This is a genomic window from Pseudomonas sp. AC083 (assembly GCF_979253165.1).
The window spans coordinates 112,936-168,214 of record NZ_CEEDDH010000010.1; the positions used below are offsets into that span (position 1 = coordinate 112,936).

Below are 55,279 nucleotides of genomic sequence, written 5' to 3' on the forward strand. Positions count from 1 at the left end.
TACCGCGCCGTGGGTGTGGAAGCGCAGGTGCAGCCGTTCATCAAAGACATGGCCCAGGCCTATGGCTGGGCTGACCTGGTGGTGTGCCGCGCAGGCGCGTTGACCATCAGTGAGCTGGCGGCCGCCGGTCTGCCCTCGATGCTGGTGCCTTTGCCCCACGCGATCGACGATCACCAGACCCGCAACGCCGATTATTTGGCCCGCGAAGGCGCTGCCTTCCTGATGCCGCAAAGAACGACTGGTGCCGCGGATCTTGCCGCGCGCCTGACAGAGGTCTTGATGCAACCGCAACGACTCGAAGCAATGGCCCAAGCGGCCCGCCGACTGGCCAAACCCGATGCCACCCGTAGCGTGGTCGATACCTGTCTGGAGGTGGCCCATGGTTGAGAATCAGAAAGCCATGCCACAACCGGAAATGCGCCGCATCCGTCGCATCCACTTTGTCGGCATCGGCGGCGTGGGCATGTGCGGCATTGCTGAAGTGTTGCTGAACCTGGGCTACCAAGTTTCCGGTTCCGACCTGAAAGCGTCGCCGGTCACCGAGCGCCTGGAAACCTTCGGCGCGCAGATCTTCATCGGTCACCGTGCCGAGAATGCCGCTACCGCCGACGTGCTGGTGGTGTCGAGCGCAGTGAACACGTCCAACCCGGAAGTGGCGACTGCCCTTGAGCGCCGCATTCCAGTTGTGCCGCGCGCAGAAATGCTCGCCGAGCTGATGCGCTATCGCCACGGCATCGCCGTCGCCGGTACCCATGGCAAAACCACCACCACCAGCCTGATCGCTTCGGTGTTCGCGGCCGGTGGTCTGGACCCGACATTCGTGATCGGTGGTCGCCTGAATGCAGCGGGCACCAATGCCCAGCTCGGCACCAGCCGTTACCTGATTGCCGAAGCCGATGAAAGCGATGCGAGTTTCCTGCATCTGCAGCCGCTGGTGGCCGTGGTCACCAACATCGACGCCGACCACATGGCGACCTACGACGGTGACTTCAACAAACTGAAGAAAACCTTCGTCGAATTCCTGCACAACCTGCCGTTCTACGGTTTGGCGGTGATGTGCCTGGACGATCCGGTGGTGCGCGAAATCCTGCCGCTGGTGAAGCGTCCGACCGTGACCTACGGCTTCAGCGAAGACGCCGACGTACGCGCAATCAATGTGCGCCAGCAGGGCATGCAGACCTTTTTTACCGTGCTGCGCCCGGATCGCGAGCCGCTGGACGTGTCGGTGAACATGCCCGGCAACCACAACGTGCTCAACTCGCTGGCGACCATCTGCATCGCCACCGACGAAGGCGTCAGCGATGAAGCCATCGTTCAGGGCCTGTCAGGCTTCCAGGGTGTTGGCCGACGCTTCCAGGTCTACGGCGAACTGCCGGTGGACGGCGGCAACGTGATGCTGGTCGACGACTACGGGCACCACCCGACCGAGGTCGCTGCGGTGATCAAAGCCGTGCGCGGTGGCTGGCCGGAGCGCCGTCTGGTGATGGTGTATCAACCGCACCGTTACAGCCGCACCCGCGACCTGTACGACGACTTCGTCAATGTACTGGCTGACGCCAACGTGCTGCTGCTGATGGAAGTCTATCCGGCCGGTGAAGAGCCGATCCCGGGCGCCGACAGCCGCAAGCTGTGCAACAGCATCCGCCAGCGCGGTCAGCTCGACCCGATCTACATCGAGCGTGGCGTCGATCTGGCGCCGCTGGTCAAGCCGCTGCTGCGCGCCGGCGACATTCTGCTGTGCCAGGGCGCTGGTGATATCGGCGGTCTCGCGCCGAAGCTGTTGAAAAGTGAATTGTTCGCCGGCGCCGTGGCGGCGCCGGTCGAGGGGAAGTTGAAATGACTGCTGCCTACGCCAAGCTGTTCTCCACCATCGCGCCGAAAGACTTCGGCCGCGTCGCCGTGCTCTTCGGCGGCCTGAGTGCCGAGCGTGAGGTTTCGCTGAAATCCGGCAACGCCGTGCTCGAGGCGCTGCAAAGCGCTGGCGTCGACGCGTTCGGTATCGATGTGGGCGAAGACTTCCTGCAGCGTCTGCTCAGCGAAAAGATCGACCGTGCATTCATCATTCTCCACGGTCGCGGCGGCGAAGACGGCAGCATGCAGGGCCTGCTCGAGTGCGCCGGTATCCCTTACACCGGCAGCGGCATTCTTGCTTCCGCACTGGCGATGGACAAGCTGCGCACCAAGCAGGTCTGGCACAGCCTCGGGATTCCGACGCCGCGTCACGCCGTGCTGTGCAGCGAAGCCGATTGTATTTCCGCAGCGACGGAACTGGGCTTGCCTTTGATCGTCAAACCGGCGCATGAAGGTTCAAGTATCGGGATGGCCAAAGTGAGTTCTGCGTCCGAGTTGATCGACGCATGGAAAGCGGCCAGTACCTACGATTCGCAAGTCTTGGTTGAGCAATGGATTCAAGGTCCGGAGTTCACCATCGCCACCCTGCGTGACCAGGTGTTGCCTCCTATCGCCCTGGGTACACCGCACACGTTCTACGACTACGACGCCAAGTACATCGCCAACGATACCCAGTACCGCATTCCGTGCGGGCTCGACGCGGCCAAGGAACAGGAACTCATGGAACTCACGGCTAGGGCCTGTGAGGCGCTGGGTATCGCCGGTTGGGGCCGGGCGGACGTGATGCAGGACGCCGACGGGCAGTTCTGGTTCCTTGAAGTCAATACCGCACCGGGCATGACCGATCACAGCCTGGTGCCGATGGCGGCGCGGGCTGCCGGTCTGGATTTCCAGCAACTGGTTCTGGCCATTCTGGCCGCCAGCGTTGAAGACGCAGGCGCAACAGAGGCGCGAGGTTAAGACCATGCAAGGCGCTCATCTCAGACATCAGCCACCCGCACCCGGCCGCAAGCCGGTGCCGCGGGGTGCCAGCCGAATGGTGGCGAAAGAGCCGATGTCCGCGCGCCTGCCGAAAGCCAATTTCGGCTTTCTGAAAAGCCTGTTCTGGCCGGTGCTGCTGGTGGCGCTGGGCTTTGGTACGTACGAAGGTGCGCAGCGTTTGCTGCCGTACGCCGACCGCCCGATCAGCAAGATCGCGGTGCAGGGCGACCTCAGCTACATCAGCCAGCAGGCGGTGCAGCAGCGGATCGCGCCGTTCGTGGCGTCGAGCTTCTTCACCATCGACCTCGCAGGTATGCGTACCGAGCTCGAGCAGATGCCCTGGATCGCCCACGCCGAAGTGCGTCGGGTGTGGCCGGATCAGGTGGTGATCCGCCTCGAAGAGCAATTGCCGGTGGCGCGTTGGGGCGACGAGTCGTTGCTCAACAACCAGGGCCAGGCGTTCACGCCCAAGGAACTGGCGAATTACGAACACCTGCCGCAGCTGTTCGGCCCACAACGGGCTCAGCAGCAGGTGATGCAGCAGTATCAGGTGCTGAGCCAGATGCTGCGGCCGCTGGGTTTTTCGATTGCACGCCTGGAATTGCGTGAACGCGGCAGCTGGTTCCTGACCACCGGTGCCGGCAGTTCCGGCCCCGGCATCGAGTTGCTGCTGGGACGCGGCAACCTGGTGGAAAAGATGCGCCGCTTTATCGCCATCTATGACAAGACGCTGAAAGAGCAGATTACGAACATTGCGCGCATCGATCTGCGCTACGCCAACGGCCTCGCTGTTGGCTGGCGGGAACCCGTAGCGCCGACGACAGCCCAACCCGCTGTCGCAAAGAATTAAGAAGAGGCAGGACCCATGGCAAACGTGCAAAGCGGCAAAATGATCGTCGGTCTGGATATCGGCACCTCCAAAGTGGTGGCGCTGGTAGGCGAGGTCGCGGACGACGGCCAGCTGGAAATCGTCGGGATCGGCACGCATCCGTCCCGCGGCCTGAAGAAGGGCGTGGTGGTCAACATCGAATCCACCGTGCAGTCGATCCAGCGCGCGATCGAAGAAGCCCAACTGATGGCCGGCTGCCGCATTCACTCGGCGTTCGTCGGCGTGGCTGGCAATCACATCCGCAGCCTGAACTCCCACGGCATCGTCGCGATCCGTGATCGCGAAGTCAGCTCGGCGGACCTTGAGCGTGTACTCGACGCCGCCCAGGCCGTGGCGATCCCGGCTGACCAGCGCGTGCTGCACACCCTGCCGCAGGATTACGTGATCGATAACCAGGAAGGCGTGCGCGAGCCGCTGGGCATGTCCGGCGTGCGTCTGGAAGCCAAGGTTCACGTGGTCACCTGCGCCGTCAACGCTGCTCAGAACATTGAAAAATGCGTGCGTCGCTGCGGTCTGGAAATCGACGACATCATTCTCGAGCAACTGGCTTCGGCCTACTCGGTGCTGACCGACGACGAGAAAGAACTGGGCGTGTGCCTGGTCGACATCGGCGGCGGCACCACCGACATCGCGATCTTCACCGAAGGCGCGATCCGTCACACCGCGGTGATCCCGATTGCCGGTGATCAGGTGACCAACGACATCGCCATGGCGTTGCGCACTCCGACCCAGTACGCCGAAGAGATCAAGATCCGTTACGCCTGCGCCCTGGCCAAACTGGCCGGTGCCGGCGAAACCATCAAGGTGCCGAGCGTCGGCGACCGTCCACCGCGCGAACTGTCGCGTCAGGCCCTGGCCGAAGTGGTCGAGCCGCGTTACGACGAACTGTTCACCCTGATCCAGGCCGAGCTGCGTCGCAGCGGCTACGAAGACCTGATCCCGGCGGGCATCGTGCTCACCGGCGGTACCTCGAAAATGGAAGGCGCCACTGAACTGGCCGAAGAGATCTTCCACATGCCGGTGCGCCTTGGTGTGCCGCATGGCGTGAAAGGTCTGGATGACGTGGTGCGCAACCCGATTTATTCCACTGGCGTCGGTTTGTTGATGTACGGCCTGCAGAAGCAGTCCGACGGAGTTTCGTTCTCCGGCATCGGCAGCCGCGACAGCTACAGCAGCGAAGAGCCTCAGGCGCCGCTGCTGGACCGACTGAAAAAGTGGGTTCAGGGCAATTTTTAAAAGCAGCCTGGAGCGACAAGCTTCAAGCGGCAAGCAACTGCAGTAGATACACCGCTACAAACAGCAGTAGGCGAAAAAACTAGAGAATGTAAGGAGAGGGAAAATGTTCGAACTCGTAGACAACATCCCCGCAAGCCCGGTAATCAAAGTTATCGGTGTCGGCGGTGGCGGCGGCAACGCTGTCAATCACATGGTCAAGAGCAACATCGAAGGCGTTGAGTTCATCTGCGCCAACACCGATGCTCAAGCGCTGAAAAACATCGGCGCGCGGACCATCCTGCAACTGGGCACCGGCGTGACCAAAGGCCTGGGTGCCGGCGCCAATCCTGAGGTCGGCCGTCAAGCCGCTCTGGAAGACCGCGAGCGCATCGCTGAAGTGCTGGCCGGCACCAACATGGTGTTCATCACCACCGGCATGGGCGGCGGTACCGGTACCGGTGCAGCGCCGATCATCGCTGAAGTGGCCAAGGAAATGGGCATTCTGACCGTTGCGGTCGTGACCCGTCCGTTCCCGTTCGAAGGCCGCAAGCGTATGCAGATCGCCGACGAAGGCATCCGCATGCTTTCGGAAAGCGTCGACTCGCTGATCACCATTCCGAACGAAAAACTGCTGACCATCCTCGGCAAAGACGCAAGCCTCTTGTCGGCTTTCGCCAAGGCTGACGATGTATTGGCCGGTGCCGTTCGCGGTATCTCCGACATCATCAAGCGTCCGGGCATGATCAACGTCGACTTCGCCGACGTGCGCACCGTGATGAGCGAAATGGGCATGGCGATGATGGGCACTGGCTGCGCCAGCGGTCCGAACCGTGCACGTGAAGCCACCGAAGCGGCAATCCGCAACCCGTTGCTGGAAGACGTCAACCTGCAAGGCGCGCGCGGCATTCTGGTGAACATCACCGCCGGTCCTGACCTGTCCCTGGGTGAGTATTCCGACGTGGGTTCGATCATCGAAGCCTTTGCTTCCGAGCACGCGATGGTCAAGGTCGGTACTGTTATCGATCCGGACATGCGCGACGAGCTGCACGTAACCGTGGTTGCCACCGGTCTGGGCGCGAAAATCGAGAAGCCTGTAAAGGTCATCGACAACACCGTTCACACCTCGATGGCTTCGGCGCAGGTGCAACAACCGGCTCCGGCCCGTCAGGAGCAGCCAGCGGTGAACTACCGTGATCTGGACCGTCCGACCGTCATGCGCAACCAGGCCCAGGCCGGTGCTGCGGCTGCCGCGAAGATGAATCCGCAGGATGACCTGGATTACCTGGACATTCCGGCCTTCCTGCGTCGTCAGGCCGATTGATGGAATGTATCAGGGCTATGAAGGTGATTGGTGTTCAGCAAAGGCATGGTCTGCTATCATCGCCAGCCTTTGTTGATACCAGTTCGCAATTTGCGCTGAAGCGGCCCAAGCCATGATTAAACAACGCACACTGAAAAATATTATCCGTGCCACAGGTGTAGGCCTGCATTCCGGCGAGAAGGTCTATCTGACCCTCAAGCCTGCGCCTGTCGACACTGGCATTGTGTTTTGTCGCGCTGACCTCGACCCTGTGGTGCAGATTCCTGCCCGCGCGGAAAACGTCGGTGAAACCACTATGTCGACGACGCTGATCAATGGCGACGTCAAAGTGGACACGGTAGAGCACTTGCTCTCGGCCATGGCTGGCCTGGGCATCGATAACGCCTACGTCGAGCTCTCCGCGTCCGAAGTCCCGATCATGGATGGCAGCGCTGGACCCTTCGTATTCCTGATTCAATCGGCAGGCCTGGAAGAACAGGACGCCGCCAAGAAATTCATCCGCATCCTGCGTGAAGTGACAGTGGAAGATGGCGACAAGCGCGCCACTTTCGTCCCTTTCGAAGGCTTCAAGGTGAGCTTCGAGATCGATTTCGATCACCCGGTATTCCGGGACCGCACCCAGAGTGCAAGCGTGGATTTTTCCAGCACTTCGTTCGTAAAAGAAGTCAGCCGCGCTCGTACCTTTGGTTTCATGAGTGACATCGAGTACCTGCGCAAGCACAACCTCGCACTCGGCGGCAGCGTGGAAAACGCGATCGTGGTCGACGCTGATGGCGTGTTGAACGAAGACGGTCTTCGTTATGAAGACGAATTCGTCAAACACAAGATCCTCGACGCGATTGGCGACCTGTACCTGCTGGGCAACAGCCTGATTGGTGAGTTCAAAGGCTTCAAGTCCGGTCATGCACTGAACAATCAGCTGCTGCGCAAATTGATTGAGCAGACAGACGCTTGGGAAGTGGTGACGTTCGAAGACGCCAGCACCGCACCAATCTCTTACATGCGCCCGGTTGCGGCGGTGTAAGTAAAAAACCTCTCTAGTTTTTTGAAGGCCATCCTCGGATGGCCTTTTTTTATGCCCTTTCAAAAGCAAAAGATCGCAGCCTTCGGCAGCTCCTACAGGGGAACGCATTCCAGATGTAGGAGCTGCCGAAGGCTGCGATCTTTTGACTTTAAACTGGCACTACAACGCGATTACGCCCGCCTTCCTTGGCCTGATACAGCGCTTTGTCCGCCGCAAACAGCAGCTGCTCCAGGGTCATCTCGCTCGCCGATGTCCACGTAGCAATGCCGATACTCACGGTCATCGCCCGCTCAGCGCCTTCAACCCAGGGCAAGTTTTCCACAGCCTGGCGAATCTGCTCGGCGATCTGCTGCGCCCCGGCGCTGTCGGTCTCGGCGAGAATCACCGAAAACTCTTCACCGCCATACCGCGCGACCAGATCCGCCGGGCGTCGCACGTTCGCCGTGATCACTTTGGCCAGTTCACGCAAGACCTGATCCCCAGCCTGATGGCCATGGCGATCATTGAAGGCCTTGAAGTGGTCGGCATCGATCATCATCACCGACAGCGGCTGGCCCGAGCGCTGGGCGCGGAACCATTCGTGGCGCAGGGTCTGATCGAGCATGCGCCGGTTGGCTACTCCGGTCAGATCATCGGTGGCAGCCAGTTGCGCCAGTTCGCGTTCGGCGCGATGGCGCAAACGCAGTTCCCGAGCGAGCAGCCACGTCAGCCACAACAGCCCCAGGCACAACACGCCGGTGGCGCCGCTGATCAGGATCGCCGTGCGCCGCCAGGTGCCGAACACTTCCTCGCTGGACAGCGCCACCATCACGGTTAACGGCAGATTGCCGACCCGCGAGTAGGTATAGAGCCGCCGCTGGTCATCCATGCTCGAAGTGCTGGTGAAACTGCCGCTGCCATCGCGATCGTTGAGAATCCGCACGACGTTGGGCCGGTTGCCGAAACTCTTGCCGACCGAATCGCTCTGCAGATACGGCTTCTGCGCGAGCAGCACGCCATCGCTGTTGATGATGTTCAACGTGCTGTCGGTGCCGATGTCGAGGCTTTTGAACAGGTCGTCGAAATAGTCGAGTTTCAGCGACGCCACCGCCACGCCGAGGAATTCACCGGTCTGCGAGGAGATGCGTCGGCTGAAGCTGATGCGCCACTGATCGGCCTCTTCGCAATCGCAGCGGGTCTTGAACGGGCGGCTGATGAACATGCCGATGTCGCGGTTGAATGCGTGGGCGAGAAAATAATCGCGGTCGGCGAAATTGCCCGGTTTCGCTTCGATGCGCGAGGAGTCGGCGATCACCTCGCCATGCTTGTCGAGCAGGAGGATGTCGCCCTTGAAGCGCGCGGTGGCAGAGCGATCGAACAGCGCCAGATGACGGATCTGCGGCGAGATGTTCTGCAGGTCGTCACGCTGAGCGGCGGCGATCAGCCCTTGCAGCGTCAGGTCGTACAGCTCGACGGTGCGCAGCACATCGGCATCGATCAATTGCGCGATGGTCGTGGCGCGGCGCGTGGCGACTTCCTGCGCACTGGCGTACTCGCGGATCAGCAGGAAGGTGACGATGCACACCATCGCAATCACGGTCAGCAGGCTGCCGAGGATCAGCAGGCGCTCGGGGCGACCGGTAAGGCCTGTGATGGAGGGCGTGCGGCTGGCGATCATGATGGGGGTTCGGGTTGGGGGATTCTAACAAGCGTAGTTGCACTATGAGCCTGCTCACACCTGTAGGAGCTGCCGAAGGCTGCGATCTTTTGATTTTCAAGAGCAAGATCAAAAGATCGCAGCCTTCGGCAGCTCCTACCAATAGGTTCGATGTTGACTGAGCTTCAGCTTGGTAGGGATCTTAGAAGACGTTGACCGGGTAGTCGATGATCACGCGGTATTCATCTGTATCCGAATCAATCGCGCCGTAGCCGTTGCCGCCCCGGTTGGTCGCCCATTGCAGGCGCACCGCGAGATCCTTGGCCTGGCCGCTTTGTACGACGTACTGCAAATCGATGTCGCGTTCCCAATGCTTGGCGTTATGGCCGTCGGCGCTGTACCAGCTGGAATAGCCTGTGCTGTCCGGGTCGGCTTCGGTCAGGTCCACCGTGCCGCGCGAGTAGGACAGCGCCGAAGTCAGGCCGGGCATGCCGACACCGGTGAAGTCATAGGCGTACTTGAGCTTCCAAGAGCGTTCGTTCGGGCCGTTGAAGTCCGAATACTGCTGCGAGTTGTCCAGATAAACGCTGTCGCCCTGGCTGATGTAGTCGAACGGCGTGTTGCCGTTGACCCGCTGATAGGCGGCAGTGACGCTGTGGCTGCCGATGCCAACGGTGAAATGCGCGCTCCAGGTGTTGTTGTCGATGTTGCCGAGCAGCGCATCACCGGTGTCTTGCGTGTGATAGAAGTGCAGGCCCGGGTTGAGGCTGACCAGATCGTTCAGTTGCCAGGTGTAGTCGAGGTCGTAGTAGTACTGGTTCCAGATGTCCTTGAGCTCGGACGCGTAAAGACTGCTGGTCAGGCCCTCAACGCCGCTCCAGGCCACACCGGCCCAGTTCAGGTGCTGGCTTTCGTCGCCGTCGGCGAGGGTGCCGTATGACGTCCCGATGCGGGTATGACCACTCTGGTTATAGGGTTTGGTAAAACTGGCCTGGCCACCTTCGATCAGCCAGCCATCGAAGCTGTGATTGCTCAGGCTGATGCCACGAAAGGTCTGCGGCAGCATCCGCGTGTCGCCGCCGGCGATGACCGGGTTGGTGAGGAACAGATCACCGGCCTTCAGCTCGGTATCGAAGGCGCGCAGCTTCAATGTCCCGCCTGCGGTGGAGAACGAGCCCGGCGCTTTGCCGTTGCCATCGCTGATCGGCAGGATGCTCGAGCCGTCGGTACCGCCACCCCCATCGAGTTTCAGGCCGAGCATGGCGTGGGCATCGACGCCGAAGCCGACCGTGCCTTCGGTGTAGCCGGACTGGAACACGCCGAGAAAACCCTGACCCCATTCGATATTGTCGTCCGCCTTCTGCAAGCGGTTGCGATTCATGTAGTAGTTGCGGGCGTTGAGGTTGAGGCTCGAGCCTGCGACGAAGCCCTGCTGGGCAGACTCATCGGCGTGGACAGCGGGGGCAATCGTTGCGGCAATTGCAATGAACAGCGGTGTGAGGCGGGCAGGGTAAAACACGTGCGGTGGGGCTCCTTGGGTCAGCGGGCCGCTCTGGTTCTTGAGCGGCTTGATGTTTCTTGTTGTTACAGACGCGCCAGACGACTTTCAGACCACAACGAAAAAAAGACCGCTGAATGGCAGCGGCCTGGAGTGACGACGGTTGAACGGGAAGAGCCAAACAACCGCGTCGAGGGAAACCTTTCGCGGTGAGACTCAGCTGTCTTTCTCGAGCGCTTGAGCCTGGGAAGTAGCGGCCTGCGGGGATTGCGTCGCGTCTTGAGCCTTGGCCATCACTTCGGCCTGATGCTGATCGAATGCCTGCGCACGAGCGACGTTGTGCGCCACGAACGCTTGCGATTCTTCAGCCATCGCCATCGGCGACAGAATCAATGAGGACAAAACGAATGCGCTGGCAATACCCATACTGTTGGACATCTTGAAAACCTTCTCGCTTGGCGAGTGCTGTTTGGTGCGGGCAAAGATAAGGTTGCCGGCAGTCGGGAAACAGCGTGATTTTCATAAATGACTGTTACAGCAAAAGCAAAGATCGGCACGGGTAACAACCCGCTCTGTGCGTGATGGTGGCCTGCGGTGAGGGGATTTATCCCCGTTGGGCTGCGAAGCGGCCCCAAGAATTCCAGCCTCAAAGATTCTTGGACCTTGTGCACAGGATTTGCGACTGCTGCGCAGCCGAGCGGGGATAAATCCCCTCGCCACAGGGCTTGGCTGAGCATTCAGACCGGGAGGTTGATGCCGAAGGTGTTCATCCCCCGATCACTGCGCACAAACACATCTCCGCCATGCATCAGCGCAATCGCCTTGACGATGGCCAGCCCCAGCCCGTGGTTATTGCCGCTGTTGCTACGCGAGGCATCAACCCGATAAAACCGCTCGAACAACCTCGGCAGATGCTCGCTGGCAATCGGCGTCCCGGGATTGGCCACGCCAATGCTCACCTGATGTTCTTCAACTTCGATGCGCACTTCGATCACTTGACCCGGTTCGGTGTGCTGCACCGCATTGCTGAGCAAATTGATCAACGCCCGGCGCAAATGCGCGACCTCGATCTGCACCTGCGCATCGCCGCTGACCTGCACTTCAACCCGCGCGTCTTCAAGGATGAAATCCAGATAGTCCAGCGTCGTCGCCACTTCATCAGCCAATGACGTCGAGGTCAGTTTGGTCGCCTTGTTGCCCTGATCGGCGCTGGCCAGAAACAGCATGTCGTTGATGATCGAGCGCAGCCGTTCCAGCTCTTCGAGGTTCGATTGCAGCACTTCGAAATAGTGTTCGGCCGAGCGCCCGCGAGTCAGCGCGACCTGGGTCTGGCCGATCAGGTTGGTCAGCGGCGAACGCAGTTCATGGGCGACGTCGGCGTTGAACGATTCCAGCCGTGAATAGGCCAGTTCTACCCGTTCCAGGGTCGAGTTGAACGACTCGACAAACTGTTCCAGTTCCGGCGGCAGCGGCGACAGGCGCAAGCGTCCGGCGCGCAGTGGTGGGGCCAGACGCTGGGCTTCCTGCGATAGTTTGATCAACGGCTTCAGACCGATTCTTGCGACCCAATAGCCCAATGCAGAGGCCAGCAGCACCCCGACAATCGCCAGACTGATCAGGGCGATGAGCAAGTGATGCTGGGTCTGATGCAGCGTCTCGGTGTCGATGCCGATCATGAAACGCAACGGCGGGCGCTGATCCTTGGCGGGGAACTGACTGACCAGCACTTTCAGTGGGTAGGGTTGATCGGGCAGTTGCAGATCGTGCATGCCCAACGGGCCATTGATGGCGGCACGAATCTGCGGGGTGAGATTGCCGTATTCGTAGCGCGGATCACCGCTGCTGATCCAGAAGCTGATGCGCTTGTCTTCCTCACCGAGCAGTTTGAGCTTGTTGTTGATCTTCACCCAATGCTCCGGCGTGCCGTAACGCCCGACGGTGGATTCGAGCACGCTGTACCGCGCATCCAGCTCGGCTTCGGGCAACAATCCCAAGCCCTTGTCGACCTGCTGATACAGCGCGCCGCCAATCAGCAGAAACACCAATAGCGCCACCAGCGTGAACATGCCGCTCAGGCGCAAGGCGATCGAGTTACTGGACACCACGGCTCTCCAGCACATAACCCATACCGCGAATGGTGTGCAGCAGCTTTTCGTTGAACGGCCCGTCGAGCTTGGCGCGCAGGCGTTTGATCGCGACTTCGACGACGTTGGCGTCACTGTCGAAATTGATGTCCCAGACCATTTCCGCGATTGCGGTCTTCGAAAGGATTTCGCCCTGGCGACGGGCGAGCACGCTGAGCAGGGAAAACTCTTTCGCGGTCAGATCCAGGCGCGTGCCGGCGCGGGTGGCCTTGCGGCTGATCAGGTCGATCCACAGGTCGGCGATGGTCACTTGCACCGGCTCATGGCCGCCGCTGCGGCGGGTCAGCGCTTGCAGGCGGGCGACCAGTTCGAGAAAGGAAAACGGTTTGCCGAGGTAATCGTCGGCGCCGTCGCGCAGGCCCTTGATGCGGTCTTCGACGCGCTCGCGGGCGGTGAGCATGATCACCGGGGTCTGCTTGCGCGCACGCAATGCGCGCAGTACGCCGAAGCCATCGAGCCCCGGCAGCATGACGTCGAGGACGATCACGGCGTAGTCGCATTCCAGCGCCAGATGCAGGCCTTCGACACCGTCGCGGGCAAGGTCGACGGTGTAGCCCTGTTCGGTCAGGCCTCGGTGCAGATAGTCCGCGGTTTTTTCTTCGTCTTCGATAATCAGAACGCGCATGACCGCCTCAGTCTGTGGTCGCCAGTGCCGTTGCGGGCGTTGGGGCTGGTGGGTGTGAGTGCCGGTGAAACAGCCGCTCGAGCCATAAGTATATGACCGGCGTGGTGAACAGCGTCAGCATCTGGCTGACCAGCAAACCGCCGACCACGGCAATGCCCAACGGCTGGCGCAGTTCAGCGCCGGTGCCGTAACCGAGCATCAGCGGCAACGCACCGAGCAGGGCGGCGAGGGTGGTCATGATGATCGGCCGGAACCGGGTGATGCACGCTTCGAAAATCGCCTCCTGCGGCGTCAAACCACGCTGGCGCTGCGCCTCGAGCGCGAAGTCGATCATCAGAATGCCGTTCTTCTTGACGATACCGATCAGCAGCACCAGGCCGATCAACGCCATGATCGAAAAGTCCTGGCCGCAGATCCACAGCATGATCACCGCGCCGAGGCCTGCCGCCGGCAGGGTCGAAATGATCGTCAGCGGATGCACGAAGCTTTCATAAAGCACGCCGAGAATGATGTACACCGCCACCAGCGCCGCCAGAATCAGCCACGGCTGGCTGGCCAGCGAACTCTGGAACGCCTGCGCTGCACCCTGGAAATTGCCGCTGATCGCGGTGGGCATGCCGATCTCGGCCTTGGCCTGGTTGAGCTGAATCACCGCATCGCCCAATGCCACGCCAGGGGCGAGGTTGAATGACATGTTGGCGGCGGGGAACATGCCGTCGTGAGCAATCGACAGCGGGCCGATGGTTGGCGCGTCAAACCTTGCCAGCGCCGACAGCGGCACCATCTCGCCGCTCAGTGGCGAGCGCAGGTAGAAATAGTTGAGGCTTTCGGCCTTGCCGCGCTGTTTGGTATCCAGTTCCAGAATCACGTTGTACTGGTTGACCTGGGTCTGGAATTCATTGATCTGCCGTTGGCCGAATGCATCGTACAGCGCCTCGTCGACATCGCTGGCGGTCAGGCCGAAACGCGCGGCGGCGCTGCGGTCGATGCTGATGTGAGTGATGCTGCCGCCCAGTTGCAGGTCATTGGATATGTCGCGGAATGCCGGATTGCTGCGCAGTTTTTCGGTCAGGCGCTGGGTCCAGGTGGCGAGGGTCGCGCCGTCGTTGCTCTTGAGTACGTATTGGTACTGCGCACGGCTGGGGCCGGAGCTTAGGTTGATGTCCTGCCCGGCGCGCAGATACAGGACGATGCCGGGGACTTTCATCAGTTGCGGGCGGATGCGGTCGATGAACTGGCTGGCGCTGACATCGCGATCGCCACGTTTTTTCAGGGCGATCCAGAAGCGCCCGTTGGCGATGGTCTGGTTGCTGCCGGAAACCCCGACCGAGTGCGAGAACGCCTGCACCGCCGGATCGGCTGCAACGATTTCGGCCATCGCCAAGTGTTTTTTCACCATGTCGCCGTAGGAGATATCCGCAGCGGCTTCGGTGGTGCCGAGGACAAAACCGGTGTCCTGCACCGGAAAGAAACCCTTGGGAATAAAGATGTAACCGGCAACAGCCAGCGCCAAAGATAAGCCGAACACACCAATCATCAATTTCTGATGATCGAGGGCGCGGCGCAGGCCCTTTTCGTACCAGCCGAGCAGGCGTTCGCTGAAACCGGGTTTGGCGTTGGCGTGATGTACCGGCTTACGCATAAACAGCGCGGCAAGGGTTGGCGCCAGGGTCAGCGACACCACCACGGAAATCATGATCGTCGAAGTCGCGGTCAGGGCGAATTCCTTGAACAGCCGCCCGACTACACCGCCCATGAACAGCAGCGGAATGAACGCCGCCACCAGTGAGAAACTGATCGAAACGACGGTGAAGCCAATCTCGCCGGCCCCCTTGATCGCCGCCTCGCGCATGTCATCGCCGGCCTCGAGATGGCGATGGATGTTTTCCACCACCACGATCGCATCGTCCACGACGAAGCCGACCGCGACGACGATCGCCACCAGCGTCAGGTTGTTCAGGCTGAAGCCGAGGATGTACATCAGGGCGAAACTGGCGATCAGCGAGACGCCGAGCACCGCCGAAACAATCAGCGTCGCCGATAACTGCCGCAGGAACAGCGCCATCACCGCGACCACCAGCAGGATCGCGATCAGCAAAGTGATTTCCACCTCATGCAGCGAGGCGCGAATGGTCTGCGTGCGGTCAATCAGGGTTTTCACCTGCACCGAGGCCGGCAGCATCGCTTCGAGGCCGGGCAGGGCGGCCTGAATGCGGTCGACGGTTTCAACAATGTTGGCGCCGGGCTGGCGGAAAATCACCAGATTCACGCCGGGGCGATCTCCGGCCCACGCCTGCACGTAGGCATCTTCCGCACCGTTGACGACTTTGGCGACATCGCGCAGGTGAACCGGGGCGCCATCCTTGTAGGAAACGATGAGCTCGCTGTAGTCCTCGGGGTGGAACAGCTGGTCGTTGGTCGACAGCGTCGAGATGCTCGATTCGCCGTACAGCGCACCTTTGGCCAGATTAAGACTGGTTTGCTGGATCGCCAGCCGAATGTCGGCCAGCGTCAGGCCGATGGCCGCGAGTTTGTCCGCCGAGGCTTGTACGCGAATCGCCGGGCGTTGCTGACCGGTGATGTTGATCTGGCCGACGCCGTCGACCTGACTGATCTGACGCGAGAGCAGGGTTTCCACCAGGTCGCTGAGTTCGGTGCCGGGCATCTGTGTCGAGCTGACACTGAGGATAAGCACCGGGCTGTCGGCCGGGTTAACCTTCTTCCACGTTGGCAGCGTCGGCATGTCTTTGGGCAACTTACCGGCGGCGGTGTTGATTGCCGCCTGTACTTCCTGAGCGGCGGTGTCGATGCTTTTATCGAGGGTAAATTGCAGGGTCAGCAGAGTTGAGCCCAGCGCGCTGCTGGAGGTCATCTGGGTCATGCCGGGGATGGCGCTGAATTGCACCTCCAGCGGCGTCGCCACCGAGGACGCCATGGTGTCGGGACTGGCGCCGGGTAACTGCGCCGACACTTGAATCGTAGGAAATTCCGCTTCCGGCAGTGGCGCAATCGGCAAACGCGGGAAGGCAATTACGCCGACCAGTACCAGAGCGAACGTCAGCAAAATCGTCGCCACCGGGTGATCGATGCACCAGGTCGAGATGCCCTTGTGCGAGTTCATGGCTTCGGCTCCGCCTGCACCACTTGCGCTGGCTCGCTCATGACTTGCACGCTCGAGCCCGGTTTGAGTCGCGACTGGCCGTCGGTCACCAGCACGTCACCAGCGTTGACACCTTTGATGATGTCCTGGCCGCTGCCCTGATAAACCATTTGCACCGGCACCGCCTCGACCTTGTCGTCCTTCACGCGGTAAACAAAGTGTTGTTCGAGGCCACGCTGTACGACGGTGGGCGGAACCACCAGCGCATCTTTATCCACAGCGGTCTGAATTTTTACCGTCACCAGCAAACCCGGCCAGAGCTTCTGGCTGGCATTGGCGAATTCGGCCTTGGCGCGGATGGTGCCAGTGTTGGCGTTGATCTGATTGTCGATCAGGGTCAGCTGACCTTCGCCGAGCAGATTGCCGGTTTCGCCATCAGTATCGGCTCCGATGTAGGCCTTGACCGGGGCGCGTTGCGGATCGCTGATCAGACTCTGCAGGGTCGGCAGCATCTGCTGCGGCAGGGAGAACTCGACGGCGATCGGGTCGATCTGCGTGACGGTGAACAGGCCCTGGGTGTCGGTCATGCGCAGGAAGTTGCCTTCATCGACCGTACGAATACCGACGCGCCCGGTGACCGGGGAGCGAATCTGCGTGTAGGACAGTTGCACCTGCGCCGCATCGATCGAGGCCTGATTGCCTTGCGCGGTGGCTTTGAGCTGATTGACCAAGGCCTGTTGCTGGTCGAAGGTCTGTTTCGATACGCCGTCATCGACGCTGAGCAGTTTGTAGCGCTTGAGATTGACCAGCGCGACCTGCAACTGCGCCTGACTCTCCCCCAACTGCGCCCGGGCCTGATCGAGGCTGGCGCGGATCGAGCGGTCGTCGATGGTCGCGAGCAGGTCGCCTGCTTTGACCACTTGACCTTCCTTGACCAAGATCTTCGTCAGGATCCCGTCGATCTGCGGGCGCACCACCACGCTGTGCAGCGACAGCACCGAGCCGATGCCGCTGGTGTAACGCGGCACGTCTTTGGCGCTGACCGTTACGACGCGTACCGGGATGGCGGTCGGACTGGCCAGTTTGGTCGGCGCTGGCTTGAGCGCGAACCACAGGCCGGCGGCTGCCAGCAGAATCAGGAGAGTGGCCAGCAGGATTTTAGTTTTCTGGATGGACATGCGCGGCGCCGAAGTCTGGAGTTTGGGCAGATTGACCAGTTATAAACCGGTCAGGCGGTCGGCAGGGTGACGGCTGGCTGTCAGGATTGTCAGTTTCGTTTGGATAGATGGGGAGTAGCAATGTGCGGCGATGGTCTTGTGTTGGATTCGCCCCTCACCCCAGCCCTCTCCCCAAGGAGAGGGAGCCGATTTGTGGGCTTTTCGAACCTGAGTTCGACTCGGTATCCCGTGTCGGCGAACCTCGAGTAAACACCTCGGTCTGTCCCCTCTCCCTCGGGAGTGGGTTAGGGTGAGGGGAAAACCGTTCAGCGCATCGCGCAAATCTTCAGATGCCGAGCCAGAGCGCACAGGTATACTGCGCGCCTTTGCGGCTCACTGATCGGGCCGACTTTTTGTTCCCGGAGCTTTTATGACTTCCCCGACCCAACCGCCGGTTGACGACGCTGTGAGCGACGTCCCGGCTGAAGTGGCTGACGCCAGCGAAACCAAGGCCGAGATTCCGGCGTTCAAGTTCCCGTTCAAGCCGGGCGAGCTGGCTTCGGCGAAAGGCTCGAATCAGCCGTGGTACAAGAATGGCGCGAAGAATGGCCATACCAAAACCCCGGGCATGGCGCCGCCGGGTACGCGTCGGTCGATGGGCAAGCGCTGACATCGGAAAGTGATGGTGGCGGCCTCTTCGCGAGCAGGCTCGCTCCCACATTGGATTTGTGTAGAACCCAAACCTGTGGGAGCGAGCCTGCTCGCGAAAGCGACAGCCGCTACAGCACAAATATCAGATCAAGCCGCGCGCAATGAAATGAACGCATAAGTCTGCGCCGGTTCCGTCACTACTTGCCCGCCCGCAGCCAGCACTTGCCCGGCGACATCATCGCCGGACAAATGAAACAGCCATTCACTGGTTCGCGCCGCCAGCGGTTGCGCGCTCACCTGGTCGATCACTGCCGCAAAGGCATCCATGTTCGGCAAGTACGCGGTGAACCCGTCGCCCTTGAGCGCCGTGGTGCGAATCCCCAACGTTGCGCAGATCGCATCTTTGAGTTTGATGTCATCCCGATCCGCCTGACGCGAACGCTGGATCAGCTCAACCAGTTCCCGATCAACCAACTCACCGCCCACAATCAGCTCCGGCCCCTGCTCCCAGGACTCTGGCGGGCAATCCTTGGCAGCTGGATTGAGCGGGATGTGCGGATTGATTTCCGCCGGGTAAATCCGGCACACCAGCGGGCGCCGCTCGTAGATTCGGCAGCGCTTGTCGTCGTCAAGATTCCGGCAGGGGCCGACGTTGTAGGCGGCAAAGGTGATCGCCACATGAGCATCGGCAGTGCCACTGCGGACCACTGCCGAACGGCGCTCGGCATGTTCGCGCTGCTGCGCCGGCAGGCCCAGGCCATTGCCGAGAAACGCCTCGACCAGCACGATCACCTGACCGCCATCCGCCGCCCACATGCGGGCCTCGGCGAGCGTCAGCGGGACATGGTGATCGGTACAGCATTTGCCGCAACCTACGCAGGAAAACGTCGTATTCATTGAGCGATCTGTCTTCAATCAGGGTGTGAAACGACGGCAGAAAACCATCGCACAGAACCGGATCGAAGCAAGGACTGCGCCACTCAGTGGGTTTTCGTGACCGGGCGAATCGCATCCCACTCGGTGACGTACGCGGTTTTCGACTGTTTGTTGTACAGGCACAGCTCGCTGCCTTGCTGGCCTTTCATGTGTTTTTGCGGGTATTGGCCTTGCAGCAGAACGGCGGTGTAACCGACGCGGTCGTCGAATTGCGCAGGTGTGCCGACCGGTTTGACGTTTTTCAGACCGCTGGCCTTGGTGCAACTGGCGAGCACGGTCTTGTCGTAAGCGGCCCAGGCGTCGGGGCTGGAGGCGTGGGCCTGGGAGGCCAGGGCGGTGAGGCTGAGCAGGGCCAGGGTGAAGGCTTTCATGGTTGGGCATCCTTGGTTATGGCCAAGGTTTGAGTCTGCCTGAAGAGTTTTGTTGCCTGGGGCACCGCTAAAAGATCGCAGCCTTCGGCAGCTCCTACATGGAAATGCGGTTTCCTGTAGGAGCTGCCGGAGGCTGCGATCTTTTGACTTTGATCAGTCCGGCACCAATTCCCGGCGGACCACATACATCCCGACACTCTCATACAACCGCCGCGCCCGCAGGTTGTCCTCCAGAACCCGCAAATCGACAAACCCCTCGCCTCGCTGTTGAAAGACGCTGAAGGCATGCAGCAACAACGCCCGCCCAAGGCCCCGGCCCTGCATTCGTGGATGCACCACCAGACTCTTGATATACGCACTGGTCCAGCACTGCGCCACGCCCACCACGCCCTCGGCATCGCAGGCCACGAAACACAATGCTGGATCGTATTCAGGGTCGCTGGCAAAGCGCTGACGCCAGTCGTGCAGTGACGGCACTCGACCGCCACCTTCCAGCTGTCCGAGCTGCATCAGCTGATGCACTGCCGGCGCCAGCTCCTCGCGGTAGACGGACAACTCAATCCCCTCCGGCCACTGCGCATCCGGCAGAACCCCACTCAAGTCGCGGCGCAGCAGAAAGCAAAAAGTCTCGGCCAAGACTCAGTGCCCGTTGGCCGCGACGTGCTTGGCGGCTTCGATCAGGCGTTGGGTCAGCTCCGGTGAGGAGAACTTGGTCAGCACCGCATTGGCACCGGCCAGCCGGGCCTTTTCACTGTTCATCGCGCTGTCGAGGGAGGTGTGCAGCAGCACGTACAGGTGAGCAAAGTCCGGGGTCTCGCGCAGGGTTCGGGTGAAGGCGTAGCCGTCCATTTCCGACATTTCGATGTCGGAGACGATCAGGTTGATCTGCTGCGCGGTGCCTTGCAGGTCGAGCAGGCAGTCGATGGCTTCCTTGGCACTGCGCGCGGTGTGGCATTGCAGGCCCAGATTGCGCAGGGTGTGCACCGATTGCTGCAGGGCCACCTGGCTGTCGTCGACCACCAGAATGCGCGCGTTGCCGAGCACTTCGGCGTCTTCCATGGTCAGGTCGGTGGGCGCCATTTCGATCTGCGCCGGGGCGATGCTGTGGATGACTTTTTCGATATCCAGCACCTGCACCAGCGTACCGTCCACCGAGGTCACGCCGGTGATGTAGGCGCGCGAGCCGCCGGAGCCGAACGGTGGCGGCTTGATGTCGGTGGTCAGGCAATGGACGATCTTGCTCACCGCCTGCACATGCAGACCCTGCTTGGAACGGCTGACATCGGTGACGATCAGGCAGCCACCGTTGGGATCTTCCAGCGGCCGCTCGCCGATCGCGCGGCTGAGGTCGATCACCGACAGCGATGCACCGCGCAGGGAGGCGATGCCTTTGACGTGCGGGTGCGACTCCGGCAGCTTGGTCAGCGGCGGGCAGGGGATGATTTCACTGACTTTCAGCAGGTTGATCGCCATCAGCTTGCCGCTGCGCAAGGTAAACAGCAGAAGCGAAAGTGAATCTGCGCGGGCTTTGGTGGAGGACATAAGAACCTTCTGTGGGGCGAGAGTGTAAATCGCCAGAAACCTTTGATGCCGTGTTATCGGCGTCAGAAGGTTGGGCTTTAGCTCAGTTGTTGGCTGGACAAAAAACATCTGTGGCGAGGGGATTCATCCCCGTTGGGTCGCGTAGCGGCCGCAAAAGACGGGACCGCTGCGCAGTCCAACGGGGATAAATCCCCTCGCCACAGGTCATCAAGCAAGCTACATGGCGCGGTTATTTCATGCCCAAACGCTTGGCCATCCGCCCAAGATTCGCCCGATCCACCCCCAACTCCCGCGCCGCACTCGCCCAGTTATCCTGGTGACGCTCCAGCGCTGCAATGATCAGGCGCCGCTGAAACTCATCGGTGGCACTGCGCAGATCCCCGCTGATTATCGGCAGCACGTTGACCAAGTCAGGGTTGGCAGGCGCAATCACGTTATCCACAACCTCACGGGGCAAATCCAGATCCGCCGCGCTCAGACTCAAAATCTTCGGCCGCACTTTGCAGTTACCCAGCGCCTTCAGCGCACTGCGCCCGATCAAATGCTCCAGCTCCCGGACATTCCCCGGCCAGGTGTAGGCCAGCAGCGCTTCCTGAGCATCACTGTTCAAACGCAGGCTATTGAGGCCCATGCGCGAGCGGTTCTGCTCGAGAAAGAAACCACTGAGCAGCAACACGTCGCGCCCGCGATCGCGTAGGGCCGGCACCCGCAGCGGGTACACGCTCAAGCGGTGATAAAAGTCGGCACGGTAGCGACCGCTGCGCACTTCTTCGGCCAGATCGCGATTGGTCGCGGCAATCAGACGCACGTCGACCTGGTGCTCCTTGTCCGAGCCCAGGCGCTGCAATTGACCGCTCTGCAATACGCGCAGCAACTTCGCCTGGACTGTCAGCGACAGCTCGCCGACTTCATCAAGAAACAGCGTGCCGCCATTGGCCAGTTCGAACTTGCCACGCCGGTCGCTGGTGGCGCCGGTGAAGGCGCCGCGCACGTGGCCGAACAGTTCGCTTTCCACCAGCGTGTCGGGCAGGGCGGCGCAATTGAGGCTGATGATCGGTTTGTCGGCGCGCGCGGAGGCGGCGTGGATGGCCTGGGCGACCAGTTCTTTACCGACGCCGGTTTCGCCGGTGATCAGAACAGTCAGATCACTGCCGCCGACCAGATTGATTTCTTCCACCAAACGTTTATGCGCCTTGCTCTGGCCGATCATTTCGCGGTGCTGCTGACCGCTGGCCTGACGGTAGACCTCGGCGCGCTGATGCTCGTCTTCGGCGCGGGTGGCTAGACGTTCGATGCGTTCGGCGGCGTTGACCGTGGCCGAGGCGAGGCTGGCGAAGGCTTGCAGGGCGTCGAGTTCGATCGGCTCGAAACGCTCCGGGTCCAGTGCGTCGAGGGTGATCAGGCCCCAGAGTTTTTCATCGACGAATAAAGGACAGCCGAGGCAGTCGTGAACTTCAAGATGATCGTCGAGGCCATCGACCAAACCGTCGTAAGGATCGGGCAAGTCGCTGTCGGCAGCGAAGCGCGTCGGCCCGGCGCCGGCCAGCAGGATTTCAAAACGCGGATGCTCGCTGACCTTGAAGCGCCGGCCGAGGGTGTCGGTACTCAAGCCATCCACCGCCAGCGGCACCAATGATTCGCCATCCAGACGCAACAACGCGGCGGCATCGCAGGGCAACAAGGCGCGCATGGCCTCGAGCAAACGCCGATAGCGCTCACCTTCGGGCAGTTCGCGGGAGAGGTCGGCGACCAGAGGCAGCAGGGCGGTAAGCAAGGATTTGGCGGTCATGGGTATGTAGTCAAAGAGACAAGGTGTAGTCGCGATGACTATACGTTCATTTGTGTCTAAATGACTACTAATGCCTCAAGTCGTTGAATTTAATGGATTAATTAGTTGGCACGAAAGCTGATATGCCTAAGGCAATCTTTCAAGAAAGCGCAGGAGTCACCTTATGCTTAGCGTCCAGGATCGTGCCATCATCAAATCCACCGTGCCTCTGCTGGAAAGCGGCGGCGAGGCGTTGATCACGCATTTCTACCGCATGATGCTCTCCGAATACCCGCAAGTGCGCCCGCTGTTCAACCAAGCGCATCAGGCCAGTGGCGATCAGCCGCGTGCCTTGGCCAACGGCGTGCTGATGTACGCCCGGCACATCGATCAGCTCGACCAGTTGGGCGATCTGGTGGCGAAGATCATCAACAAACACGTCGCCCTGCAGATTCTGCCGGAGCATTACCCGATCGTCGGCACCTGCCTGCTGCGCGCCATTTCCGAAGTGCTCGGCGAAGAGATCGCCACGCCTGAGGTGATGAGTGCCTGGGGCGCTGCGTACGGGCAACTGGCCGACATCCTGATCGGCGCCGAAACCGCGATCTATGACCAGAAGGAACACGCTGTCGGCGGCTGGCGCGGTGCGCGGGAATTCATCGTCGCAGCGAAGGTGCAGGAGAGCGCCGAAATCACCTCGTTCTACTTCGAACCAGCAGACAAAGGGCAGATTCTTGCGGCCGAACCGGGTCAGTACATCGGCATGAAGCTGACCCTAGACGGCGAAGAAATCCGTCGCAACTATTCGCTCTCGGCACTGGCCAATAACGGTCAGTACCGCATCAGCGTCAAGCGTGAACCGAATGGCCGCGCATCCAACTACCTGCATGATCAACTGCACGTCGGCTCAAGCATCCAACTGTTCCCGCCGTCGGGCGAATTCACCCTGGCGGCCAGCGACAAACCACTGGTGCTGATCAGTGGCGGCGTCGGTATCACCCCGACGCTGGCGATGCTGGAAGCCGCGCTGGCCACCGAACGTCCTGTGCACTTTATCCACTGCGCACGCAATGGCAGCGTCCACGCATTCCGTGACTGGGTCGATGGGCTGGCGGCGCGTCATCCGCAACTCAAGCGCTTCTATTGCTACGCCGAAGAAGATGGCGTCAGCCCGGCGGCGGACAAGGTTGGCCTGCTCAACGAAGAACTGCTCGGCGAGTGGCTGCCGGCGCAGCGTGATGTCGATGCGTACTTCCTCGGGCCTAAAGGGTTCATGGGCGCGATCAAGCGGCATCTGAAAGCGTTGGGCGTTCCGGAGAAACAGAGCCGTTACGAGTTCTTCGGCCCGGCTGCTGCTCTCGAGTGAGCTGAAACCGAGTTGTCTCGTTCGCGAGCAGGCTCGCTCCCACCGGATTTGCGTTCGACGCAGTTCCATTGTGGGAGCGAGCCTGCTCGCGAATCTTCTGCGCGCCGCAAAGCCATGTTGGTTAATCATTCCTTAACCGCTCTATCGTTTATTGCCCCGGTGTAGACTTGCGACAATTTCAGCCGCCGGCCGGCTGGACCATGGACTTACAAAGGAAAGGCAATGAGCGAGGAAACGATGCGGTTGGGGCGCGAGCGGCGCTATCTGGTGTTGCTGGGGATCATCTGCCTGGCGTTGATCGGCGGCGCACTTTACATGCAGGTCGTGCTCGGCGAAGCACCTTGCCCGCTGTGCATCCTGCAGCGCTATGCATTGTTGCTGATTGCACTGTTCGCCTTCATTGGCGCGGGCATGCGCAGCCGTCGCAGCATCACGGTGTTCGAGACGCTGGTGGTGATCTGTGCGATTGCCGGGGCCGGTGTGGCCGGGCATCACGTCTATACGCAGTTCTATCCGGCGGTAAGTTGTGGCGTCGATGTACTGCAGCCAATCGTCGATGATCTGCCGCTGGCAAAGATTTTCCCGCTGGGCTTTCAGGTTGACGGTTTCTGCTCGACGCCGTATCCGCCGATCCTCGGTCTGTCGCTGGCGCAATGGGCGCTGGTGGCCTTCGTGCTGGTGGTGATTCTAGTGCCGTTGCTGACCTCGCGTAATCGAAAAGCGCTGCACTGAGTCAACTTCTCGGCAGAGCTGCCGATAAACAAAACGCCCCGGTTTTCGCTGATGAAAATCGGGGCGTTTTGCATTTCAGAGCGTTTGTGAAAACACCGTGACGAACGGCAATGAAGCGTGCGGCAAATGTGCGACATGTTGTCACACAGGGGCTGTCGCAGGGACTCGCGAAGCGGCGGATTGGCCGCCTGTTACATAAAAACATTGGCCAGTTTCAGCGTTTTCGGGCTTGAGCACGGACGTACCAGAGCAGGCAGTTTTAACAGGCGCCGGCAGATGGGCGAAGCCCTTGGAACATCGGGCTTTGCGCCGCTCCAGCGTTTGTAGATCGGGTGCAGAGCTGTCTGATTTGAGGCGGTTACGCTGGCAGATTTTGCCGCTTTTATTGAGAAACGCTTTCGATAACTTGCGCAACTTTTGCAAAAATGGCGATGGATTGTTGCTCTGAGTGATAAAAATTATTTCGGGATAAGACATGGTGTATAGGGCGCTACCTATCTACAATCGCCCGCACTGAATTCCCGACGCTGTTCAGCCTTTATCAAGGAACTGATCAGGAGGTCGGGTGTCGAGCGAGCCGCGAGGTTTTCGAGACACCCTGGTGTCGGTGCCTTTCCAATTTTCCGCACCAAATGGAATTGGTCTGTAACAAGGCCTTTGACCACGAATTCGAATAAGAACTGAACGCTGTCCCAAGGTTTTGTCGAGCGTGTGACGCGCGACGGGCGGCCCTTATTCAATCCAAAGAAAATGCCAACCCTTGGCAGGGTGAAGTGTTGGCGATCAAAACCCAACTGCATTGCGCAAGCTGCTTTAGAGGTCGTGAGATGAGTAAAAACAGGTACCCCAGATTACTAGGCCTAGTGCCGCTGCTCGGCACGTTGTTGCTGGGAGGCTGCAACATGACCTTGCTCAATCCAACGGGCCAGGTCGGCCTGGAACAGCGCAACCTGATCATCACCGCCACGCTGCTGATGCTGTTGGTCGTCGTGCCGGTCATCGTCATGACCTTCCTGTTTGCCTGGAAGTACCGCGCTTCGAACAAGAACGCCGTCTACACGCCGAAGTGGTCGCACTCGACCAAGATCGAAGTGGCCGTATGGACCATCCCGGTGCTGATCATCATCGCCCTGGGCTACATCACTTACATCTCGACTCACGAGCTGGACCCGTATCGTCCGATCGAGTCTGACGTCAAGCCGGTGACCATCGAAGTCGTCGCGCTGGACTGGAAGTGGCTGTTCATCTACCCGGAACAAGGCATTGCCACGGTCAACAAGATCGTGTTCCCGGCGCACACGCCAATCAACTTCAAGATCACCTCCGATGCCGTGATGAACTCGTTCTTCATCCCGGGCCTGGGCGGCCAGATCTACGCGATGGCGGGCATGCAGACCAAGCTGCACCTGATCGCTGACCGCAACGCTGAAATGGACGGTATCTCCGCCAACTACAGCGGTGCCGGTTTCACCGGTATGAAATTCAAGGCTATCTCCACCACTCAGGAAGATTTCGACGCCTGGGTAAATGAAGTCAAGAAGTCGCCTAAACAGCTTGATCAGGCTGAATACGCGGCCCTGGCCAAACCGAGCCAGAACAACCCAGTCGAACTCTACTCGTCGGTCACGCCGAACCAGTTCCAGATCATCGTCGACAAGTACGAAGGTATGAAGCCGGGCAAGCCGCTGAAGCACGAGAAGAAAGAGAAAGAAGTGGCGGCCACGGATATTGACGCGGGTTCGCATTCAGCTGCCGGGGCAGAGGAGTAAACGATGTTTGGTAAATTAAGTTGGGAAGCAGTCCCATTCCACGAGCCGATCGTGATGGTGACCATCGCCATGATCGCCCTCGGTGGTCTGGCGCTGTTCGCTGCGATCACTTACTTCAAGAAGTGGACGTACCTGTGGACCGAGTGGCTGACTTCGGTCGACCACAAGAAAATCGGCGTGATGTACATCATCGTCGCCATGGTCATGCTGCTGCGCGGCTTTGCCGACGCGATCATGATGCGTACCCAGCTGGCCATGGCCACCGAGGGTTCGCCTGGCTACCTGCCACCTGAACACTATGACCAGATCTTCACCGCTCACGGTGTGATCATGATCATCTTCATGGCGATGCCATTCTTCACCGGCCTGATGAACCTTGCAGTGCCGCTGCAGATCGGCGCGCGTGACGTTGCGTTCCCGTTCCTGAACTCCCTGAGCTTCTGGCTGCTGGTGTCCGGCGTTGTGCTGATCAACCTGTCGCTGGGTATCGGTGAATTCGCCAAGACCGGTTGGGTTGCGTATCCGCCGCTGTCGGGTCTGCAATACAGCCCTGGCGTGGGGATGGATTACTACATCTGGGCGCTACAGCTATCCGGATTGGGTACGACGTTAACCGGGGTCAACTTCCTCGCGACCGTACTGAAAATGCGTACCCCTGGCATGAAACTGATGGACATGCCGATCTTCACCTGGACCTGCACCTGGGCAAACGTTCTGATCGTGGCTTCGTTCCCGATCCTGACCGCTACCCTGGCACTGCTGACCCTTGACCGTTACATGGATTTCCACATTTTCACCAATGAACTTGGTGGCAATCCGATGATGTACGTCAACCTGTTCTGGGCGTGGGGCCACCCTGAGGTTTACATCCTGATCCTGCCGGCCTTCGGCATCTTCTCGGAAGTGATCTCGGCGTTCACCGGCAAGAAACTGTTCGGCCACCACTCGATGATCTACGCCTCGGGCGCGATCTCGGTACTGGGCTTCATGGTCTGGCTGCACCACTTCTTCACCATGGGGTCGGGTGCAAGCGTCAACGCCTTCTTCGGTCTGGCGACGATGCTGATTTCCATCCCGACGGGTGTGAAGCTGTTCAACTGGCTGTTCACCATCTACCAGGGCCGTCTGCGCTTCACCAGCCAGGTAATGTGGACTCTGGGCTTCATGGTGACCTTCGCCATCGGCGGCATGACCGGCGTACTGCTGGCCATCCCGGGTGCTGACTTCGTGCTGCACAACAGCCTGTTCGTGATCGCGCACTTCCACAACGTGATCATCGGCGGTGCGGTATTCGGTTACATCGCTGGCTTCGCGTTCTACTTCCCGAAAGCGTTCGGCTTCAAGCTGCACGAAGGCTGGGGTAAAGCAGCGTTCTGGTTCTGGATCTCGGGCTTCTTCGTCGCGTTCATGCCGCTCTACGCACTGGGCTTCATGGGCATGACCCGTCGTCTGAACGCCACCACCAACCCTGAGTGGGTACCGTACCTGTACGTTGCCATGTTCGGTGCGGTGATGATTGCTGTCGGTATCGCCTGCCAACTGATCCAGCTGTACGTCAGTGTGCGTGACCGCAACAAGCCAGAGAACGTTTGCGATCACGGTGACCCGTGGAATGCACACACCCTGGAATGGTCGACCTCGTCGCCACCACCGTTCTACAACTTCGCTGTGCTGCCTAAGGCTGACTGCATCGACCCGTTCACCGAAGCCAAGGAAAACGGTACTGCGTACCAGCGTCCGGCCAAGTACGAGCCGATCCACATGCCGAACAACACCGCCACTGGCGTGGTGATGGGCGCGCTGTTGACCGTCTTCGGTTTCGCGATGATCTGGCACATCTGGTGGCTGGCGATCGCGAGCCTGGTGGGCACCGTCGTTTACTTCGTGATCCACGCTGCACGTGACGACCAGGGCTATATGGTTCCGGTTGAAACGATCGAGCGTATCGAAGCCGAGCAGCACAAGCGTCTGGTCGCGGCAGGGAAAATCCCGGCCAATGCCACCCGTGTTGAAACCTCGTTGGAACAGGCTTAAACCATGTCGAACTTAGTGACCAATGTTGGACACGCCCATGGTGACCATGGGCACGATGACCATCACCACGACTCGGGCGAGATGACCGTATACGGTTTCTGGCTCTACCTGATGACCGACTGCATTCTGTTTGCGTCGATCTTCGCGGTGTACGCAGTACTGGTAAACAACGTTGCCGGTGGCCCGTCGGGCCACGACATCTTCGAACTGCCTTACGTGCTGGGCGAAACCGCTCTGCTGTTGTTCAGTTCGATCACCTACGGCTTCGCCATGCTGGCGTTGTACAAGGGCAAGAAGCAGGCGGTCCTGGGCTGGTTGTTCATGACCTTCCTGCTCGGCGCGGGCTTCATCGCCATGGAGATCAACGAGTTCCACCTGCTGATCTCCGAGGGCTTCGGTCCTAGCCGTTCGGGCTTCCTGTCGGCGTTCTTCACCCTGGTCGGTACCCACGGTCTGCACGTTTCGGCCGGTCTGATCTGGATGGGCATCATGATGTATCAGGTCAACAAGCATGGCCTGACGTCGACCAACAAGACCCGTCTGAGCTGCCTGAGCCTGTTCTGGCACTTCCTGGACGTGGTCTGGATCTGCGTCTTCACCGTTGTTTACCTGATGGGGACTCTGTAATGGCTAATGCACACTCCCATGACAGCCACGATGCTGGCCACGGCAGCGTCAAGTCGTACGCCATCGGCTTCATCCTGTCGGTAATCCTGACCGTCATTCCGTTCGGTCTGGTGATGTACCCGACCCTGCCGAAGTCGACGACGCTGGCAATCGTTCTGCTGTTCGCAGTGATCCAGGTGATTGTTCACCTGTATTACTTCCTGCACCTGGATCGTTCCATTGCACAGCGTAACAACGTGATCGCATTCGTCTTTACGGCGATCGTGATCGTGCTGCTGGTTGGCCTGTCGCTGTGGATCATGTTCAGCATCCACACGTACATGATGGCGAAGTGAGGTAGACCCGATGTCGCTCAAGCACTTTATCCAAATCACCAAACCGGGGATCATTTTCGGTAACGTGCTTTCTGTGGCAGGCGGGTTCTTCCTGGCCTCGAAAGGGCATGTCGATCTGGCGGTGTTTCTGGCCGCCATGATCGGTACTTCCCTGGTCGTGGCCTCCGGTTGCGTGTTCAACAACTGCATCGACCGCGACATCGACCTGAAGATGGAACGCACCAAGAACCGTGTGCTGGTCCAGGGCCTCATCTCCCTGAAACTGGCCCTGGTTTACGCGACCATTCTGGGTGTTCTCGGCGTTTCCTTGTTGTTCAAGGTGGCCAACCCGTTGGCTGCCTTGTTCGCAGTAATCGGCTTCATCATCTACGTCGGCTTCTACAGCCTGTACCTCAAGCGCAAGTCGGTTCACGGCACGCTGGTGGGCAGTCTGTCGGGGGCCATGCCGCCAGTGATCGGTTACGTTGCCGTGACCAACAGCTTCGACATGGCCGCACTGACCCTGCTGGTGATGTTCAGCCTGTGGCAGATGCCGCATTCCTACGCCATCGCGATTTTCCGTTTCAACGATTACCTGGCCGCATCGATTCCGGTGCTGCCAGTGAAACGCGGCATTCAAGTGGCGAAGAAGCACATCCTGCTCTACATCCTGGCGTTCCTCGTGGCGACCTTGATGCTGACCTTCAGCGGCTACGCCGGCATGAGCTACCTCGCCGTCGCCGCCGCCATGGGCATGTACTGGCTGTACATGGCCTGGACCGGCTACAAGGCAGTCGATGACACCGTCTGGGCACGCAAGCTGTTCGTGTTCTCGATCTTCACCATCACTGCGTTGAGCGTCATGATGTCCCTGGACTTCAAGGTGCCGGCAGAGCTGTTGCTGACGTACGCGCCGTAAGGTTTGCAGGCTTCAGGAAAAACCCCGCACGTTGAGAGATGTGCGGGGTTTTTTGTTTATTCGAGCAGCAATTTGTTGATAGGCTATCTATAGTCAAGCTGCTTATAGTTTGACTATGCGAACAATCTTTTTTGAAACCACGATATTTACCACAAGCGTTGGCCGCTATCTGACGGACGACGAATATCGAACAATGCAGAACTACCTTCAGAGCAATCCGCTTGCGGGCGATGTAATGCCTCGAACGGGTGGCTTCCGTAAGCTGCGCTGGGCTGATTCTCGCCGTGGCAAGGGAAGACGGGGCGGCTTGCGGGCTCTCTACTATTGGCTTATGAATGATGGTCAGTTCTGGATGTTCGCCATTTACGACAAAGATGAGGTTGAGAAGCTGACTGCCGAGCAGGAGAGGGCACTCAGGACAGCCATTGATAAAGAGTTGAAAAAACGAGGTACCCCATGAAAAAACGCGACCTGTTTGCAGAGTTAATGCAGGGCGTTGATGAGATGGCGGCTCAACGCGAGGGCAAGATCACACTGCGCAATACAGTGCTTGAGGACAAGCCTGTACCTGAAGTGGGCGCACAGGAAATTGTGGCTCTTCGAGAAAAACTGCATATGTCTCAAGCTGTTTTTGCCAGTCGAATCAGGACAAGTCCAAACACCCTTCGAAATTGGGAGCAGGAAAAGTCGAAGCCCAATGCTCAAGCAGCCTTATTGATACGACTGGTTGAAAAATTTCCAGATATGGTTGAGCGCTTGAACACTGTTTGAGCGCCGCTGAAGATCAGCTTGTGGTCCGGGGCATCCGAAGGTTTGGGGCTTTTTGTTCCATCTACGCTGGTTGCACAACTTACGCAAACACCCTAGATTTGGATCCAACCCCGACAGTAGTAGCTCCACGCCATCCCCCGGTGGTCGACTGTCCTAACCCGTGCATTGATCAAAAGGCTGGGCGCAATGACCGAACGGATGACCTGCGATGAGCGCTTTATCGCCCTGGCCGAAGAACTCAACTACGACATCCATGGCGAGAACACCGCCGGTGGCAATTACGCGCCGCTGATCCGTCATCACGATGAGCTGTACATCAGCGGCATGGTGCCGCGGGTCAATGGCAAGATCCTGTATCCCGGTCGCGTGGGGCTGGAATTGAACCTCAAGGATGCACAAGCAGCGGCGAGCATCAGCGCCATGCGTTGCCTGGCGCTGATCGTCGATGCGGTCGGTTCGCTGGACAAGATTCGCGCGTTGTTGCGTGTCACGGTGTATGTGAAGTCGACTGCTGACTTTGTCGACCTGAGCGAAGTGGCCAACGGCGCTTCGGACGTGTTCAGCCATGTGCTGGGCGATGCCGGACGGCATACGCGCACGACCATCGGCGTTTATCAGTTGCCGAAGAATGCGGCGATTGAAGTGGACATGATTGCGGCGTTGCATCCTTCGGCTTGAGGTTCCCGCCTCAAACAAAAAGCCCCGCCTGATCAATCAGCGCGGGGCTTTTTCACAAGTGCTTGGCAGATTACTGCGCCGCGATGCTGTAACCATCAAACGCCGTTTGCTGCTGCAGGGCGGTGATGATGTTTTTGCGGTTCACCGCCTGTTCCGTACCGGCGTTATCGACGAAGGTTTCGCTCTCCAGCTCGGCTTCATCGCCTTCACCGACGAAGGTGAAACCGAGGAATTCCAGTGCCTCACGATCAACATTCAGACGCGAACGCGGCGTGCGCATTGGCAGGGTCACGCTGGCGCCGTCCTTGCTGATGGTGAAGATTTCCACTTCTTTCTTCTTCGCAGCTTTGCTCTTGCCGCCGCTCGGATTGCTGATCGCCTGATGGGTCTGATTCAGCACCTTCAGCGCCAGACCATAAACGATTTCCTGAAACGCCGGATCGTCCTTGAAGCTGGACAGAATGCGCCCGATCGAGAACTTGCTGCTCAGGTCTTCCAGCGCGGCGATGTCGGCTGCCTCGGCGTCTTTCAGGCGCTTGAGTTCGCCCATCAGCTCGTACGCCTTGTCGTCATCAAAACTGTCATGCGCCTGACGGATCGCCGCACGCAATTCGCGGATCTGGTCGCTCTCGCGGGTCGACTGGAACGCGTCGAGGACCATCTCGCTGATGATTTTGGCTTGAGGCAGGTGTTGTGAAAGATTGATGGAGTTTTCGTATTCCGCTTTGGACGACTGGGTGACTACGGATTCAGCGGTGTTGAAATCGGACATTGAAATTTCACTACTTTTTAACTTGAGTTGAGGCGAGAAAGCACGAGGTCTTTTTCAGGCCGACTAATTTAGGGGAGCGGGGCGGCGTTGTCACGGAGCAACGGTCTGGTGGTCGGGATTTTTCCACTGCGCGCTATTTGCGGCGCTGACGTTCCATGGCAATCACGGACTTCTCGAAGCCCAGGCCGGCGAAAAAAGCTTCAGCGCCTTCGCGTCCAGCGCGCAGCACCCAGGTGATGTCCGGGTTGTCACCCATGACGTACTCCACCAGTGCCCGCCCGATTCCTTTGCGCCGATGCTGGTCATCGACCACCACCATAGACAGATAGCCGTTGGAGACCTCATCGGTAATTGCTCGAGCGAAACCGACAATTTGCTCGCCCAAGAGCGCAACAGCTGTACGCTGCGAATTGTGAATCAAGCGAGCAAAAGATTCGGCATCGCCAATGCGATGGCCCCAGCCATGCTGGCTGAGAAACAGCCTCGCCGATTCTGTTTCGCCGGGATGCAAGTCGCGCACGGTAAGGCTGTCGTTCATGGGATATTCAAGTCCTTATCAATTTCCATCGTGATTGATTACGGCCGGCCGACGTCAGGTTTCCCCCAAGTACGCATCGCAAACTCGACAAACCGTCTCAGCTTGGGCAATCGATAGCGATCCTGCGCATACAACAGATGCATCGGCCTGCTCGGCGGTTGGTAGTCCGTCATTACCCTGACCAGTTTGCCGTCGCGCAGATCCTGCTCCACCAGCGCGTCGGGCAGCATCATGATGCCCATGCCGTTGCGCGCCGCCTGGTGCAGACCGGCGGAGCTGTTGATCAGCATCGGCCCGCTGACGTCGACGAGGACTTCACCTTCCGGGCCGCTCAGACGCCAGCGTTTTTCCACCGATTGCCAGTCATCCCCAGCCGGGTAGGCGAAGGACAGGCAATCGTGTTGCTGCAAATCCTGTGGCGTGTGCGGCATGCCGCGCCGCGCGATGTAGTCGGGGGAGGCGCAGACCGTCAGGGTGTAGTCGATCAGGGGGCGGGCGATCAGGTTGGATTGGTCGAAATTGCCCAGGCGGAATGCGACATCGAGGCCGTTCTCCAGCAGATCCGGACGGCTGTTGGTCAGTACCACGTCGAGCTTCACTTGCGGATACAGCAAGGAGTATTCGCTGAGGGCCGGGGTCAGTCGTTCGACGCCGAAGGTCAGTGGCGCAGTGATACGCAGCAAGCCGCGCGGCTCGTCCGACGCTTGTTCGGCAAGGCGTTCGGAGTCGGCCACCAGGCCGAGCACTTCCAGGCAGCGCTGATAATAGACGCTGCCGAATTCGGTCAGGCGCTGGCGGCGCGTGGTGCGTTGCAGCAGTTGCACGCCGAGCCGTTGCTCCAGCGCGCGCAGATGATTGCCCACCATCGTCGTCGACATTTCGCACTTCGCAGCGGCGGCCGTCATGCTCCCGGTTTCGATCACTTTGACGTAGACGCCCATCGACTGAAACAAATCCATTATCAAGCTCGGCTTTTAAATGATTGAAGTTTTTCCGGGTTTATCCAGCTCAGGTGGCTAACCATACTGCAAAAACACCGACCTGCAATGGAGTTTCACGTCATGACCGCCGCCCTGATGAACACCTACCAACCACTGGCCCTGAGTTTCACCAAGGGCCTGGGCACGCGCCTGTGGGATCAGGCGGGGCGCGAATATCTGGACGCTGTTGCCGGTGTGGCAGTGACCAATGTCGGCCACTCGCATCCGCGCATCGTCGCGGCGATCAGCGAGCAAGCGGGGCTGCTGCTGCACATTTCAAACCTGTACAGCATTGACTGGCAACTACAGCTGGCCAAACGGCTGACGGCGTTGTCGGGGATGGAGCGCGCGTTTTTCAACAACTCCGGCGCTGAAGCGAACGAGACGGCACTGAAACTGGCGCGCCTGTACGGCTGGCGCAAAGGCGTCGAGCAGCCGCTGGTGGTGGTCATGGCCAACGCTTTCCATGGCCGCACCCTCGGCACGCTGTCTGCCAGCGATGGCCCGGCAGTGCGCCTGGGATTCAACGAACTGCCGGGGGACTTCGTCAAAGTGCCGTTCGGCGATCTCGCCGCGCTGGAGCAAATACAGCGCAAACACGGCGCGCGCATCGTGGCGATTCTGGTCGAACCGATCCAGGGCGAAGGTGGCGTACAAGTCGCACCGCCGGGTTATCTCAAAGCCCTGCGCGACCTGTGCAATCGCCACGCGTGGCTGCTGATGCTCGATGAAATCCAGACCGGCATCGGCCGCACCGGGCAATGGTTCGCCTGTCAACACGAAGGCATCGTGCCCGACGTCATGACCCTGGCCAAAGGCCTCGGCAATGGCGTGCCGATTGGCGCCTGCCTGGCCCGTGGCCGCGCGGCGGACCTGTTTACCCCAGGCAGCCACGGCAGCACCTTCGGCGGCAATCCACTGGCCTGCCGGGTCGGCTGCACGGTGCTGGACATCATCGAGGAACAAGGTTTGCTGGAGAATGCGCGGGTGCAGGGCGCACGGCTGCTGGAACGCTTGCGCGCCGAATTGGCAGACAACCCGAACGTGCTGGCAATCCGGGGGCAGGGCCTGATGATCGGCATCGAGCTGAAACAACCGGTGCGCGACCTGCCGCTGATCGCTGCGCGGGATCACGGCTTGTTGATCAACGTGACTCGTGGCAAGACCATCAGGTTGCTCCCGCCGTTGACGATTGATGAGCGCGAGGTAGGGATGATTGTCAGAGGGGTTGGGCGGGCGTTGTCGTCAGCCCTATCTGCATAATCACTGCTGCGGAGTGTCTGGTAAGGACAGCGAATTGACTGTCCGCAAAAGTGACTCATAGTCAGTCAGACCTATCATCACAACCGGTTCGGCACCGCGCCTGGTAATCAGCAACGGTTCGCGATCATTGGTTGCTTGGTCCATCGACAAGGCCAGGTGAGCTGTGGTTTTGCTGAAGGTGATGGTTTGCATGATGTGGGCCTGCGAGTGGTTGGTACACAGCGAGGTCGACTGTGATTGCGCCCAGTATCACTTAAGCACTTCGGAGACGTTTCCGAGAGGCTTGTAATCCTTATCTGCTGTAATTGTCAGCAGGTGGAGTGCCCGTTGCCGGGCCCTCCACCTATACTCAGATCTGGTTTCAGTCTGGCCCATCTCCCAACTCCGGCGCCAGCATTCTCGTCTTCTCCGCCCCATTCGAGTTGTGCTGAACAATCTCGCTCGGCTGCCCCTGTTCATTGAAAAACACCTGTCCGATCCCCGCCGAATTCCACAGCCGCTCCCCGGCCTCGGCATGTTCCGGCGTATATGGGACGATGCGCATCAAGCGGCGTTTGGTGAACCAGTTCAGCGGCGAGCGCGGTGAGTAGAGCCAGCGGTTGAGGCGGTCGAACCATTCCAGCAGCGTTGGTGGGAATTCGTTCTTGATGCCGCTGCTGGTGATCTGCCAGATCCGTGGGCCGGCCTTGCGGTGGCGGATCAGGACTTCGTAGACGAAGGAATAATGCACATCGCCGGACAGCACCACGTAGTTCCCCGGTGTGCGCGAGTGTCGGAAAATGTTCAGGATCACCTGCGCCGCGCCGCGATGGGCCATCCAGTTTTCCGCGTCGACCAGCAGCGGATAACCGCACCAGCTGAACACCTTCTGCACGGTTTCAATCAGCTTCACGCCGAAGATCGGCGCCGGCGACACGATGATTGCCGAAGGGTGATCGAGCAGTTCCTGTTGCAGTTCGCTCAAGGCTTCCCAATCGAGCAGGCCTGACGGCTGCTTGAGGGCCATCTCGCTGCGCCAGCGCCGGGTACGCGTGTCGATCACCACCAGTGCCGGAGTGCTCGGCAGCACGAAATGCCACTGTTGAAAGCGCAGCAACTGATCAATCAGATCGTCCTGCACCGGCATGTCCAGATAGCCGTCATCACCGCTGGCGCTCAGTTGCGCGGTCTGTTCCAGCATTCCTTTGAAAGCGTCCGGATTGTTGCCCCAGCCCTGACACAACAGATAAGCAATCAGCGCATTGCCAATGATGCGTTTGGAGAACGGATGGCCGTAGGCCGTTTCCTCCCACTGCGCAGAAAGATTCCAGTCATCAGTGATGTCGTGGTCATCGAAAATCATCAGGCTCGGCAGATGCGCCAGCGCCCGCGCGACGTTGCCCAGGCCCGCCTTGAAGGCATCGATGCGCGTCTGCTCGAGGTTGTAGCGCTTGCGGCGTTCTGGCGTCAGCGTCGGCGCGCTCGGATTGATCAGCGACCACGGCGTCGGCGACCACACCAGCATGTACATGGCCATGACTTCGGCGAATGTCACCAGGTGATTGTCGGCGCTACTGCTGGTGAAAATCGGCTTACGCGCGCCACCGAAAAATCGCTCGCGCAAGGTCTCGTTGCTCTCCAGCGCCGGTAACAAATCCGCACGGTGGTAGTAGCTGGCCGGGTGCTCATAGAGCTTGGCGCTGTCGCTGACCACGGCACCGTCAAGGTGCTCATCGAACAGACCCAGACGCTCGATCAAGGCATGAATCGCCCGCAGCATCGGCCCGGCGACGTCGTCGGCATAGACCTGATCACCACTCATCATCAGCAGCGCCGGGCGCCGTTGCGCATCGGTTTCGTCGGCCAGCAATTGATCGACGCAGAGCAAACCGTCGGTTGCCGGATGATGCGGCTTGCGGCAGGAGCCGTGGAGCAATTGATCGATCCGCGAACGCACGACGAGGTTCGCGCAGGTAGCGCCGGGGTAAAGCAGATGAGGCGCCCACTCAGCCATACCGATGGCGTCATCGATCAGCAGGTCGTAAGCGATAAACGTGTCGCAGGGCAGGGCGCATTCAAGTTGGACGTCGATCAGATGCACGAACGCATGACGGCCTACGGCAATGACCGTGCATTTCGCTGAGTCGAGCGGGATATCTCCTACACCTTGCAGGCGCAAGGTCAGCGTCAGTTTACGCGAGCCCACCAGCCACAGCACCACGCGCGTCGGCTCCAGCCGCCGCAGCAGCGGGCCGGCCAGTACAGGAGGCAGCGAGGTGAGGTCATCAGGTGTTGAAAACATCGAGGGCAAAGCTCAAGGCGCACAGGCCGGCGATGATAGCGCAGCCGGCGCCTTGATCCCTTAAATCAGCCTTAAGAGTCGGCTTTTTGCAGTTTCAGCGCCAGCAAACGCCATTCCCCGGCCGTCGCGTCAACTCTCGGCAGCTCTTGCACAGAGCAATCGAAACGGTAGGTGACATCGTCGCCATTCATGTTGCGCGCGGTGACGCTGTTGCTGAAGCTGTAGACCTGATCCTTGTAGCGATGGCTGACCAGCGCTTTGCTGTCGGCAAAACGCGCCGACGCGGGATAGCGCAGGGTGCTGGTGACAAACGGGCTGCACATGACATACGCGATCATCGACTTGTCGGCCTGTGCGTCGCCGCGCAACTTCTTGTTCAGCGCGGCCAGGGCCATGCGACCCTCGTAGTCGCTTTGATTCAGCACCGTCTGTACCGCCATTGATTTCGGCGCTCGGCTGACGTTATTCGGCAACAGTGCGGAGTCCGGGGGGGAAGGCTTGTCGTCCGCTTCGATGGCAGCAAAAACCGGCGCATCTTTCAGTTCAGTGGCGGGCGTGACTGCCTCGGCTTCAGGCAACACAGAGGTCGACTCGACGACTGGCGTGTTTTGCGCCTGCGCCGCCTCGTGATCGAACGACGAGGGAAACAGCGAGAACGTGATCGACAACATCACCAGCCCGACAATGAACCCACCCGCTGCGCCAACGATGTTGCCGTAGAAAATGTTCCAGCTGCCGCGGTTCTTCACCACCCAGCGCCACATGAAACCCCAGACAGCAACGAACGCCAGAAGACGCAAAAACTCCATTTGATCCTTTCCTTACCTTTCAACAATCCAAGCGCGGCGCGAGACGATCAGCGAGCCCCGACGATGCGCGGCAAGATAGCAAAATAGACGCGCCGTCCGGCTACGGCTGCGGAAAATAATTCGCCGCCAGAAAAATCAACGTGACCATGCCTGCGGCAACGCCACAGACCCCCGCGAGCAGTTGACGTGCAACCGGATGCGCCGGCTGTCGACGCTTGGCGATCCACAACCACACACCCGCCAGAACGCCCGCGCTGGTCATGAACACCACCAGGCTGTTATGCAGTCCCGGCGCTGCCATGGTGGTGCCGAACAGCCCGTCATAAAGCAGTGTGAAGACAATGCCCGCCACCACAGCGCTACCCGCTCCGGCGAGGTTTGCCAACAACAGATTCCAATGCCCGCGCTGTCGCACCACCCAGAACCACATTGCCGCCATGACCACCAAACACAACACAGCATCCATCGGATTTCTTTCCTTGCCACGAAACAGAGGCGACAACTTGGTCGCCTGTTGAGAGTGGACGGCACGATAGCAAAATAGTAGCGTCGCGCCATGCCTTCTCTGTAATGGACTACCCATGTTTTCCACAACTCGTTTGCTGCAACTGCTCGGCGCTCTCACCCTTGCCATCTCCATTACCCCAGCCTTCTGCTTCGCGAAAGAACACCCGCAAGCCAGCTGGAATTACTACCTCGCCAATTGCCAGCGGATGCAGGAGACAATCGCCGACGTCCAGAGCGGTCGCGTCTCCGCTGCCTATGCAGCCACGTCGGGCCTGCAAGACAGCCTCGCCTCCATGAACGAGCGCCGCCTCAACCTGCTACCGCAACACCTCGACTCCAGCGAGTATGCCCACTGCGAAAACGTCGCCGCCCACGCCGAGGCAACCCTGGCCCAAGGCAAAGCCGAGTTCGCCGCGCAAATGCAACGGGGTGTGGAGGAGGGCCGTATTGCGCACCAGAACTCCCCCGCCTACCAACGTGCCCGTTCCCTCGGCTACAGCGACGTCGGCGACATCTCCTTCCTGAAACTGCACGAAGACACCGACGGCGAAGCCCGCCTGAAAACCATGCTCATCACCGTCGACGAAATCTGCGGCCAATACTTCCGCGCCACGCAATACGTGAAGCCCTATGTGATCTACACGGTGCGACCGTCGGATGGCGGCTGTGGCGAAGTGAAGCGTGTTGCGATAGTTGGCGGCGGGCAACCAGAGAAGGGCGACTACATCGATCCCAATGGTGAGTTTCAATACATGGGCTGGAAACAACTGGTTGGCGCTGACGGCTTTCCAACGGATATTCGAGTACTGAAAGCGCGTCGCTGATCGGACGAGATAGCGGCATGGCTGTAGCGCGGCACTCAAAGAATGTCGCGCAAATACCCCTTCAGCGCGAGCAGCGGCTGACCCAGCTGCTCCACCGACCGCGCCTGAGCCAACTCCGCCGACAACTTGCGCAACTCCCGCCCCAACGGCTTCTCGACCCCACCCAAGGCATCCAGCGCCAGGTTCAGGCATTCGTTCATCTTGAACTGAATGGCCTCGACATCGCCGCGTTTCACCAGTAGCTCGAAAACATCTTTCTGGTAATCGCCCATGACCATGTCATCGCGCAGGATCGGGCTCAGGCCTTCTTCTTCGTAGGCAAGTTTGAGGGAGAAGAGGGCGACGGTTTCCAGTGAGGTTTCCATGGGGATGTCTGTCAGTGAAGTGGAAGGCTTGAAACCAATGCGCGAAAGGCCAGAGGAGGTTTGCCGTGCGGGCGTGATTATACGGGCGGGGATCGCATGCGAGGCAACCAGCAATCGGGCATCTAAAACCTACAAGCTCGCGCAGCATTGACATCCCCTTTGATACGACGCTTTGATTACAAACACTGAACATCAGCGGAGTGACCATCATGGAATACGACATGAAACTGATCGACGACGCCGTCCTTGCTCTCCTGGCAGCTTATAGCTCCGACGACGGCAATGCGTGGAAGGGCTATGACTTCGAGATCATGAACCGCTTGCACGAGCAGGGTTTGATCAGTAATCCGGTTAACAGGAACAAGTCGATATGGTTGACGAAGGAAGGGGTGGAGCGGGGGCGGGAGATTGCTAGGCGGATGTTTGCAGTCAAGGAGTAGGGAGGAGCCGCGTCCCATTGTGAAGCCTGAGTTGACGGCAAGGTAGAAAACGCCAGCGAAGTACCAACCGCGTTAACCGGAGAAACAGGTAGCGCGGTCTGGTGAACAAGCACTTTTTTGAATGATCGGATGCGGCCGTCCAGGCTGAATTTCGTGATAGGTTTACCTCTCGAAAAGGATTTTTTTGACAGGAGTCATCCATGGCTAACCCAGCCGCTCGTAAAAGCGATCCCTCCAGCTGTCCTGTTCCAGGGCACGGAACGAACCCCATCGCGACAGGTTCGCCCGACGTGTTCTTCGATGGTTTGCCCGCAGCTCGCCTGCCGGTGGTATTGCAGGCGAAGCGGTAGCGAGTTCACTGGATGAAGAGTTAGAGGAGCTCACACATTGGGATATCTTCTGACCGAGCCACAACTGACAAAAGTTAGAGCCGCTCTTTCCGAGCCATTCAATGATTTTCCCGTGGAATATGATTATTTGGCGAATAAGGTGAGAGGTGTCGACCCTGAAATCCTTTACTCAATTCTTTATTCAGAGGTCGCGCCGGTGTGCTTTACCAATCTCGTTGCACCTGTGCCTCCGATATGGACGGGTTTCGACCCCGACATACTGAGAGAGTCGATTGAGGAAAGGCTGGCAGCTAGAGAGCGAAACTGGTTTCGTCGCCAGTTCGATAAAGTGCTGGTTCGTTGGTTGAAGTACCACTACGCGTACATCTGGGAGGAAATCGAAAGTAGGCTTTGAGCTCGAACTAGCCGGGATCAGGCGATTATGACAGGGCGTTTGGCAAAACCTGCGGCACGTAACCGATCCGGCCAGTTCCCCAGCGTCAGGACATGGAGTCAGAGCAATTACTGCAGGTTCGATTGAGGTTTTTTGATGGGCTTGTTGCCCTAGACGGTTGGGCATTAGGCTAGCCGGTGGCGCGTTGGCCCCGGCGCCGCAAGAGTGAAAAGCTGGTTGCCCTGATTGTTTTGGAAAAAAGACAAAAACAACCCTCCACTTTCCACCAGACGAAAAAAAAGGCCCTGCTTTCGCAAGACCTTTTTCTCTGTGTTGGTGCCCCGAGGGAGACTCGAACTCCCACTCCTTTCGAAAACGGATTTTGAATCCGCCGCGTCTACCAATTCCGCCATCAGGGCTCAATGGCGGCGAAGTATAGAGAGGTGATTACCGTTGGTCAATCACGTTTCATGGTCAATTTTCGATATTTCCGCTAGACTTTCCGGCCCTGCTAGACGAACCCCATCATGCGCGTTGCTGACTTTACTTTCGAGCTTCCTGATTCGCTGATCGCCCGCCATCCGTTGGCCGAGCGTCGCGGTAGTCGCCTGCTGACCCTTGATGGGCCGAGCGGCGCCCTGGCACACCGTCAATTCACTGATTTGCTTGAGCATTTGCGCCCGGGCGATTTGATGGTGTTCAACAATACCCGGGTGATTCCGGCGCGGCTGTTCGGGCAGAAAACGTCCGGCGGCAAGCTGGAAATTCTCATCGAACGCGTGCTCGATGCGCACCGCGTGCTGGCGCATGTGCGCTCCAGCAAGTCGCCGAAACCGGGTTCGAAGATCCTTATCGACGGCGGTGGCGAAGCCGAGATGCTCGCGCGTCATGATGCGTTGTTCGAGCTGGGGTTTGCCGAGGAAGTCTTGCCGCTGCTCGATCGCGTCGGGCACATGCCGTTGCCTCCTTATATAGACCGCCCGGATGAAGGCTCGGATCGCGAGCGTTATCAGACCGTGTACGCCCAGCGTCTGGGTGCGGTCGCAGCGCCGACGGCGGGGCTGCATTTCGATGAGCCGCTTATGCAGGCGATTGCTGCCAAGGGCGTCGAGACTGCATTCGTGACGTTGCACGTGGGCGCGGGGACGTTCCAGCCGGTGCGTGTCGAGAAGATCGAAGATCACCACATGCACAGCGAGTGGCTGGAAGTCGGCCAGGATGTGGTCGATGCGGTCGCTGCGTGCCGTGCGCGGGGCGGTCGGGTGATTGCGGTCGGCACCACCAGCGTGCGTTCGCTGGAAAGTGCGGCGCGCGATGGTGTGCTCAAGCCGTTCAGTGGCGACACCGACATCTTTATCTATCCGGGCCGGCCGTTTCATGTTGTCGATGCCCTGGTGACCAATTTCCATTTGCCGGAATCCACGCTGTTGATGCTGGTTTCCGCGTTTGCCGGTTATCCCGAAACCATGGCCGCCTATAAGGCCGCCGTGGAAAACGGCTACCGCTTTTTCAGTTACGGGGATGCGATGTTCATCACCCGCAATCCCGCTCCAACTGCCCCTGAACAGACAGGCCCAGAGGAAACAGAATGAGTCGCGAATGTCGAATGTCCTTTGAGCTGCTGGCCACCGATGGCAAGGCTCGTCGTGGTCGCCTGACCTTCCCCCGTGGCACCGTCGAGACCCCGGCGTTCATGCCGGTCGGCACGTACGGCACGGTCAAGGGCATGCTGCCGCGCGACATCGTCGCCACGGGCGCGGAAATCATTCTGGGCAACACCTTTCACCTGTGGCTGCGTCCCGGCACTCAAGTGATCAAGGAGCACGGCGACCTGCACGATTTCATGCAGTGGAAAGGCCCGATCCTCACCGACTCCGGCGGCTTCCAGGTGTTCAGCCTCGGCGCGATGCGCAAGATCAAGGAGGAGGGTGTGACCTTCGCTTCTCCGGTCGACGGCGCCAAAGTGTTCATGGGTCCGGAAGAGTCGATGCAGGTGCAGCGCGATCTCGGTTCCGACATTGTGATGATCTTCGACGAATGCACGCCGTATCCGGCTGACGAAGACGTCGCGCGCGTATCGATGGAGTTGTCGCTGCGCTGGGCGCAGCGTTCGAAGAATGCCCACGGCGACAACACCGCAGCGCTGTTCGGTATCGTCCAGGGCGGCATGCATGAAAACCTGCGCATGCGCTCGCTCGAAGGCCTCGACAAGATCGGCTTCGACGGCCTCGCCATTGGCGGTCTGTCGGTGGGCGAACCGAAGCACGAAATGATCAAGGTGCTGGATTATCTGCCGGGCCAGATGCCCGCTGACAAACCTCGTTACCTTATGGGCGTTGGCAAACCGGAAGATCTGGTTGAGGGTGTGCGCCGCGGGGTGGACATGTTCGATTGCGTGATGCCAACCCGTAATGCCCGCAATGGGCATCTGTTCATCGATACCGGTGTGCTGAAGATCCGTAACGCGTTCCATCGCCATGATGAATCGCCGCTGGATCCGACCTGCGATTGCTACACCTGCCAGAACTTCTCGCGCGCTTATCTGCATCACCTGGACAAGTGCGGCGAAATGCTCGGCAGCATGCTCAATACCATCCATAACTTGCGCCATTATCAGGTGCTGATGGCTGGTTTGCGCGAGGCTATTCAACAGGGTACATTGGCCGCCTTTGTCGATGCCTTCTACGCCAAACGCGGACTTCCCGTCCCGCCTTTGGACTGAGTTTTCTGACCCCAAGATTCAACATTTGCAACTGGAGTGCTAAATGAGCTTTTTTATCTCTAACGCCATGGCTGACGCAGCTGCACCGGCTGCTGCAAGCCCAATGGGCGGCGGCTTCGAGTGGATTTTCCTGGTCGGCTTCCTGGTCATCTTCTACCTGATGATCTGGCGTCCACAGGCCAAGCGCGCCAAAGAGCAGAAGAACCTGCTGAGCAGCCTGCAGAAGGGCGACGAAGTCGTGACCACTGGCGGCATCGCCGGCAAGATCACCAAGGTTGCCGATGACTTCGTGGTTCTGGAAGTGTCCGACACCGTGGAAATGAAGTTCCAGAAAGGCGCCATCGCCGCCACGCTGCCAAAAGGCACGCTGAAAGCGATCTAAGAGCAACAACTTCTACTCAATCGACGGGGCGCGCAAGGCGCCCCGCGTTCATAACGGGCGGCGTGATGCTGAACAAATACCCTCTGTGGAAATACATTCTGATCCTGGCGGTGCTGGCGATCGGTCTGATTTATTCCGCTCCCAATCTTTACCCCGATGACCCGGCCATTCAGATCAGCGGCGCCAGCACGGCTCTGCAGGTCAATGACGCAGATCTGGCTCGCGTCAGCACAGCGCTGAAAGAGTCCGGCATCAACGTCAAGGCGGCAACGCTGACGGCGGGCGGCAAGGGCGGTCTGATCCGTCTGAGCAAGGCTGAAGACCAGCTGCCGGCCAAAGACGTTGTACGTAAGGCATTGGGTGATGACTACGTCGTCGCGCTGAACCTGGCACAGACCACCCCGCAATGGCTGCGCAACCTCGGTGCGCACCCGATGAAGCTGGGTCTGGACTTGTCCGGTGGTGTGCACTTCCTGCTCGAAGTGGACATGGACAAAGCTCTCGATGCGCGCCTGAAAGTCTACGAAGGCGACGTCAAAAGCCTGCTGCGCAAAGAGAAGCTGCGCTATCGCAGCCTGCCGCAACTGGGCGGTGCCATTCAGTTGGGCTTCAGCGATGAAGACTCCCGCGAACAGGCCCGTGCGCTGATCCGCAAGAACTTCAACGATTTCGACATTGTTCCGGCCGACCTCAACGGTCAACCGGTGCTGCGTCTGGCGATGACCCCGGCCAAGCTGGCGGAAATCCGTGAATACTCCATCAAGCAGAACCTGACCACGGTACGTAACCGCGTCAACGAGTTGGGTGTTGCCGAACCGATCGTGCAGCGTCAGGGCGCCAACCGCATCGTGGTTGAGCTGCCGGGCGTGCAGGACACTGCCGAAGCCAAGCGTATTCTCGGCAAGACGGCCAACCTTGAGTTCCGTCTGGCCGCCGAGCCGGGCGCTTCGAAAGCCACTTCCGAATCGTTCGAATTCCGCGAGGGCAACCGTCCGCCAGCACAGATCGAGCGTGGTCTGATCATCACCGGTGACCAGGTCACCGACGCCAAGGCCGGTTTCGGCGAGCACGGCACGCCTGAAGTGAACATCCGTCTGGATGGCCACGGTGGCGAGCTGATGAGCCGCGCGACCCGTTCCAACGTCGGCCGCAGCATGGCGGTGATCTTCATCGAACAGCGTCCGGTCACCACTTACACCAAACAAGTGGTTGATGGCGTCGAGAAAGACGTTGCGGTGCAGACGTTCAAGGAAGAGAAGAAGATCATCAGCCTGGCGACCATTCAGTCGCCGCTGGGTGCGCAATTCCGCATCACTGGCCTGAACGGTCAGGGCGAGTCGTCCGAGCTGGCACTGCTGCTGCGTGCCGGTGGTCTGGCTGCACCGATGTACTTCGCTGAAGAGCGCACAATCGGTCCGAGCCTGGGTGCTGACAACATCACCAAAGGTATCGACGCTTCCCTGTGGGGCATGCTGTTCGTATCGCTGTTCATCATCGCCATCTACCGCTTCTTCGGCGTCATCGCCACCGTCGCGCTGGCGGTGAACATGGTGCTGCTGCTGGCGTTGATGTCGTTGCTGGGCGCCACGCTGACCCTGCCGGGTATCGCCGGTATCGTCCTGACCATGGGTATGGCGGTCGACGCCAACGTACTGATCTTCTCGCGGATTCGTGAAGAGATCGCCGCCGGCATGACTGTGCAGCGGGCAATCAACGAAGGCTTCGGCCGGGCATTCACCGCGATTCTCGACGCCAACCTGACCACCTTGCTGGTCGGCGGCATTCTCTTCGCCATGGGCACCGGCCCGGTGAAGGGTTTCGCAGTGACGATGTCCCTCGGGATCTTTACCTCGATGTTCACGGCCATCATGGTGACCCGCGCAATGGTCAACCTGATCTTTGGCGGACGTGACTTCAAGAAGTTGTGGATTTAAGGGGCTGCCATGTTACGTACAATCAACTTCATGGGCGTTCGCAACTTCGCGTTCGGCGTCACATTGCTGCTTACCGTCATTGCCTTGTTCAGTGTCGCCACCAAGGGCATGAACTGGGGCCTGGACTTCACCGGCGGTACGCTCATCGAGCTGACCTACGAGCGTCCGGCCGATGTCACCAAGGTGCGCGAGCAACTGGCGACCTCCGGTTATCACGAAGCCGTGGTGCAGAACTTCGGTGCGACGACCGATCTGTTGGTGCGCATGCCGGGTGAAGACCCGCAGTTGGGCCATCAGGTCGCAGACGCATTGCAGAAAGTCGGCGGCGACAACCCGGCGACGGTCAAGCGTGTCGAGTTCGTCGGCCCGCAGGTCGGTGAAGAGCTGCGCGACCAGGGCGGCCTCGGCATGCTGCTGGCGCTCGGCGGCATCCTGATCTACCTGGCCTTCCGCTTTCAGTGGAAGTTTGCGGTCGGCGCCATTGTCTCGCTGATCCACGACGTCATCGTGACCGTGGGTATCCTCTCGTACTTCCAGATCACCTTCGATCTGACGGTGCTGGCAGCGGTGCTGGCGATCATCGGTTACTCGCTGAACGACACCATCGTGGTTTTCGACCGGGTGCGTGAGAACTTCCGCGTGCTGCGCAAGGCGACGCTGATCGAGAACATCAACATCTCGACCACCCAGACCCTGCTGCGCACCATGGCGACGTCGATCTCCACTCTGCTGGCGATCGCGGCGCTGCTGTTCTTCGGTGGCGACAACCTGTTCGGTTTCTCCATCGCACTGTTCATCGGTGTACTGGCGGGTACCTACTCGTCGATCTACATCGCCAACGTGGTGCTGATCTGGCTGAACCTGACCACCGAGGATCTGATTCCTCCGGCTAACACCGACAAGGAAGTCGACGACCGTCCATAACGGCCAGCGATTTTTCCGGCTGTCAGCCAACAAAAGGCGCGAGTTGAACTCGCGCCTTTTTTTGTGCTCCAAGGCTGGGAGAAGCGCGGGCGCGTCCCGCATGTGATGGTCAGGAGGTTCATGTGAACAAGTCGTTGCTGGTTGGTGCGGTATTGGGTGCTGTCGGTGTCACAGCCGGGGGTGCTGTTGCCACCTACAGCCTGGTTAAAAGCGGCCCTGAGTATGCGCAAGTATTAGCCGTTGAGCCGGTCAAGACACAGATCAAGACTCCACGTGAAGTATGCAAGGATGTAACGGTGACCCGTCAGGCACCGGTAAAAGATCAACACCAGATCGCCGGTACCGTGGTCGGCGCGCTGGCCGGTGGTTTGCTGGGCAACCAGATTGGCGGCGGTACCGGCAAGAAGATTGCCACGGTGGCCGGTGCGGTCGGTGGCGGTTACGCGGGCAACAAGGTGCAGGAGGGCATGCAGGAGCGTGACACCTACACCACTACGCAAACCCGCTGCAACACGGTCAATGACATCAGCGACAAGGTCGTCGGTTACGACGTGCGTTACTCGCTTGATGGCAAGGAAGGCAAAGTGCGGATGGATCGCGATCCGGGCAACCAGATTCCGGTCGACAAGGAAGGCAAGCTGATCCTGTCGCAGAATGAGCCAGGTCAGTAAAGCGCTACTGTTGTGAAAAGAAGCACCCTGCGGGGTGCTTTTTTTATACCCGCGATTCAGGGCAGCGCGCGATTCTCACCTGTGGGAGCGAGCCTGCTCGCGAATGCGGTCCAACAGTTGATATTTCCTTTGTTGACACGCCCATTCGCGAGCAGGCTCGCTCCCACAGGGAATTGTGCTGTTTGGAATTGCAGGCATAAAAAAGCACCCCGAAGGGTGCTTTTTGGTTTCGCGTAAAGCTTAGCGCTTCAGCGAGGCCGGCAGGTGCGGCTGGATCGCCGTCAGCACTGCCTTGAAGCATTTGGTGTTGCCGGCAACGATGTGGCCTTTCTCAAGGAAGTCGTGACCGCCGGTGAAGTCGCTCACCAGGCCGCCGGCTTCTTGAATCAGCAGGGCGCCTGCAGCCATGTCCCACTCGGACAGGCCCGATTCCCAGAACGCATCGAAACGACCGGCAGCCACGTAGGCCAGGTCCAGGCTCGCCGAACCGGCGCGGCGGATGCCGGCAGTCTGGCCAACCAGGGCGCGGAACATGCCCAGATAGTTGTCGAGGTTATCCATCTGGTCGTCACGGAACGGGAAGCCAGTGCCGAGCAGGGCGCCGTCGAGGCTGGTGCGACCGCTTACGCGCAGGCGACGACCGTTCAGTTGAGCGCCGCGACCACGGCTGGCGGTGAATTCTTCCTGGCGAACCGGGTCCAGAACCACTGCGTGTTCCAGGCGACCACGATATTTGCAGGCAATGCTCACTGCAAAGTGCGGAATGCCACGGAGGAAGTTGGTGGTGCCGTCCAGCGGATCGATGATCCACAGGTACTCTTCGCCTTCGATGCCGGTGCCAGCGTGCAGGCCGGTTTCTTCACCCTGAATCGAGTGATTCGGGTAAGCCTTGCGCAGGGCATCGATGATTTTCTGTTCAGCGGCGCGATCGACCTCGGATACGTAATCCTTGGCGTCTTTTTCGTCGACCTTGATGGTATCCAGGCGCTCGATGGAGCGGAAGATCAGTTCACTGGCGCTGCGGGCGGCGCGCAGCGCGATATTCAGCATGGGCTGCATGGATGTGTCACCTAAGGTTGTTAAAGAAAGCCGCGCATTCTATCAGAACTTTTCTTCAGGTGAAGGACGCTGTTCGCTTTCATAGCTTAACGGTAGGCTGTTCTGTAAGATTTGCCCCCCTTTCCTGTGTCCGAGAGCGCCTCCCTTGCTGCAGAACATTCGTGTCGTCCTGGTCAACACCAGCCACCCCGGCAACATCGGCGGGGCCGCGCGCGCCATGAAAAACATGGGTCTGTCGCGACTGGTGCTGGTCGAACCGCGGGTCTTCCCGCACCACGAGGCCGACGCCCGCGCCTCCGGTGCCGGTGACATCCTTGAAAACGCGCAAGTCGTCGCCACCTTGGAAGATGCTCTGGTCGGCTGCAATCTGGTGCTCGGCACCAGCGCCCGCGACCGGCGTATTCCCTGGCCGCTGCTGGATCCGCGCGAATGCGGCAACAAGGTGGTCGAGGAAGCCGGGCAGGGCGCCGAGATCGCTTTGGTGTTCGGCCGTGAAGACTCCGGTCTGACCAATGAAGAGCTGCAGCGATGTCATTTTCACGTGCACATCCCTTCCGACCCGACCTTCAGTTCGCTGAACCTCGGGGCGGCGGTGCAGGTGTTGAGTTATGAAGTGCGCATGGCTTGGCTGGCCGCACGGGGTCAGCCGAGCAAGGTCGAGAAAGAAGAAGTGGCCTCGGTGAAAAGCGCCGAGCTGGCGACCATGGATGAGCTGGAGCGATTCTACGAGCACCTGGAGCAGACGCTGGTTGCCATCGAATTCCTCGACCCGGAAAAGCCACGCCACTTGATGGCGCGCCTGCGCCGGTTGTACGGACGCAGCTCGGTCAGCCGGGCGGAAATGAATATTTTGCGTGGCATCCTCACGGAAACCCAGAAAGCGGCCCGTGGCGAGCTTCTAAAGCGGAAGGATTAAATGATGTTTGAGCGTTTGCGTGAAGATATCCAAAGCGTATTCCATCGAGACCCGGCGGCGCGTAACGCTTTTGAAGTCCTGACCTGCTACCCCGGCATGCATGCGATCTGGATTCATCGTCTGGCCGGCATGCTCTGGCGCAACGAGTTGAAGTGGCTGGCGCGACTGGTGTCGAACTTCGGTCGCTGGCTGACCGGGATCGAGATTCATCCGGGCGCCAAGGTCGGTCGGCGGTTCTTCATTGACCACGGCATGGGCATCGTTATTGGTGAAACCGCCGAGATCGGCGACGACGTCACCATCTATCAAGGCGTGACCCTCGGCGGCACCAGCTGGAACAAAGGCAAGCGCCACCCGACGCTGGGTGATGGCGTGGTGGTTGGTGCTGGCGCCAAGGTGCTTGGCCCGTTCACTGTGGGTGCCGGCGCCAAAGTCGGTTCCAATGCTGTGGTCACCAAAGAAGTGCCGCCGGGCGCAACGGTGGTGGGGATTCCGGGGCGGATCATCATCAAGACCGACGAAGAGCAGGACGCCAAGCGCAAAGCCATGGCGGAAAAGATCGGCTTCGACGCTTATGGCGTCAGCGAAGACATGCCCGACCCGGTGGCCCGCGCCATCGGCCAGTTGCTCGACCATCTGCAAGCGGTGGACGGGCGTCTGGAAGGCATGTGCGGCGCGCTGAAGGATCTGGGCAGCAATTACTGTGCGAAAGATCTGCCTGAGCTGCGCGAAGAAGACTTCGCTTGCGTCAAAGGCAAGGATCAGAGCCAGGCCAGCTAAACCGCAGCGCGGCCTTCGCGAGCAGGCTCGCTCCCACAAGAGCCATGCATTCGAATGTGGGAGCGAGCCTGCTCGCGAAGAACGATCACGCGGTTGCGCTGGCTGTCCGCGCCCCGTCTTTGCTATAGTGCGCGCGCTCTTTTGCGGGTAAACCCGACTAAAGCACTAGGTCTTATAGTTGACTTAAATGCTCGGGAATTGCATACTCCCGCCCATTCCGAACTCCGTGGTAACTGTCCATGCGACTGACTACAAAAGGCCGATACGCCGTGACCGCCATGCTTGACCTGGCGTTGCACGCGCAGCACGGGCCGGTGTCTCTGGCCGATATCTCCGAGCGCCAAGGCATCTCCCTGTCCTACCTCGAACAGCTGTTCGCCAAGCTGCGCCGCAGCAACCTGGTTTCCAGCGTTCGCGGTCCGGGTGGTGGCTACCAGTTGTCCCGCGACATGCAGGGCATCCAGGTTGCCCAGGTGATCGATGCGGTGAACGAATCGGTCGATGCCACCAAGTGCCAGGGCCAGGGCGATTGCCATTCCGGCGATACCTGCCTGACCCATCATCTGTGGTGCGACTTGAGCCTGCAGATTCACGAATTTCTGAGCGGTATCAGCTTGGCCGACCTTGTGACTCGCCGTGAGGTACAAGAAGTGGCCCAGCGTCAGGACCAGCGCCGTTGCAGCAGCAAGGCGCCACGCCTGGACAAGATTGAAGCGTCCGCCGTCGAATGACAGCCGAAGAGCTACCCGCGGCACGCCAGCCCTGATTTAGGAGATAGTCCATGAAATTGCCGATTTACCTTGATTACTCTGCAACCACCCCGGTTGATCCGCGCGTTGCGCAGAAAATGAGTGAATGCCTGCTGGTCGACGGAAACTTCGGTAACCCGGCGTCCCGTTCCCACGTGTTCGGCTGGAAGGCTGAAGAGTCTGTCGAAAACGCTCGTCGTCAGGTGGCCGATCTGGTCAATGCCGACCCGCGCGAAATCGTCTGGACCTCCGGTGCCACCGAATCCGACAACCTGGCGATCAAGGGCGCGGCACATTTCTACGCCTCCAAGGGCAAGCACCTGATCACCAGCAAGATCGAGCACAAGGCTGTCCTCGACACCATGCGCCAACTGGAGCGTGAAGGCTTCGAAGTGACGTACCTCGAGCCGACCGAAGACGGTCTGATCACCCCGGCAATGATTGACGCCGCACTGCGCGAAGACACCATTCTGGTGTCGGTGATGCACGTCAACAACGAAATCGGCACCATCAACGACATCGCCGCCATCGGCGAGATGCTGCGCGCCAAAGGCGTGCTGTTCCATGTCGACGCGGCTCAGTCCACCGGCAAGGTCGAAATCGATCTGCAGAAGCTGAAAGTCGACATGATGTCGTTCTCCGCCCACAAGACTTATGGCCCTAAAGGCATCGGCGCGCTGTACGTCAGCCGCAAGCCGCGTGTGCGCATCGAAGCGACCATGCACGGCGGCGGTCACGAGCGTGGCATGCGTTCCGGCACCCTGGCGACCCACCAGATCGTCGGCATGGGCGAAGCGTTCCGCGTAGCCAAGGAAGACATGGCCGCTGAAAACGTGCGCATCAAAGCCTTGAGCGATCGCTTCTACAAGCAGGTCGAGCATCTGGAAGAGCTGTACGTCAACGGCAGCCTGACCGCCCGCGTTCCGCACAACCTGAACCTGAGCTTCAACTACGTTGAAGGCGAGTCGCTGATCATGGCGCTCAAGGATCTGGCGGTATCGTCCGGTTCGGCCTGCACCTCGGCTTCGCTGGAGCCTTCGTACGTACTGCGCGCCCTGGGCCGCAACGACGAACTGGCACACAGCTCGATCCGCTTTACCTTCGGCCGTTTCACCACCGAAGAAGAAATCGACTACGCCGCGCAGAAAGTCTGCGAGGCCGTTACCAAGCTGCGCGCTCTGTCGCCGCTGTGGGACATGTACAAAGACGGCGTCGATATCTCGAAAATCGAGTGGGCGGCACACTAACTATAGAAGCCGCCGGATACAGATCCTGTAGCGACGCGGCGTTAACGCAGCGCAGTTGCAGGGTCTCAAGAGCGGCCCTGATGAGTGAGGATTGAGAATCATGGCTTACAGCGAAAAGGTCATCGACCACTACGAAAACCCGCGCAACGTCGGCAAGATGAACGCGGAAGATCCTGATGTCGGCACCGGCATGGTCGGCGCTCCGGCGTGCGGCGACGTGATGCGTCTGCAGATCAAGGTCAACGATCAGGGCGTTATCGAAGACGCCAAGTTCAAGACCTACGGTTGCGGTTCGGCAATCGCCTCCAGCTCCCTCGCCACCGAGTGGATGAAGGGCAAGACCCTGGACGAAGCCGAAACCATCAAGAACACTCAGCTGGCCGAAGAACTGGCTTTGCCGCCAGTGAAAATCCACTGCTCCGTGCTCGCTGAAGACGCTATCAAGGCGGCAGTTCGCGATTACAAGCAGAAGAAAGGCTTGATCTGAATTTCAAGATTCGGCGACGAGTAAGGAGTCAACGATGGCTATCAGCATGACAGAAGCGGCTGCTCGACACGTGCGGCGCTCCCTCGACGGGCGCGGCAAAGGTGAAGGGATTCGTCTGGGTGTTCGCACCACAGGCTGTTCCGGCCTTGCCTACGTGCTGGAGTTTGTCGACGAGGTAGTGGCGGAAGATCAGGTGTTCGAGAGTCACGGCGAAAAAGTGATCATCGACCCGAAAAGCCTGGCCTACCTGGACGGCACCGAGCTCGACTTCGTCAAGGAAGGGTTGAACGAAGGCTTCAAGTTCAATAACCCCAACGTGCGCGGTGAATGTGGCTGCGGCGAAAGCTTCAACATCTGAGGCTGGTCGTGGGTATTCCTTGTCATTTCGCTTTATTCGAGCTGCAACCGAGCTTCCGCCTGGATCTCGAGCAGTTGGCCACGCGCTACCGTGAGTTGGCGCGCGGCGTCCATCCTGACCGTTTTGCCGATGCATCCGAACGCGAGCAGCGCTCGGCGCTCGAGCAATCGGCGCGGCTCAACGACGCCTACCAGACGCTCAAGAGTCCGGCCCAGCGCGCACGCTACCTGCTGAAAATCAGCGGGCATGAAGTGCCGATGGAAGTCACGGTCCACGATCCCGAGTTTCTTCTGCAGCAGATGCAATGGCGCGAAGAACTCGAAGATCTGCAGGACAGTGCCGATCTCGACGGTGTTGCGGTATTCAAGCGGCGTTTGAAGGCAGCTCAGGAACAGCTCAACGAAAGCTTCGCAGCCTGTTGGGATGATGCAGCGCAACGTGAACAGGCCGAACGCCTGATGCGGCGCATGCAGTTCCTCGACAAGCTCACCTACGAAGTGCGCCAGCTGGAAGAGCGCCTCGACGATTAACCCAGTGCTGCCCTGATTGCACGCTGACAGACAGACAAGACCTGATCACCATGGCTCTACTGCAGATCGCCGAACCCGGCCAAAGTCCTCAACCGCACCAGCGTCGCCTGGCTGTGGGCATCGACTTGGGTACTACCAATTCGCTGGTCGCTGCGCTGCGCAGTGGTCTTTCCGAACCGCTGGCCGACGCCAACGGGCAGGTCATCCTGCCGTCCGCCGTGCGTTATCACGCCGACCGCGTCGAAGTCGGTGAGTCCGCCAAGCTGGCAGCAGCCTCCGATCCCCTGAACACCGTGCTCTCGGTCAAGCGCTTGATGGGTCGTGGTCTGTCCGACGTCAAGCAATTGGGCGAGCAGTTGCCGTATCGCTTTGTCGGCGGCGAATCGCACATGCCGTTCATCGACACCGTGCAAGGCCCGAAAAGCCCGGTCGAAGTTTCCGCCGATATCCTCAAGGTCCTGCGTCAGCGCGCTGAGGCGACCTTGGGTGGCGAGCTGGTTGGCGCGGTGATCACCGTTCCTGCCTACTTCGACGATGCGCAGCGTCAGGCCACCAAAGATGCGGCCAAGCTCGCCGGTCTTAACGTGTTGCGTCTGCTCAACGAGCCGACTGCGGCTGCGGTGGCTTACGGTCTGGATCAGCACGCTGAAGGTCTGGTGGCGATATATGACCTGGGCGGCGGTACTTTCGATATTTCCATTCTGCGTCTGACTGGCGGCGTCTTTGAGGTTCTGGCCACTGGCGGCGACAGCGCGCTGGGCGGCGATGATTTCGATCACGCGATTGCCGGCTGGATCATCGAGAGCGCTGGCCTGTCCGCCGATCTCGATCCGGGCGCACAGCGCAATCTGCTGCAAACCGCCTGCGCTGCCAAAGAAGCCCTGACCGATGCGGCCAGTGTGGAAGTGGCTTACGGCGACTGGAAAGCCCAGTTGACCCGCGAAGCCTTCGATGCGTTGATCGAGCCAATGGTCGCACGCAGCCTGAAAGCCTGCCGCCGCGCCGTTCGCGATTCCGGTATTGAACTGGAAGACGTCCACGCCGTGGTCATGGTCGGCGGTTCGACCCGAGTGCCACGTGTGCGTGAAGCCGTTGCCGA

General features: G+C 59.7%; 58 protein-coding genes, 1 tRNA gene and 1 pseudogene (2 of these 60 running past the window's edge). 37 read left to right on the forward strand and 23 right to left on the reverse strand.

Annotated elements, in window-relative coordinates:
- From murG to lpxC, 7 genes are all read left to right on the forward strand, one after another.
- A protein-coding gene (murG, locus tag AC0IXA_RS16325; RefSeq protein ID WP_016773277.1) for an undecaprenyldiphospho-muramoylpentapeptide beta-N-acetylglucosaminyltransferase crosses the window boundary here: on the forward strand, positions 1 to 387 show its 3' portion. It extends 684 nt beyond the left edge of the window; only the last 387 of its 1,071 coding nucleotides appear in the window; its start codon lies off the left edge, out of view; the stop codon is at positions 385 to 387.
- On the forward strand, positions 380 to 1,840 hold the full coding sequence (gene murC, locus AC0IXA_RS16330) for a UDP-N-acetylmuramate--L-alanine ligase (RefSeq protein WP_024014243.1): 1,461 nt from the start codon (positions 380 to 382) through the stop codon (positions 1,838 to 1,840). The genes murG and murC overlap by 8 nt, the downstream gene beginning before the upstream one ends.
- On the forward strand, positions 1,837 to 2,811 hold the full coding sequence (locus AC0IXA_RS16335; protein WP_471813881.1) for a D-alanine--D-alanine ligase: 975 nt from the start codon (positions 1,837 to 1,839) through the stop codon (positions 2,809 to 2,811). Before murC ends, AC0IXA_RS16335 begins: the two co-directional genes overlap by 4 nt.
- A gap of 4 nt (positions 2,812 to 2,815) precedes the next feature.
- Positions 2,816 to 3,682: a cell division protein FtsQ/DivIB gene (locus AC0IXA_RS16340; protein WP_073473459.1), complete on the forward strand. Its 867-nt coding sequence runs from the start codon at positions 2,816 to 2,818 to the stop codon at positions 3,680 to 3,682.
- Positions 3,683 to 3,697: 15 nt separating this feature from the next.
- On the forward strand, positions 3,698 to 4,957 hold the full coding sequence (ftsA, locus tag AC0IXA_RS16345) for a cell division protein FtsA (protein WP_016773282.1): 1,260 nt from the start codon (positions 3,698 to 3,700) through the stop codon (positions 4,955 to 4,957).
- A 103-nt stretch (positions 4,958 to 5,060) separates the two neighbouring features.
- The gene (ftsZ, locus tag AC0IXA_RS16350) at positions 5,061 to 6,257 is read left to right on the forward strand and encodes a cell division protein FtsZ (RefSeq protein WP_016773283.1); all 1,197 of its coding nucleotides are present in this window, start codon (positions 5,061 to 5,063) and stop codon (positions 6,255 to 6,257) included.
- Positions 6,258 to 6,369: 112 nt separating this feature from the next.
- On the forward strand, positions 6,370 to 7,281 hold the full coding sequence (gene lpxC / locus AC0IXA_RS16355) for a UDP-3-O-acyl-N-acetylglucosamine deacetylase (protein ID WP_007916984.1): 912 nt from the start codon (positions 6,370 to 6,372) through the stop codon (positions 7,279 to 7,281).
- Positions 7,282 to 7,429: 148 nt separating this feature from the next.
- Here lpxC and AC0IXA_RS16360 read toward each other — a convergent pair whose 3' ends face one another.
- The 7 genes from AC0IXA_RS16360 to AC0IXA_RS16390 all read right to left on the reverse strand — a co-directional run bounded on the left by AC0IXA_RS16360 (position 7,430) and on the right by AC0IXA_RS16390 (position 17,462).
- Entirely contained in the window at positions 7,430 to 8,938 is a 1,509-nt protein-coding gene (locus tag AC0IXA_RS16360) for a sensor domain-containing diguanylate cyclase (protein WP_471813884.1), read from the reverse strand.
- A gap of 181 nt (positions 8,939 to 9,119) precedes the next feature.
- Positions 9,120 to 10,436 carry an OprD family porin gene (locus AC0IXA_RS16365; RefSeq protein ID WP_471813886.1) on the reverse strand — a complete coding sequence of 439 codons (1,317 nt, stop codon included), beginning with the start codon at positions 10,434 to 10,436 and terminating at the stop codon, positions 9,120 to 9,122.
- Between the two features lie 195 nt (positions 10,437 to 10,631).
- A complete protein-coding gene (locus AC0IXA_RS16370) occupies positions 10,632 to 10,853 on the reverse strand; it encodes a hypothetical protein (protein WP_016773285.1) in 222 nt (73 codons plus the stop codon).
- 299 nt (positions 10,854 to 11,152) lie between these two features.
- On the reverse strand, positions 11,153 to 12,517 hold the full coding sequence (locus tag AC0IXA_RS16375; RefSeq protein WP_341638838.1) for a heavy metal sensor histidine kinase: 1,365 nt from the start codon (positions 12,515 to 12,517) through the stop codon (positions 11,153 to 11,155).
- Positions 12,507 to 13,184: a heavy metal response regulator transcription factor gene (locus AC0IXA_RS16380; protein WP_016773287.1), complete on the reverse strand. Its 678-nt coding sequence runs from the start codon at positions 13,182 to 13,184 to the stop codon at positions 12,507 to 12,509. The genes AC0IXA_RS16375 and AC0IXA_RS16380 overlap by 11 nt, the downstream gene beginning before the upstream one ends.
- Before the next feature lie 7 nt (positions 13,185 to 13,191).
- On the reverse strand, positions 13,192 to 16,305 hold the full coding sequence (locus AC0IXA_RS16385) for a multidrug efflux RND transporter permease subunit (protein ID WP_341638839.1): 3,114 nt from the start codon (positions 16,303 to 16,305) through the stop codon (positions 13,192 to 13,194).
- Positions 16,302 to 17,462 carry an efflux RND transporter periplasmic adaptor subunit gene (locus AC0IXA_RS16390; RefSeq protein ID WP_341638840.1) on the reverse strand — a complete coding sequence of 387 codons (1,161 nt, stop codon included), beginning with the start codon at positions 17,460 to 17,462 and terminating at the stop codon, positions 16,302 to 16,304. Before AC0IXA_RS16390 ends, AC0IXA_RS16385 begins: the two co-directional genes overlap by 4 nt.
- Positions 17,463 to 17,871: 409 nt before the next feature.
- On the opposite strand from AC0IXA_RS16390, the gene AC0IXA_RS16395 reads away from it, so the two are divergent.
- Positions 17,872 to 18,111 (forward strand): hypothetical protein, encoded by a 240-nt coding sequence (locus AC0IXA_RS16395; protein WP_016773292.1) that lies wholly within the window; start codon positions 17,872 to 17,874, stop codon positions 18,109 to 18,111.
- 128 nt (positions 18,112 to 18,239) lie between these two features.
- Here the strand turns inward: AC0IXA_RS16395 and AC0IXA_RS16400 are convergent, their stop codons facing one another.
- From AC0IXA_RS16400 to norR, 5 genes are all read right to left on the reverse strand, one after another.
- Complete coding sequence (locus AC0IXA_RS16400; protein ID WP_341638841.1) at positions 18,240 to 18,989, reverse strand: YkgJ family cysteine cluster protein; 750 nt, start codon at positions 18,987 to 18,989, stop codon at positions 18,240 to 18,242.
- Positions 18,990 to 19,072: 83 nt separating this feature from the next.
- The gene (locus AC0IXA_RS16405) at positions 19,073 to 19,399 is read right to left on the reverse strand and encodes a hypothetical protein (protein ID WP_341638842.1); all 327 of its coding nucleotides are present in this window, start codon (positions 19,397 to 19,399) and stop codon (positions 19,073 to 19,075) included.
- 153 nt (positions 19,400 to 19,552) lie between these two features.
- Complete coding sequence (locus AC0IXA_RS16410; RefSeq protein WP_341638843.1) at positions 19,553 to 20,035, reverse strand: GNAT family N-acetyltransferase; 483 nt, start codon at positions 20,033 to 20,035, stop codon at positions 19,553 to 19,555.
- Between the two features lie 3 nt (positions 20,036 to 20,038).
- On the reverse strand, positions 20,039 to 20,941 hold the full coding sequence (locus AC0IXA_RS16415) for a chemotaxis protein CheV (RefSeq protein WP_016773296.1): 903 nt from the start codon (positions 20,939 to 20,941) through the stop codon (positions 20,039 to 20,041).
- Positions 20,942 to 21,170: 229 nt separating this feature from the next.
- Positions 21,171 to 22,730 carry a nitric oxide reductase transcriptional regulator NorR gene (gene norR / locus AC0IXA_RS16420; RefSeq protein ID WP_341638844.1) on the reverse strand — a complete coding sequence of 520 codons (1,560 nt, stop codon included), beginning with the start codon at positions 22,728 to 22,730 and terminating at the stop codon, positions 21,171 to 21,173.
- Positions 22,731 to 22,893: 163 nt separating this feature from the next.
- On the opposite strand from norR, the gene hmpA reads away from it, so the two are divergent.
- Together hmpA and AC0IXA_RS16430 are read left to right on the forward strand one after the other, a co-directional pair.
- On the forward strand, positions 22,894 to 24,075 hold the full coding sequence (gene hmpA, locus AC0IXA_RS16425; RefSeq protein ID WP_341638845.1) for an NO-inducible flavohemoprotein: 1,182 nt from the start codon (positions 22,894 to 22,896) through the stop codon (positions 24,073 to 24,075).
- A gap of 222 nt (positions 24,076 to 24,297) precedes the next feature.
- Complete coding sequence (locus AC0IXA_RS16430) at positions 24,298 to 24,807, forward strand: disulfide bond formation protein B (protein ID WP_122507825.1); 510 nt, start codon at positions 24,298 to 24,300, stop codon at positions 24,805 to 24,807.
- Positions 24,808 to 24,948: 141 nt separating this feature from the next.
- On the opposite strand, the gene AC0IXA_RS16435 is transcribed toward AC0IXA_RS16430, so the two are convergent.
- Positions 24,949 to 25,284, reverse strand: coding sequence for a hypothetical protein (locus tag AC0IXA_RS16435; protein WP_156045085.1), 336 nt, complete (start codon positions 25,282 to 25,284; stop codon positions 24,949 to 24,951).
- Between the two features lie 350 nt (positions 25,285 to 25,634).
- Here AC0IXA_RS16435 and cyoA point away from each other — a divergent pair, with 350 nt between their 5' ends.
- The 8 genes from cyoA (at position 25,635) to AC0IXA_RS16475 (ending at position 31,919) form a co-directional block, all read left to right on the forward strand.
- Positions 25,635 to 26,576, forward strand: coding sequence for a ubiquinol oxidase subunit II (gene cyoA, locus AC0IXA_RS16440; RefSeq protein ID WP_122752278.1), 942 nt, complete (start codon positions 25,635 to 25,637; stop codon positions 26,574 to 26,576).
- A gap of 3 nt (positions 26,577 to 26,579) precedes the next feature.
- Positions 26,580 to 28,610, forward strand: coding sequence for a cytochrome o ubiquinol oxidase subunit I (gene cyoB / locus AC0IXA_RS16445; protein ID WP_016773302.1), 2,031 nt, complete (start codon positions 26,580 to 26,582; stop codon positions 28,608 to 28,610).
- Between the two features lie 3 nt (positions 28,611 to 28,613).
- Positions 28,614 to 29,237 carry a cytochrome o ubiquinol oxidase subunit III gene (gene cyoC, locus AC0IXA_RS16450; RefSeq protein WP_016773303.1) on the forward strand — a complete coding sequence of 208 codons (624 nt, stop codon included), beginning with the start codon at positions 28,614 to 28,616 and terminating at the stop codon, positions 29,235 to 29,237.
- A complete protein-coding gene (cyoD, locus tag AC0IXA_RS16455) occupies positions 29,237 to 29,572 on the forward strand; it encodes a cytochrome o ubiquinol oxidase subunit IV (protein WP_011335842.1) in 336 nt (111 codons plus the stop codon). The genes cyoC and cyoD overlap by 1 nt, the downstream gene beginning before the upstream one ends.
- A 10-nt stretch (positions 29,573 to 29,582) precedes the next feature.
- Positions 29,583 to 30,470 carry a heme o synthase gene (cyoE, locus tag AC0IXA_RS16460; RefSeq protein ID WP_471813892.1) on the forward strand — a complete coding sequence of 296 codons (888 nt, stop codon included), beginning with the start codon at positions 29,583 to 29,585 and terminating at the stop codon, positions 30,468 to 30,470.
- 115 nt (positions 30,471 to 30,585) lie between these two features.
- Positions 30,586 to 30,930, forward strand: coding sequence for a toxin (locus AC0IXA_RS16465; RefSeq protein ID WP_471813894.1), 345 nt, complete (start codon positions 30,586 to 30,588; stop codon positions 30,928 to 30,930).
- Positions 30,927 to 31,241: a helix-turn-helix domain-containing protein gene (locus AC0IXA_RS16470; protein WP_041479944.1), complete on the forward strand. Its 315-nt coding sequence runs from the start codon at positions 30,927 to 30,929 to the stop codon at positions 31,239 to 31,241. The genes AC0IXA_RS16465 and AC0IXA_RS16470 overlap by 4 nt, the downstream gene beginning before the upstream one ends.
- A gap of 186 nt (positions 31,242 to 31,427) precedes the next feature.
- Positions 31,428 to 31,919: a RidA family protein gene (locus AC0IXA_RS16475; protein WP_471813896.1), complete on the forward strand. Its 492-nt coding sequence runs from the start codon at positions 31,428 to 31,430 to the stop codon at positions 31,917 to 31,919.
- A gap of 70 nt (positions 31,920 to 31,989) precedes the next feature.
- Here the strand turns inward: AC0IXA_RS16475 and AC0IXA_RS16480 are convergent, their stop codons facing one another.
- The 3 genes from AC0IXA_RS16480 to AC0IXA_RS16490 form a co-directional block, all read right to left on the reverse strand.
- Positions 31,990 to 32,691 carry a hypothetical protein gene (locus AC0IXA_RS16480; protein ID WP_016773307.1) on the reverse strand — a complete coding sequence of 234 codons (702 nt, stop codon included), beginning with the start codon at positions 32,689 to 32,691 and terminating at the stop codon, positions 31,990 to 31,992.
- Positions 32,692 to 32,824: 133 nt separating this feature from the next.
- Complete coding sequence (locus AC0IXA_RS16485) at positions 32,825 to 33,229, reverse strand: GNAT family N-acetyltransferase (RefSeq protein ID WP_341638847.1); 405 nt, start codon at positions 33,227 to 33,229, stop codon at positions 32,825 to 32,827.
- Positions 33,230 to 33,267: 38 nt separating this feature from the next.
- Complete coding sequence (locus AC0IXA_RS16490; protein ID WP_471813898.1) at positions 33,268 to 34,188, reverse strand: LysR family transcriptional regulator; 921 nt, start codon at positions 34,186 to 34,188, stop codon at positions 33,268 to 33,270.
- Positions 34,189 to 34,290: 102 nt separating this feature from the next.
- Here AC0IXA_RS16490 and AC0IXA_RS16495 point away from each other — a divergent pair, with 102 nt between their 5' ends.
- Positions 34,291 to 35,472, forward strand: coding sequence for an acetylornithine/succinylornithine family transaminase (locus AC0IXA_RS16495; RefSeq protein ID WP_471813900.1), 1,182 nt, complete (start codon positions 34,291 to 34,293; stop codon positions 35,470 to 35,472).
- Here AC0IXA_RS16495 and AC0IXA_RS16500 read toward each other — a convergent pair whose 3' ends face one another.
- The 4 genes from AC0IXA_RS16500 to AC0IXA_RS16515 all read right to left on the reverse strand — a co-directional run bounded on the left by AC0IXA_RS16500 (position 35,473) and on the right by AC0IXA_RS16515 (position 39,028).
- Positions 35,473 to 35,664, reverse strand: a complete 192-nt coding sequence (locus tag AC0IXA_RS16500) for a type II toxin-antitoxin system Phd/YefM family antitoxin (protein ID WP_016770565.1) — start codon at positions 35,662 to 35,664, stop codon at positions 35,473 to 35,475.
- Between the two features lie 169 nt (positions 35,665 to 35,833).
- Positions 35,834 to 37,753: an alkaline phosphatase D family protein gene (locus AC0IXA_RS16505; protein WP_471813902.1), complete on the reverse strand. Its 1,920-nt coding sequence runs from the start codon at positions 37,751 to 37,753 to the stop codon at positions 35,834 to 35,836.
- A gap of 71 nt (positions 37,754 to 37,824) precedes the next feature.
- The gene (locus tag AC0IXA_RS16510) at positions 37,825 to 38,562 is read right to left on the reverse strand and encodes a hypothetical protein (RefSeq protein ID WP_341638850.1); all 738 of its coding nucleotides are present in this window, start codon (positions 38,560 to 38,562) and stop codon (positions 37,825 to 37,827) included.
- A gap of 100 nt (positions 38,563 to 38,662) precedes the next feature.
- On the reverse strand, positions 38,663 to 39,028 hold the full coding sequence (locus tag AC0IXA_RS16515) for a hypothetical protein (RefSeq protein ID WP_041479936.1): 366 nt from the start codon (positions 39,026 to 39,028) through the stop codon (positions 38,663 to 38,665).
- Between the two features lie 115 nt (positions 39,029 to 39,143).
- Between AC0IXA_RS16515 and AC0IXA_RS16520 the strand changes: the two genes are divergently transcribed.
- Positions 39,144 to 39,893: a hypothetical protein gene (locus tag AC0IXA_RS16520; RefSeq protein WP_122699551.1), complete on the forward strand. Its 750-nt coding sequence runs from the start codon at positions 39,144 to 39,146 to the stop codon at positions 39,891 to 39,893.
- 35 nt (positions 39,894 to 39,928) lie between these two features.
- On the opposite strand, the gene AC0IXA_RS16525 is transcribed toward AC0IXA_RS16520, so the two are convergent.
- On the reverse strand, positions 39,929 to 40,258 hold the full coding sequence (locus AC0IXA_RS16525) for a hypothetical protein (RefSeq protein ID WP_016773313.1): 330 nt from the start codon (positions 40,256 to 40,258) through the stop codon (positions 39,929 to 39,931).
- A gap of 221 nt (positions 40,259 to 40,479) precedes the next feature.
- Between AC0IXA_RS16525 and AC0IXA_RS16530 the strand changes: the two genes are divergently transcribed.
- From AC0IXA_RS16530 to AC0IXA_RS16540, 3 genes and pseudogenes are all read left to right on the forward strand, one after another.
- Positions 40,480 to 40,698, forward strand: a complete 219-nt coding sequence (locus AC0IXA_RS16530; protein ID WP_471813904.1) for a DUF6429 family protein — start codon at positions 40,480 to 40,482, stop codon at positions 40,696 to 40,698.
- Between the two features lie 200 nt (positions 40,699 to 40,898).
- Positions 40,899 to 41,018: pseudogene (locus AC0IXA_RS16535) on the forward strand (PAAR domain-containing protein); the annotation flags it as partial.
- Positions 41,019 to 41,085: 67 nt separating this feature from the next.
- Positions 41,086 to 41,442, forward strand: a complete 357-nt coding sequence (locus tag AC0IXA_RS16540) for a DUF7079 family protein (RefSeq protein ID WP_122611845.1) — start codon at positions 41,086 to 41,088, stop codon at positions 41,440 to 41,442.
- A 313-nt stretch (positions 41,443 to 41,755) separates the two neighbouring features.
- Here AC0IXA_RS16540 and AC0IXA_RS16545 read toward each other — a convergent pair.
- Positions 41,756 to 41,840, reverse strand: a tRNA-Leu gene (locus AC0IXA_RS16545).
- Between the two features lie 108 nt (positions 41,841 to 41,948).
- Here AC0IXA_RS16545 and queA point away from each other — a divergent pair.
- From queA to AC0IXA_RS16575, 6 genes are all read left to right on the forward strand, one after another.
- Positions 41,949 to 43,013, forward strand: coding sequence for a tRNA preQ1(34) S-adenosylmethionine ribosyltransferase-isomerase QueA (gene queA / locus AC0IXA_RS16550; RefSeq protein WP_471813906.1), 1,065 nt, complete (start codon positions 41,949 to 41,951; stop codon positions 43,011 to 43,013).
- A gap of 14 nt (positions 43,014 to 43,027) precedes the next feature.
- Positions 43,028 to 44,143: a tRNA guanosine(34) transglycosylase Tgt gene (tgt, locus tag AC0IXA_RS16555; RefSeq protein ID WP_160768392.1), complete on the forward strand. Its 1,116-nt coding sequence runs from the start codon at positions 43,028 to 43,030 to the stop codon at positions 44,141 to 44,143.
- 43 nt (positions 44,144 to 44,186) lie between these two features.
- Entirely contained in the window at positions 44,187 to 44,525 is a 339-nt protein-coding gene (yajC, locus tag AC0IXA_RS16560) for a preprotein translocase subunit YajC (protein WP_016773317.1), read from the forward strand.
- Positions 44,526 to 44,590: 65 nt separating this feature from the next.
- Positions 44,591 to 46,459 carry a protein translocase subunit SecD gene (gene secD, locus AC0IXA_RS16565; RefSeq protein WP_016773318.1) on the forward strand — a complete coding sequence of 623 codons (1,869 nt, stop codon included), beginning with the start codon at positions 44,591 to 44,593 and terminating at the stop codon, positions 46,457 to 46,459.
- Between the two features lie 9 nt (positions 46,460 to 46,468).
- Positions 46,469 to 47,383, forward strand: coding sequence for a protein translocase subunit SecF (gene secF, locus AC0IXA_RS16570; RefSeq protein ID WP_110603668.1), 915 nt, complete (start codon positions 46,469 to 46,471; stop codon positions 47,381 to 47,383).
- A 122-nt stretch (positions 47,384 to 47,505) separates the two neighbouring features.
- Positions 47,506 to 48,054 carry a glycine zipper 2TM domain-containing protein gene (locus tag AC0IXA_RS16575; protein ID WP_007956693.1) on the forward strand — a complete coding sequence of 183 codons (549 nt, stop codon included), beginning with the start codon at positions 47,506 to 47,508 and terminating at the stop codon, positions 48,052 to 48,054.
- Positions 48,055 to 48,294: 240 nt separating this feature from the next.
- Here the strand turns inward: AC0IXA_RS16575 and suhB are convergent, their stop codons facing one another.
- Positions 48,295 to 49,113, reverse strand: a complete 819-nt coding sequence (suhB, locus tag AC0IXA_RS16580) for a type III secretion system regulator SuhB (protein ID WP_016773320.1) — start codon at positions 49,111 to 49,113, stop codon at positions 48,295 to 48,297.
- 145 nt (positions 49,114 to 49,258) lie between these two features.
- Here suhB and trmJ point away from each other — a divergent pair, with 145 nt between their 5' ends.
- From trmJ to hscA, 8 genes are all read left to right on the forward strand, one after another.
- Entirely contained in the window at positions 49,259 to 50,029 is a 771-nt protein-coding gene (gene trmJ / locus AC0IXA_RS16585; protein ID WP_471813909.1) for a tRNA (cytosine(32)/uridine(32)-2'-O)-methyltransferase TrmJ, read from the forward strand.
- A gap of 3 nt (positions 50,030 to 50,032) precedes the next feature.
- Complete coding sequence (gene cysE / locus AC0IXA_RS16590; RefSeq protein WP_253495690.1) at positions 50,033 to 50,809, forward strand: serine O-acetyltransferase; 777 nt, start codon at positions 50,033 to 50,035, stop codon at positions 50,807 to 50,809.
- A gap of 239 nt (positions 50,810 to 51,048) precedes the next feature.
- Positions 51,049 to 51,540, forward strand: a complete 492-nt coding sequence (gene iscR / locus AC0IXA_RS16595) for a Fe-S cluster assembly transcriptional regulator IscR (RefSeq protein WP_016773323.1) — start codon at positions 51,049 to 51,051, stop codon at positions 51,538 to 51,540.
- Positions 51,541 to 51,590: 50 nt separating this feature from the next.
- The gene (locus tag AC0IXA_RS16600) at positions 51,591 to 52,805 is read left to right on the forward strand and encodes an IscS subfamily cysteine desulfurase (RefSeq protein ID WP_016773324.1); all 1,215 of its coding nucleotides are present in this window, start codon (positions 51,591 to 51,593) and stop codon (positions 52,803 to 52,805) included.
- A gap of 100 nt (positions 52,806 to 52,905) precedes the next feature.
- A complete protein-coding gene (gene iscU, locus AC0IXA_RS16605; RefSeq protein ID WP_003227907.1) occupies positions 52,906 to 53,292 on the forward strand; it encodes a Fe-S cluster assembly scaffold IscU in 387 nt (128 codons plus the stop codon).
- A 34-nt stretch (positions 53,293 to 53,326) separates the two neighbouring features.
- Positions 53,327 to 53,650 (forward strand): iron-sulfur cluster assembly protein IscA, encoded by a 324-nt coding sequence (gene iscA / locus AC0IXA_RS16610; protein ID WP_003227904.1) that lies wholly within the window; start codon positions 53,327 to 53,329, stop codon positions 53,648 to 53,650.
- A gap of 8 nt (positions 53,651 to 53,658) precedes the next feature.
- Positions 53,659 to 54,180, forward strand: coding sequence for a co-chaperone HscB (gene hscB / locus AC0IXA_RS16615; RefSeq protein ID WP_016773325.1), 522 nt, complete (start codon positions 53,659 to 53,661; stop codon positions 54,178 to 54,180).
- Positions 54,181 to 54,230: 50 nt separating this feature from the next.
- Positions 54,231 to 55,279 carry the 5' portion of a Fe-S protein assembly chaperone HscA gene (hscA, locus tag AC0IXA_RS16620; protein WP_073473310.1) on the forward strand. 817 nt of this gene lie beyond the right edge of the window, so the window shows 1,049 of its 1,866 coding nt (coding positions 1-1,049); the start codon lies at positions 54,231 to 54,233; the stop codon falls past the right edge of the window.

Bases quoted from the DNA above. Each gene is read 5' to 3' on its own strand.
- lpxC (WP_007916984.1), top strand. From the start codon at position 6,370: ATGATTAAACAACGCACACTGAAAAATATTATCCGTGCCACAGGTGTA.
- AC0IXA_RS16525 (WP_016773313.1), bottom strand. From the start codon at position 40,258: ATGGAAACCTCACTGGAAACCGTCGCCCTCTTCTCCCTCAAACTTGCC.
- AC0IXA_RS16510 (WP_341638850.1), bottom strand. From the start codon at position 38,562: ATGGAGTTTTTGCGTCTTCTGGCGTTCGTTGCTGTCTGGGGTTTCATG.
- cysE (WP_253495690.1), top strand. From the start codon at position 50,033: ATGTTTGAGCGTTTGCGTGAAGATATCCAAAGCGTATTCCATCGAGAC.
- AC0IXA_RS16600 (WP_016773324.1), top strand. From the start codon at position 51,591: ATGAAATTGCCGATTTACCTTGATTACTCTGCAACCACCCCGGTTGAT.
- secD (WP_016773318.1), top strand. From the start codon at position 44,591: ATGCTGAACAAATACCCTCTGTGGAAATACATTCTGATCCTGGCGGTG.
- AC0IXA_RS16385 (WP_341638839.1), bottom strand. From the start codon at position 16,305: ATGAACTCGCACAAGGGCATCTCGACCTGGTGCATCGATCACCCGGTG.
- cyoC (WP_016773303.1), top strand. From the start codon at position 28,614: ATGTCGAACTTAGTGACCAATGTTGGACACGCCCATGGTGACCATGGG.
- ftsA (WP_016773282.1), top strand. From the start codon at position 3,698: ATGGCAAACGTGCAAAGCGGCAAAATGATCGTCGGTCTGGATATCGGC.
- AC0IXA_RS16430 (WP_122507825.1), top strand. From the start codon at position 24,298: ATGAGCGAGGAAACGATGCGGTTGGGGCGCGAGCGGCGCTATCTGGTG.
- queA (WP_471813906.1), top strand. From the start codon at position 41,949: ATGCGCGTTGCTGACTTTACTTTCGAGCTTCCTGATTCGCTGATCGCC.
- ftsZ (WP_016773283.1), top strand. From the start codon at position 5,061: ATGTTCGAACTCGTAGACAACATCCCCGCAAGCCCGGTAATCAAAGTT.
- AC0IXA_RS16485 (WP_341638847.1), bottom strand. From the start codon at position 33,229: ATGAACGACAGCCTTACCGTGCGCGACTTGCATCCCGGCGAAACAGAA.
- AC0IXA_RS16335 (WP_471813881.1), top strand. From the start codon at position 1,837: ATGACTGCTGCCTACGCCAAGCTGTTCTCCACCATCGCGCCGAAAGAC.
- AC0IXA_RS16495 (WP_471813900.1), top strand. From the start codon at position 34,291: ATGACCGCCGCCCTGATGAACACCTACCAACCACTGGCCCTGAGTTTC.
- cyoE (WP_471813892.1), top strand. From the start codon at position 29,583: ATGTCGCTCAAGCACTTTATCCAAATCACCAAACCGGGGATCATTTTC.
- murC (WP_024014243.1), top strand. From the start codon at position 380: ATGGTTGAGAATCAGAAAGCCATGCCACAACCGGAAATGCGCCGCATC.
- yajC (WP_016773317.1), top strand. From the start codon at position 44,187: ATGAGCTTTTTTATCTCTAACGCCATGGCTGACGCAGCTGCACCGGCT.
- AC0IXA_RS16480 (WP_016773307.1), bottom strand. From the start codon at position 32,691: ATGTCCGATTTCAACACCGCTGAATCCGTAGTCACCCAGTCGTCCAAA.
- iscU (WP_003227907.1), top strand. From the start codon at position 52,906: ATGGCTTACAGCGAAAAGGTCATCGACCACTACGAAAACCCGCGCAAC.
- AC0IXA_RS16530 (WP_471813904.1), top strand. From the start codon at position 40,480: ATGAAACTGATCGACGACGCCGTCCTTGCTCTCCTGGCAGCTTATAGC.
- AC0IXA_RS16500 (WP_016770565.1), bottom strand. From the start codon at position 35,664: ATGCAAACCATCACCTTCAGCAAAACCACAGCTCACCTGGCCTTGTCG.
- AC0IXA_RS16505 (WP_471813902.1), bottom strand. From the start codon at position 37,753: ATGTTTTCAACACCTGATGACCTCACCTCGCTGCCTCCTGTACTGGCC.
- hmpA (WP_341638845.1), top strand. From the start codon at position 22,894: ATGCTTAGCGTCCAGGATCGTGCCATCATCAAATCCACCGTGCCTCTG.
- AC0IXA_RS16520 (WP_122699551.1), top strand. From the start codon at position 39,144: ATGTTTTCCACAACTCGTTTGCTGCAACTGCTCGGCGCTCTCACCCTT.
- AC0IXA_RS16405 (WP_341638842.1), bottom strand. From the start codon at position 19,399: ATGAAAGCCTTCACCCTGGCCCTGCTCAGCCTCACCGCCCTGGCCTCC.
- AC0IXA_RS16475 (WP_471813896.1), top strand. From the start codon at position 31,428: ATGACCGAACGGATGACCTGCGATGAGCGCTTTATCGCCCTGGCCGAA.
- iscR (WP_016773323.1), top strand. From the start codon at position 51,049: ATGCGACTGACTACAAAAGGCCGATACGCCGTGACCGCCATGCTTGAC.
- AC0IXA_RS16515 (WP_041479936.1), bottom strand. From the start codon at position 39,028: ATGGATGCTGTGTTGTGTTTGGTGGTCATGGCGGCAATGTGGTTCTGG.
- AC0IXA_RS16340 (WP_073473459.1), top strand. From the start codon at position 2,816: ATGCAAGGCGCTCATCTCAGACATCAGCCACCCGCACCCGGCCGCAAG.
- cyoA (WP_122752278.1), top strand. From the start codon at position 25,635: ATGAGTAAAAACAGGTACCCCAGATTACTAGGCCTAGTGCCGCTGCTC.
- cyoD (WP_011335842.1), top strand. From the start codon at position 29,237: ATGGCTAATGCACACTCCCATGACAGCCACGATGCTGGCCACGGCAGC.
- AC0IXA_RS16390 (WP_341638840.1), bottom strand. From the start codon at position 17,462: ATGTCCATCCAGAAAACTAAAATCCTGCTGGCCACTCTCCTGATTCTG.
- AC0IXA_RS16395 (WP_016773292.1), top strand. From the start codon at position 17,872: ATGACTTCCCCGACCCAACCGCCGGTTGACGACGCTGTGAGCGACGTC.
- AC0IXA_RS16415 (WP_016773296.1), bottom strand. From the start codon at position 20,941: ATGTCCTCCACCAAAGCCCGCGCAGATTCACTTTCGCTTCTGCTGTTT.
- AC0IXA_RS16490 (WP_471813898.1), bottom strand. From the start codon at position 34,188: ATGGATTTGTTTCAGTCGATGGGCGTCTACGTCAAAGTGATCGAAACC.
- AC0IXA_RS16400 (WP_341638841.1), bottom strand. From the start codon at position 18,989: ATGAATACGACGTTTTCCTGCGTAGGTTGCGGCAAATGCTGTACCGAT.
- AC0IXA_RS16360 (WP_471813884.1), bottom strand. From the start codon at position 8,938: ATGATCGCCAGCCGCACGCCCTCCATCACAGGCCTTACCGGTCGCCCC.
- AC0IXA_RS16470 (WP_041479944.1), top strand. From the start codon at position 30,927: ATGAAAAAACGCGACCTGTTTGCAGAGTTAATGCAGGGCGTTGATGAG.
- secF (WP_110603668.1), top strand. From the start codon at position 46,469: ATGTTACGTACAATCAACTTCATGGGCGTTCGCAACTTCGCGTTCGGC.
- norR (WP_341638844.1), bottom strand. From the start codon at position 22,730: ATGACCGCCAAATCCTTGCTTACCGCCCTGCTGCCTCTGGTCGCCGAC.
- cyoB (WP_016773302.1), top strand. From the start codon at position 26,580: ATGTTTGGTAAATTAAGTTGGGAAGCAGTCCCATTCCACGAGCCGATC.
- suhB (WP_016773320.1), bottom strand. From the start codon at position 49,113: ATGCAGCCCATGCTGAATATCGCGCTGCGCGCCGCCCGCAGCGCCAGT.
- AC0IXA_RS16465 (WP_471813894.1), top strand. From the start codon at position 30,586: ATGCGAACAATCTTTTTTGAAACCACGATATTTACCACAAGCGTTGGC.
- AC0IXA_RS16380 (WP_016773287.1), bottom strand. From the start codon at position 13,184: ATGCGCGTTCTGATTATCGAAGACGAAGAAAAAACCGCGGACTATCTG.
- AC0IXA_RS16370 (WP_016773285.1), bottom strand. From the start codon at position 10,853: ATGTCCAACAGTATGGGTATTGCCAGCGCATTCGTTTTGTCCTCATTG.
- iscA (WP_003227904.1), top strand. From the start codon at position 53,327: ATGGCTATCAGCATGACAGAAGCGGCTGCTCGACACGTGCGGCGCTCC.
- tgt (WP_160768392.1), top strand. From the start codon at position 43,028: ATGTCCTTTGAGCTGCTGGCCACCGATGGCAAGGCTCGTCGTGGTCGC.
- AC0IXA_RS16435 (WP_156045085.1), bottom strand. From the start codon at position 25,284: ATGTCTTATCCCGAAATAATTTTTATCACTCAGAGCAACAATCCATCG.